Origin of the sequence: Rubritepida flocculans DSM 14296 (genome assembly GCF_000425365.1) — a bacterium.
GTDB classification, from domain to species: domain Bacteria; phylum Pseudomonadota; class Alphaproteobacteria; order Acetobacterales; family Acetobacteraceae; genus Roseococcus; species Roseococcus flocculans.
Window position 1 is genome coordinate 220968 of sequence record NZ_AUDH01000002.1, and the last position, 53732, is coordinate 274699.

Sequence of the window (53732 nt, forward strand, 5' to 3'; positions counted from 1 at the left end):
ACCTCGTCCACCTCGGCGGGCGCCACGCCTGCCCGGGCCAGGGCGGCCTCGATGGCCACCTTGCCGAGATCGTGCGCGGCGAGCCCGGCGAAGGCCCCGTTGAAGGCGCCGACCGGGGTGCGCGCGGCCGAGGCGATGACGATGTCCTGCATGGGGTCTGGCCCTCCTCCTGTCGGGGCGGACTCTGCGCCGGAACGCTGCGCCGCGGCAAGCGGCGGCCCGGCCGGCGCGCTCAGGTCCGGCGGGGCGGCTCCCGGCTCAGCCCCTTCAGCGCCAGGGCGCGCTCGTATTCGGCCCAGCGCTCGGCCTGCTCCTCGCCCAGCCGGCGCAGGTAGTCCCAGGAGTAGATGCCGGAATCGTGCAGATCGTCGAAGGCGATGCGCACGGCGTAATGCCCCACCGGCTCGATGCGCATGATCCCCACATGCCGGCGGCCCGCCACGAGGGTCTTCTGCCCCGGCCCATGCCCCTGCACCTCGGCCGAGGGGCTCTCCACGCGCAGATACTCCGCCGGCAGGGAGAAGCGCGCGCCGTCGGCGAAGGCCACCTCCAGCAGCTTCTCGGCCGAGCGATAGCGCAGCTCGGTGACGGGCGGGGTCATCCCTCCAGCTTGCGCGCCTGGTCGGGCAGCATGATCGGGATGCCGTCCCGCACGGGATAGGCGAGGCCCGCGGCCTCGCTCACCAGCTCGCCCCGCTCGCGGTCATAGCGCAGCGGCTTCTTCGTGACCGGACAGACCAGGATTTCCAGGAGCTGCGGATCCACGGCGCCGCCCGTGGGAGCGCCGGCGGGAGGGGGCGTTTCGCTCATGCCGCGCTTCTAGCTCGGGCGGGCGTCCGGCGGAAGCTCGCCGCCGCCATGGGCGGCCATCCGCAGCAGCGCTATCAGCGTCTCGGCCCGCTCGGGCAGGCCCGGCGCCTCCAGCAGCGCCTGCTTCTCCGGCACGGCGAAGGGGCAGACCATGGCGAGGGTGGTGACCAGCGCCGGCCCGGACATGGTCTCGATCGCGGACCAGTTCGCCTCGATGCCCTTGGCCGCGAAATAGGGGCGCAGCGCCGCGAGGATGGCCTCGCAGGGCGCGACCTCGGGCGGCGGGTCGAGGTCCGCGAGGTAGGGGGCGTAATCCGCCCGCACGCGCCGGTAGCCGCGGCGCATCTCGATCTCCTCGGCCACCCGGAAGCGGATCACGCCGGTCAGCGTGATCAGCAGCCGCCCGTCCTCGGTCTCGGCGAAGGAGGAGATGCGCCCGAGGCAGCCCACCCCGTAGATGGTGCTGCCGCGCTCGCCGCGCGGCTTCGAGGGGTCGCCCTGGATCATGCCGAAGAGCCGGCCCTGGGCGAGGCTGTCCAGCGTCATCGCCAGGTAGCGCGGCTCGAAGATGTTGAGCGGCAGCCTTCCGCCCGGCAGCAGCAGCGCGCCCGAGAGGGGGAAGATCGCGATCTCCTCGGGCAACTGCTCCGGCGCGGGCTGGAAGGGATCCATGCCCGGCGTCAGCGGAACAGGATGGCCGAGAGGCCGCGGCGCGCCTTCATCGTCGCCGGGTCGTCGAAGCCCCAGGCCTCGAAGAACTTGAGGAGCTGCTTGCGCGCCGCCTCGTCGTTCCAGGCGCGGTCGCGCCGGATGGCCTCGAGGAGCTGCTCCGCCGCCTCCTGGCGCTTGTCCATGGCGTTCAGCGCCACGGCGAGCTCGATGCGCGCCTCATGGTCGTCGGGATCGGCGGCGAGGCGGCGCTCGAACTGGCCGAGCTGGGCGGCCGCCGCGCGCCCCTGCGCGGCCAGCTCGATGGACGCGCGGACGGAGGCGATCTCGGGGTGCGCTTTTAGCTTGTCGGAGAGGCTGTCGAGCATGTTGCGCGCCTGCTCCTCCTCGTCGAGGGCGAGCAGGCAGCGCGCGAGCCCGGCCAGCGCCTCGGCGTTCTCCGGCTCCTGCTGGGCGAGGGCGGCGAAGATCTCGAGCGCGCCCTGATGGTCGCCCTTCTCGGCCAGGGCCTTGGCCTCGGCGAGCAGCTCGGCCGAGGGCATCTGCCCGCCCGACATCTTGAGCAGGTTCTCGACGAACTTCTTCACCTCGCTCTCGGGCAGCGCGCCCTGGAAGAGGTCGGCGATCTGGCCCTGCACGAAGGCCGCCACCGTCGGCACCGACTGGATCGGCAGGCCGAGCTGCGCGAGCTGCTGCACCAGGGCGCGGTTCTTGTCGATGTCGATCTTCACCAGCCGCACGCGCCCGCCGGCGGCGCGCACCACCTTCTCGAGCACGGGGGTGAGCTGCCTGCAGGGCCCGCACCAGGTGGCCCAGAAATCCACGAGTACGGGCACCTCGCGCGAGGCGTGGACCACGTCCTGCATGAAGGTCTTCTGGTCCCCGTCCATCACGGGGTCGGGCTGGCCGGAGGGCTTGTTGGGGTCGAAGATGACGTCCATGGGGGATGTCCTGGCGCTTTCGGTAGATGTTGCGCGGAAGGGATAAGGCAAGTGGCGGGGCTTGTCGCGGGGCGTTGCCGCGACCCGGGGCGCGCCTCTAGCATCGCGGCCATGGACAGGCCCCCGCCCGCGCTGCACGACCTCGGCGGAAACCCGCGCTTCCGCTGCACCCCCGTCGAACCCGAGGAGGACGGCCCGCCCGACGCCTTCGGCAAGAGGGTGGACGCGCTGCGCGCCGTGCTGCGCGAGAAGGGCCTCTTCACCACCGACGAGATGCGCCTGCACATCGAGGAGCTGCCGGAGGAGGAGTATTTCTCCCTGACCTACTACGAGAAATGGCTGCGCTCGATCGCCGCGGCCATGCTCCAGAAGGGCCATGTGAGCTGGGAGGATCTGGCGTGAGCGCCGCGGCGGCCGCTCCGCCCCGCCCGCGTTTCGCCCCCGGCCAGCGGGTGCGGGTCCGCGCGGCCTATCCCGAGCGCATCGCGCGGCTGCATCTGCGCACGCCGCACTACCTGCGCGGCCGGCCGGGCACGGTGCAGCGTGTGCTGGGCAGCTTCCCCAACCCCGAGGCCATCGCCTTCCAGCGCCCGGCCGAGCCGCGCGTGCTCTATCATGTGCTGTTCGACCAGCCCCCCGTCTGGGGCGAGGGCGCGCCGGGGGACACGCTGCTGGTCGAAATCTTCGAACACTGGCTGGAGGAGGCCTGAGCATGGCCAGCAAGGCCCCGCGCCCCGAGAGCCTCGCGCTGCTCGAGAAGCTCGTCGCCGCCCTCGCCCGGCGCGGCCTGGTGACGGAGGCGGAGATCGCCGAACGCCAGGCGGCGACCGAGCGCGCGAGCCCCGAGACGGGCGCGCGCATGGTGGCCCGCGCCTGGGTGGATCCCGCCTACCGCGCGCTGCTGCTGCGCGACGGCACGGCGGCCGCCGAGGCCATGGGCGTGGCCATGGCCGGCCAGCCGCCGCTCGGCGTGCTGGAGGACACGGAGCGGCTGCATCACCTCGTCGTCTGCACCCTCTGCTCCTGCTACCCGCGCGCGGTGCTGGGCTATCCGCCCCACTGGTACAAGTCGGCCGCCTATCGGGCGCGCGCGGTGCGCGAGCCGCGCGCCGTGCTGGCCGAATGGGGCACGGTGCTGCCCGAGGGCGTGGAGCTGCGCGTGGTGGACAGCACGGCGGACTACCGCTGGATGGTGCTGCCGCTGCGCCCCGCCGGCACCGAGGGCTGGAGCGAGGCCGAGCTCGCCGCCCTGCTGCACCGGGACCACCTGGTGGGCGTGCGCCTGCCCAGCGCCGGCCGCCCCGCCCGGGCGGCGTGAGCGGCGCGGACGGGCTGCCCGAGCCCCGACGGCGGCGGGCGGCGCTGTGCATCCTGGGCGCGCTGGCCGCCAGCGTGCTCGACGCCTCCATGCTCAACGTCGCGCTGCCCACCCTGGCGCGGGAGTTCGGGGTGAGCGCGGCCGAGGCGGTCTGGGCGGTGAACGCCTATCAGATCGCCGTGGTGGGCACGCTGATCCCCTTCGCGGCGCTGGGCGAAATCCTGGGCTTCCGGCGCGTCTGGGCGGCGGGTCTCGCGCTGTTCTGCGCGGCCGCGCTGCTCGCGGCGCTGGCGCCGGGCTTCGAGGCGCTGCTGGCCGCGCGCGTGCTCCAGGGGCTGGGCAGCGCGGCGGTGATGAGCCTGCTCGCGGGGCTGGTGCGCCACAGCTATCCGGCGAAGGATCTGGGCCGCGCCATCGGCAACACCGCCCTCACCGTCGCGGTGTGCTCGGCCGTCGGGCCCTCTCTGGGCGCGGCGGTGCTCGCGCTGGCGAGCTGGCCCTTCCTGTTCCTGCTGCACCTGCCGCTCGGCCTCGCCGCGCTCGGCTTCGGGCTGCGCGCCCTGCCCGAGCCGCAGCCCCAGCCCCGCGCCTTCGACCTCGGCGCGGCGGCGCTGAACATGGCCGCCTTCGGCCTCGTCTTCCTCGGCCTCGACATCCTGCTGCACCACCCGCTGGCCGGGCTGTTCGCGCTGGCGGGCGGGATCGGCTGCGGGGCCGTGCTGGTGCGGCGGGAGATGGGGCGCAGCGCGCCGCTGCTGCCGCTCGATCTGCTCGCGATCCGCACGGTGCGGCTGGCCATCGCGGCCTCGGTGTGCATGTTCGGCGCGCACATGCTCTGCGTCATCCCGCTGCCCTTCCACCTCAGCGCCGCGGGGTATTCGGCCTTCGAGATCGGGCTGATCATCACGCCCTATCCGCTCGCGGTGGGGCTGCTCGCGCCCATCGCGGGGCGGCTGAGCGACCGGGTGCCGAGCGCGCTGCCCTGCGCGCTGGGCGGCGCGGTGCTGGCGGGGGCGCTCCTCGCGCTGTGGCTGCTGCCGCCGGCGCGGGTGGAGTGGCTCTGCGCCGCGCTGCTGCTGGCGGGCATCGGCTTCGGCTTCTTCCAGGCGCCGAACAACCGCACCATCCTCGCCGGCACGCCGCGCGCGCGGGCGGGCAGCGCGGGCGGCATGCAGGCCACGGCGCGGGTGCTCGGCCAGTCCCTGGGCGCGACGGGGGCGGCGCTGTGCTTCACCCTGGCGGGGCCGCAGACCGCCTTCCTCTCCGGGGCCGTGCTGGCGCTGGCGGCGGGCGGGCTCAGCCTCGCCCGGCGGTGAGGGCGCGGCGCGTCACCTCCCGGGCGCGGCGCTCTCCTCGGCCGGGAGGAACAGCCCCGCCGGCACGCAGGGCGTGGCGATGCGCCGCACCGCGAGGCCATAGGCCTCGCCCACCGCCGCCTCGCTGAGCGCCTCCGCGGGCGGGCCCTCGGCCAGGCGCCGGCCGGCGTGCAGCAGCAGCACCCGCTCGCAATAGCGCGCGGCGAGGGCGAGGTCGTGCAGCACCACCACCACCAGCCCCCCCGCCCGCGCGCGCCGCTCCGCCGCGCGCAGCACCGCGTGCTGCTGCGCGAGGTCGAGCGCCGCGGTGGGCTCGTCGAGGAACAGCGCCGTCCGCTCCGGCGGCGGGCCATGAAGCTGCGCGAGCACGCGGGCGAGCTGCACGCGCTGCTGCTCGCCCCCCGAGAGGCTCGCGAAGAAGCGCTGGGCGAGATGCGCCACATCCGCCTCCTGCATGGCGGCGGCGAGCGCGGCGCGGTCCTCGGCGCGGCTCGCGCGGCCGGCGTGCGGCAGGCGGCCGAGCGCCACCACCTCCGCCACGCGCAGCGGGAAGCCGAGCCCGCCCGATTGCGGCAGCACCGCGCGCCGCCGCGCCAGCGCATCGGCCGGCCAGTCGAGCACGGGCACGCCGTCGAGGAAGGCGCGCCCGGCCTCGGGCCGCAGCTCGCCGCTCAGCACCCGCAGCAGGGTGGATTTCCCCGCACCATTCGCGCCCAGTATGCCGGTGACGCGCCCGGGGGCGATGGCGAGGTCGGGCAGGTCCAGGATGCGCCGCCCGCCGCGCCGGACGACGAGGCCGCCGGCCAGGATCATCGCCCGTCCACCGAAAGCCGCTGGCGCAGCAGCAGCGCGAGGAAGAAGGGGCCGCCCAGCAGCGCCGTCAGCAGCCCGATGGGCAGCTCGGCCGGCGCCACCAGCACGCGCGCGGCGGCATCGGCCAGCAGCAGCAGCGCCGCGCCGATCAGCGCCGAGGCCGGCAGCACCCAGCGATGGTCGGCGCCGCGCAGCAGCCGCGCGAGATGCGGCGCGACGATGCCCACGAAGCCGATCATGCCCGCCGCCGCCACCGCCGCCCCCACGGCGAGCGCCACCAGCAGCACCGAGACTTGCTTCAGCCGCTCGACGGGCATGCCGAGCGTGGCGGCCTCGCGCTCGCCCAGGATCAGCGCGTTGAGCCCGCGCGTCAGGAAGGGCGCGGCCAGCAGCAGCGGCAGGGCGCAGGCCAGCGTCACCGCCAGCGCGGCCGGGGTGGCCCCCGCGCAGGAGCCCATGGTCCAGAACAGGATGTCGCGAAGCTGCAGGTCGTTGGCCGCGAACACCATCGCCGATGTGGCCGCCCCCGCGAGCGCGTTGAGCGCGATGCCCGCGAGCAGCATGGAGGCGATCAGCATCCGTCCCTCGTGCCGCGCGATGCGCATCACCAGCAGCGTGACCAGCAGCGCGCCGGCGAAGGCGGCGAGCGGGGTGCCATAGGGGCGCAGCGGCTCGGCCAGCAGCGGCAGGCCGAGCACGATCATCCCCACCGCCCCGAGCGCCGCTCCGGCCGAGACGCCGAGCAGCCCGGGATCGGCCAGCGGGTTGCGGAACAGCCCCTGCATCACCGCCCCCGAGAGCCCGAGCACCGCGCCGGTCAGCGCGGCGAGCAGGCTGCGCGGCACGCGCAGCGTCCAGAGGATGGCCTGCTCGGCCGGGTCGGCCCCGGCCAGAAGCCCCGTGGGCGCGAGCAGGGCGCGCAGCACCGCCCCCGGCGGCAGGCGGATCGCCCCGGCGCCGAGCGCGAGAAGCAGGGCCGCCGCGAGGAGGGCGAGGAGCAGCGCGAGCGCCGCGCCATGCCCCGCCCGCCCGCCCGGCGGGCGCGATGCGGCCCGCGTGGCTGCCGCCCCGATCATGCCGCCTCGCCGAGCCAGGGGCGCTCGGGCAGCCGCGCCACCGCCGCCTCGCCGTGCAGCGCGGCGGCCAGGTCGCGCGCCGCGTGCGGCGTGCGCGGGCCGAAGCCCAGCAGATACAGCATGTCGAAGGCGGCGAGGCGCCCCTGCCGCGCGGCGGGCAGCAGGGCGAGGGCGGGCTGGGCGAGGAAGCGCTCGCGCCCGCCCAGCGCCTGCACGCTGTGCGCAGGCGCGACCAGCCAGTCGGGCGCGGCGGCCAGCGCGGCCTCGGCGCCGAGCGGGCGATAGCCCTCATAGCTCTCCACCGCGCTGCGCGCCCCGGCGAGCCGGAGCATGGCCGCGGCCGCGGTGCCGCGCCCCGAGGCCATGGGCGCGCCACCCCCGACTGCCAGCAGGAAGAGCGCGCGCGGGGAGGGGGCCGCGCGCGGCAGCCCGGCCTCGAGCGCCGCGAAATCCGCGGCCACGGCGGCCGCGAGGGCACGCCCCGCCGCCCGGCGCTCGAGCGCCCCGGCGACGAGATGGATCGCCTCGGCCAGCTCCTCGGGCGACTGCACCCGGCCCGCCTGCACCACGCGCAGCCCGGCGGCGCGAAGCTGCGCCACCGCCCCTGGCGGGCCCGCCTCCTGCGCCAGCAGCAGCAGGTCGGGCCGCAGGGAGAGCACGCCCTCGGCCGAGAGCTGCCGCAGATAGCCGATCTGCGGCAGGCGCGTGAGCGCGGCCGGAAAGAGGCTGGTGCTGTCCACGCCCACCAGCGCCTCGCGCGCGCCGAGCGCCACCACGATTTCCGCGAGGCCGCCGCCGGCGACGACGAGGCGCGCCGGGGCGGCGCGGGAGAGGCGCGGCGCGGCGAGCAGCGGCGCGGCCAGCAGAAGCGCGCGCCGGGGCGTCATCGCGCCTGCTCCTCCGCGAGCGCGCGCCAGGCGGGGTCTTCCGCCTCGCCGGGCTTGCGCTTGCCGAAGAGCATGATCGCGAGCTCGCCCTCCGCGTCGAAGGCCTCGAGGGAGGTGACGACGCCATCCTCCGTCGGCTTGCGCACGAGCCAGATCTCGGCGAGCCCGGGGCTGTGCAGGTGCAGGTTGAAGTCCGGGTCCATCACGTTGAACCAGGGCCCGCGGGGCAGCAGCCGCTCCACCCGGCCGGTGTGGATCTGGATGCAGCCGGGATTGCCCACGAAGACCATGATGGGCAGCCGGGTGGCGGCCGCGCCGTGCAGCGCGCGCTCGATGGCCCCGGGCGCGAGGCGCTGCGCGAAGGCCTCGCCCGCGAGGCGGAAGGCCTGGCGGCGCTCCGCGCCGAAGCGGCGCAGCATCGGGAAGAAATCGTGCGTGTCGCGCAGCGCGGCCCAGGCGGCGCGCAGGCCGGCGCCGTCGATCTCCGCATCGGGGCGCGGCGCGGCGGGGGCGGGGCGGGGGGCGAGGCGCAGCGGCGCGGCCGGCGCGGCGGCGAGATCGGCGGCGATGCGCTCCAGCGCGCCCTCGGGCGTAGCCTCGGTGGCGAAGACCTTGTGCATCGCCGTGCCGGCGGCGTCGAAGATCTGCAGGCTGCCGCGCGGGCTGCCCGGCTGGCCGGCGGGCACGAAGAAGCCGTGCGCCCAGCGGGCGAGGAAGAGGCGCAGGTCGATGTCCTCGCCCAGAACCAGGCCCATCTGCCCGTTCACCGAGACCTCGCGGTAGCGGCCATGGCGTTCGTGCACGCAATGGGCGTTGCGCGTCAGCGCCATCACTTCGCCCGCCCCGGTCAGCGCGCGCAGCAGCGCCTCCCAGTCGGGCCGCAGCGCAACCGCGCCGGGCAGGGTGGCGACGAGCGCGGCCTCGCCGGTGGCCAGGCGCAGCGCGGCGTCGCGCACGCGCAGGCCGGGCTCCTCCTCGCGCAGCCGCGCCCAGCGCGCGGCGAGATCCTCGGAAGGGGGAAGCGTGTCGGGCATCTGGGGCCTCCTTCAGAACTGCGCGGAGATGCGGAACTGCACGTTGCGGCCGACGTCGTAGAAGGCGCTGCGGGTCACGCCCGCGTCCCAGGAGGCGCGGCGGTAGCGGACATCGGCGAGGTTCGCGACGCCGAGATCGAAGCGGAAGGGCGCGAGCGGCCCCTCGGGCGGCTGCCAGGTGAGGAACAGGTCCATCAGCGCATAGGGCGCGGTGCGCGGCGGAAGCTGGCCGGTGGAGAGGTCGCGCGGCTTGCGGTCCTGCTCGGCGACGAGCTGCACGCGCCCGCCCAGCGTCACCCCCTGCTCGAGGAAGCGCCGGCCGAGCGTGAGCGAGAGCTTGTGCGCGGGGATGAGCGAGAGCGGCTGGCCGTTGCTCAGGTTGTCGCCGCGCAGGATGGAGGCGCCGGCGCGGGCGAACCACAGGCGGCTCTCGTACTGGCCTTCCAGCTCGAAGCCGTCGATGCGCGCGCGGGTGACGTTGCGCTGCTCTGTGGTGGTGGCGGTGACGATGGTCTCGATGAAGTCGGAGACGTTGTTGCGGAACAGCGCGGCGCGCAGGCGCAGGCTGTCGCCGTCCTCGAGCACGTCGCGGAAGCGCAGATTCACGCCCATCTCCGCGTTGCGCGAGGTCTCGGGCCGCAGGTTGGGGTTGGGCACGAAGACGTTGAAGACCGGCCGCGGCGTGACCGCGACGGGGAAATGCACGCCGAAATTGTAGAGCTGGGTGAGGTTGGGCGCGCGATAGGCCTCGGCGTAGGAGAGGTAGGGCTGCAGCCAGTCGGTGACGCGCCAGGCCAGCGAGACGCGCGGCGAGAGCCGGTCGTTGGACTGGCTGCGCTGGCCGGGCGCGGAGGATTCGTAGCTGTCGTAGCGCAGCCCGGCGGTGAGCGTGGCGGGGCCGATGTTCAGCTCCTCCTGCGCGAAGAAGCCGAACACCTCCTGCCGCGCGTCGGGATACTGGCCGCGCTCGGCGCCGTTGCGCCGGCCCGCCTGCTCGTCGCGATGGCCGTCGAAGCCGATGGTCAGCGCGTGACGGTCCCAGCCCAGCAGGGAGAAGCGCGAGGTGTTCTGCAGCGACAGCCCCATCGTCTCCAGCGTGGTGCCGTCGCGCCGCCCGTCATTGGGCAGGATGCGCGTCTCGGTGATGGCGATGTCGTTGCGGTAGAGGCTCGCGCGCAGGTCCACGAGGCGCGTCGCGGGCGGGGCCCAGGCGAAGTTGAGCGTGTACTGCGTGCCGCGCAGCGTGCGGTCGGCGATGTTCGTCGCGTCGAAGGTGTTGGCCGCGACGGGGATCACCTGCTGCTCGTCGCGGTGGATGACGCCGGCGGAGATGCGCATCCCCGGCAGCGGATTCCAGCCGAGCCGCGCCATGACCGTGTTGGTCGTGGGGTCGGTGTAGGGGATGGTGCGGCCCGCGCCGTCGGTCAGGTTGTTCCCGGCGTTGCGCGCATAGGCGAGGATGCCGTCGAAGCCGCCGGCCTGGAAGGCCGCGCCGGCGCTGGAGCGCCAGCGCCCGCCGTTGCTGTCGTAGCCCTGGGAGAGGAAGAAGCCGGTGGCGCGGCCGGGGCGGATCAGATCCTCCGCCTCCAGCGTGCGCAGCGCGATCACGCCGCCCAGCGCGCCCGAGCCGTAGAGCATGGAGGCGGGGCCGCGCAGCACGTCCACCTCGCGCAGCAGCTCGGGCTCGAAGAAGAAGCGGCCGCGATGGCCGGCGTTGAAGTTCTGCCGCACGCCGTCGAGCTGGATGAGCACGCGGTCATCGCCCAGGCCGCGGATTTGAGGCTGCTGCACGCTGGCGCGCGGCAGCCCGTCGGCCTCCACGCCCGGGATGTCGCGCAGGATGTCGTTCAGATTGCCGGGCTGGCGGCGGCGCAGCTCCTCGCGCGGCACGACGGTGACGGGCGCGGCCACATCGCCCGCCACCTGGGGGGTGCGGGTGGCGGTGGTGGTCACGGCGTCGAGCGGCGTCAGCGCCGCGCTGGGGGGCGATTCCTGCGCCATGGCGGGCAGCGCCGCGAGCATGGTGGTGGCGAGCAGCCACGGGCGGGCGGATCCAGACACGCTACTTCCTCTCTCTCCCGGCCCCGGCGGGCCGACTGGGGGAAGCGCTGGCTGGCGGAGAGGCTGGCTCGCGCGGATGGGTTACTTGGTGAGGATCAGCTTGCCGCCGCGGGTGCGGCGCAGCCGGTAGATCTCCTCGCCGTGGAGGATTTCGACCTCGCCCCGCCCCCCCAGCAGCACCCCGCTGGGGATGCGGCGGGGCGCGCCGGGGCCCGGCCGGCGGACCGGGGCGGCGCCGCGTGGCGCCGGGGGCGGGGCGGGGTCGGGCTTCTCTTCCACAGCGTCGGCTTTAGCGCGAATGAGAATCGTTCGCAAGTATGGGTCAGCGCAGCCGGAACCGCACCGGGACGACGAAGGCCGCCTCGGCGGCCGGCCAGCTCTCCGGCAGGGCGGGGGCGGGCGAGATGCGCGCCAGCAGGGCCAGCGCCTCCTGGTCGAGCGCGGCGACGCCGCTCGAGCGCATGAGCTGCGCCCCGCGGATGGTGCCGTCCCGCGCCACGCGGAAGGCCAGGATGGCGTCGCCCTCCTCGTCGCGCTCGCGCGCCGAGGGCGGGTAGCGCAGGGCCTGGCGCAGCCGCGCGCCGAGCGCGGCCCGGTAGGAATCGGGCAGCAGCGCGGCCGAGAGGGCTTCGGAGGGGGCGGGTGGCGCGGGCCCGGCCGGCCCGGCCGCCACGGGCCCGGCCGCCACGGGGGTGGCCGCCATGGGGCTGGCCGGGGCGTGCGGGCCCGCCGGCCGCGCGGCGGGGCGGGCGGCCTCGCGCGGCGGTGCGGGGCGCGGCGCTGCGGGCCGCGGGGCGGGCGGCGCGGCCAGGGACGCCGCCTGGAGCGGGGCGGGCGGCGGGGGTGCGGGCGGCGCGGCCTCGGCCGCTGCGGGGGCGAGGGGGGCCGACTCGGCCGGGAGCGGCGGCGGTGCCGGGGCGAGCGCAAGCCTCTCCGGCTCGGACGGGGCAGGCGGGGGCGGAGGGGGCGCGACCACCACGGGGGGGCCGGGCGGCGGCGGTTCGGCCAGGGGCTCGGGCGCGGGCGGCGCCTCCGCCGCCTCCGGGACCGGCTCGGCCCCCCCGTCCTGCTCCCCGGGCGGCGCCCAGGCCAGGGCGATGGCGAGGGGGCCGGGCGGCGGCGGCGGCGCGCCGCGCGGCAGGGAGAGGGCGGAGAGCAGCGCGCCATGCAGCGCGAGCGAGGCGAGCCAGAGCGGCCGGGCGCGCGGACAGGCCGCGGGCGGGGGGGCGCGGCGGCGGGCGGGCGTGGCGGGAACCGGGTTCGGCACGGCGCGCAGTCATGGCGCGGGCGGGCGCTATTTGCAAGTGACTCGCAATCGCGACTGGACCCGCCGGGCGGGCCGCGCCGTCCGCACCATACCAGCGGCCACTTGCTTCGACTCGTGAGCAAGCGGCTTGGCCGCTGGTATGCCTTTGTTTTGGCACGCCGCCGCCCACCAACCCGGCGTGCGCGATACGTCCGGCGTGACCGCCGGCCGCATCACTCCACCGTCACGCTCTTCGCCAGGTTGCGCGGCTGGTCCACATCCGTGCCCTTGAGCACCGCGACGTGGTAGGCGAGGAGCTGCACCGGAATGGCGTGCAGGATGGGCGCGGCGAAGGCGCCCGCATGGGGCAGCACCACCACGCGCTCGGCGAAGCGCGAGAGGGCGGGCGCGCCCTCGGCGTCGGTGAAGGCCATGATCCGCCCGCCGCGCGCCGCCGCCTCCTGCAGGTTCGAGGCGGTCTTCTCGAAGAGCGGGCCAGAGGGGCAGAGCGAGATCACCGGCACCTGATCGTCGATCAGCGCGATGGGCCCGTGCTTCATCTCGCCCGCCGCATAGCCCTCGGCGTGGATGTAGCTGATCTCCTTCAGCTTCAGCGCCCCCTCCAGCGCGATGGGGTAGAGGTTGCCGCGGCCGAGGAACAGCACGTCCCTTGCCTTGGCCACCTGCGCGGCCATGGCGCGGATTTCCGCATCGCGCTCCAGCACCTCGGCGGCATGGGCGGGAACCTCGAGGAGTTCCGCCGTCAGCCGCGCCTCCTCCGCCTCGCTCACCGTGCCGCGCGCGCGGCCCATGCCGATGGCGAGACCGGCGAGAACGGCGAGCTGCGCGGTGAAGGCCTTGGTGGAGGCAACGCCGATCTCCGGCCCCGCCACCGTCAGCAGCGCGGCGTCCGCCTCGCGCGCCATGCTGCTTTCGGCGACGTTGACGATGGCGAGGCAGCTCTGCCCGCGCGCGCGCAGCAGCTTCATCGCGGCGAGCGTGTCCGCCGTCTCGCCGCTCTGGCTGACGAGCAGCGCCGCACCCCCTTCGGGCAGCGGCGGGTCGCGGTAGCGCAGCTCGCTCGCCACATCCGCGTCCACCGGGATGCGCGCGAGCTGCTCGATCCAGTAGCGGCCGACGAGCCCGGCGAGGAAGGCGCTGCCGCAGGCCGTGATGGTCAGGCGCGGGATGGCGCGGGCATCGAAGGGCAGGGCGGGCAGCACCACGCGGCGCTGCGCGGGCTCGAGATACTGCGCGAGCGTGTCGCCCAGCACCACGGGGTGTTCGTGCAGCTCCTTCTCCATGAAGTGCCGGTAGTTGCCCTTGCCCGTGGGCGCGCCGGAGACGGAGGTCTCGCGCACGGCGCGCTGCACCGGGCGTCCCTCGGCGTCGAAGAAGCGGACCGTCCCGTGGTCGAGGATCGCGTGGTCGCCCTCCTCCAGATAGGCGATGCGGCGGGTCAGCGGCGCGAGGGCCAGCGCGTCCGAGCCCACATACATCTCGCCCTCCCCGAAGCCGACGGCGAGCGGCGCGCCCTGGCGGGCGCAGATCAGCAGCCCCTCGCGCCCGGCGAAGATCATCGCCAGCGCGAAGGCGCCGTGCACGCGCTTCAGCGCCGCGGCCGCCGCCTCCTCCGCGCCCATGCCCTCGAGCAGGTGCTGGTCCACCAGGCGCGCGAAGGTCTCCGTGTCCGTCTCCGTCTCGAAGACCTGGCCCTTCGCTTCGAGTTCGGCGCGCAGCTCCGCGTGGTTCTCGATGATGCCGTTGTGCACGACGACGACGCGCGCCGTGCCGTGCGGGTGCGCGTTGCGCGTGGTGGGCGCGCCATGGGTGGCCCAGCGCGTGTGGCCGATGCCGAGCGTGCCCGGCAGGGGCTCGGCCGCCAGCACGGCGGCGAGGCGATCGAGCTTGCCCTCGGCGCGGCGACGCTCGATGCGGCCCTCGACCAGGGTGGCGATGCCCGCGCTGTCGTAGCCGCGGTATTCGAGCCGCTTCAGCGCCTCGAAGATCCGCGGCGCCGCCGCCTCGCGCCCCACCACGCCCACGATGCCGCACATGAAGCCTGCTTCTCCCTCGATGGCGAAGGCGGCTTCGATGCCATGGATGGCCGCGCCGCTCCAAGCGGGCGGGGGCGCGACATTTTGTTGCCTGGCGTGTCAGCCCGCCGCGCCTGCGCCCCCGCCGAGACGCACGCCTTGTCGCCGTTGCCCCCCATCACGCGCGACAGGATCGACGCTTCGCGCCTTGCGAGGGGATCCGGCCGCAAGGCGGCCGGCGCCGCCCAACCGCCCTCGCGGCCGGGCGCGCCCGGCGCGCGGCGCAGCCAGCGCGCGGAGCGCGCGCCCGGCGCCGAGGAGGACACCCTTTTCGCGATGGCGTCGCCATCACGCGCAACAGGATCGAAGCTTCGCGGCCTTGCAAGGGGATCCGGCCGCAAGGCGGCCGGCGCCGCCCACCTGCCCTCGCGGCCGGGCGCGCCCGCCGCGCGGCGCAGCCCAGCGCGCGGAGCGCGCGCCCGGCGCCTGAGGGCATCAAATGATATGATGCCGCACCCGCGCGCTCACCCACTCGCTCACCAGCACGGTGGCGAGGATGAGGGCGAAGATCACCGTCACCTGCGGCCAGGCCAGCGTGTTGATCGACGCCTCGAGCTGCATGCCGATGCCGCCCGCGCCGACGAGCCCCAGCACCGTCGCCTCGCGGATGTTGATGTCCCAGCGGAAGACGGTGATGCCCGCGAAGGCCGGCATCACCTGCGGCACGATGCCCCAGGTGAGCACCTGCGCGCCGGAGGCGCCGGTGGCCGTCAGCGCCTCCACCTGGGTGGGGTCGATCTCCTCGATCGCCTCGTAGAGCAGCTTGGCGATGAAGCCGATGGAGCGCAGCGCGATGGCGAGGATGCCCGCCAGTTCCCCGGGGCCGAGGATGATCACCAGGACCAGCGCCCAGATCAGCGAGTTGATGGAGCGGCTGGCCACGATCACGATCAGCGCCACGGGCCGCACCAGAACGACCGAGGGCGTGGTGTTGTGCGCCGCAAGGAAGGCGAGCGGCACGCCGATCACGACCGCGAGCGCCGTGCCCAGGGTCGCCATGTTGACCGTGTCCCACAGCGGCTTCCAGAGCTGGTGCGCGTATTCCCAGCGCGGCGGGAACATCCGCCCAACCAGGTCCGCGCCCTGCTGCGGCGCGTCCCAGACGAACATCCAGATGGTCCGGTCCGAGATGAACTGGAAGCAGGCCACCGCCAGCGCCACGCCGCACAGCCAGCCCAGCCAGACGAGCAGATCGCCGCGCGGCGTGCGGCGGCGCCACAGCGGCGTTCCGTCGGGGGCGGTGGAGACGGCCATGCTACTGCACCCAGCGCCGCAGCCAGCCGCTCGCGTATTCGCAGGCGAGCACGATGGCGATGATGATGAGCAGGATGGCCGCGGCCGTGTCGAACTCGTAGCGGTCGAAGGCGGTGTTCAGCGTGTCCCCGATCCCGCCCGCGCCGACCAGGCCGAGCACGGCGGATTCGCGGAAGTTGATGTCGAGGCGATAGGCCGAAAGCCCGATCAGCCGCGGCTTCACCTGCGGCAGCACGCCCCAGGCGATCCAGGAGAACCAGCCCGCCCCGGTGGCGCGCACGGCCTCGGCCTGGGCCCGCTCGATGTCCTCGATGTCCTCGGCCAGCAGCTTGGCCATGAAGCCGATGGTGGCGAAGGCGAGGGTGAGCATGCCCGCCAGCGGCCCGAAGCCCACCATGGCCACGAAGACGATGGCGATGATGACCTCCTGGAAGGTGCGGCTGATGGCGATGATCGCGCGGCAGAACAGGTAGATCGGCAGCGGCGCCAGGTTGCGCGAGGCGCCGAGCGCCACGGGAACGGAGAGCGCGATGCCGATGGCGGTGGAGACCACCGTCATCGTCACGCTCTCCAGCAGCCCTTCGAGGATGTCCTCGCGCTTGGTCAGGAAATCGGGCGGCAGGAAGCCGGCGAGGAAGCGCGCGCCGCGCTCCAGCCCCTCGGCGGCGCGGGCCCAGTTCACCTCGACCGTGGCCACGCCCAGCACGGCGTAGAGCAGCGCCCCGAGATAGATCGCCCAGCGCAGCCAGCGCGTCGCGATCAGCGGCGGCGGGCGCCAGGCGCGCGCCGCGGCGACCGCGTCGAAGGGCGCGGCGGTGGCGCTCACGCCAGCTCCTCCTCCTCGGCGGCCTCGGCGCGGCGGATGGTGCGCGACCAGTCCTCCTCGCCGTAGATGCGCGTCAGCGCCGCCGCGTCCAGCGTCTCGGCCGGCCCGTCGAAGACGATGCGGCCCTGGCGCAGCCCGACGATGCGCCGCGCGAACTCCTGCGCCAGCGCCACGTCATGGATGTTGACGATGGCGGCGAGGCCGCGCTCCTCGCACAGCTCCACCAGCAGCCGCATGATCTGGCGCGAGGTCTTGGGGTCGAGGCTCGCCGTCGGCTCGTCCACCAGCAGCAGGGCGGGGTCCTGCATCAGGGCGCGCACGATGCCCACGCGCTGGCGCTGCCCGCCCGAGAGCGCGTCCGCGCGCTTGTCCGCCATGTGGGCGAGGCCCACGCGGTCGAGCAGGCGGAAGGCCTCCACCACGTCGCGCCGGGGGAAGCGGCGGAACCAGGCGGCCCAGAATCCCGTGTAGCCGAGCCGGCCGGAAAGCACGTTCTCCATCACGGAGAGGCGCTCCACCAGCGCGTATTCCTGGAAGATCATCCCCATGCGCCGGCGCGCGCGGCGCAGCGCCCCGCGGCCGAGCCGCGTGAGATCCTCGCCGTCCAGCCGCACCTCGCCGGCGCTGGGCTCGACGAGGCGGTTCACGCAGCGGATCAGGGTGGATTTCCCCGCCCCGGAGGGGCCGATCAGCGCCATCACCTGGCCGGGGGGAACCTCGAGGTCCACCCCGTCGAGGGCGAGATCGCCCGTCGGGTAGCGCTTCGTCAGGCCCCTGAGCGCCAGGAGCGGGCGGGCATCGGGCGTCATGCCCGCCTCCTTACCATTCGCGCCCCGTCACTGGCAGCGATACTGCACGCCCACCGCGGCGTCGGACTGGCGCACCACCTCCCAGTGCTCGCGGTAGGTGATGGGCAGGAAGCGCTGCATGGGCGGGATGGAGTTGCCGAACTCGCGCGCCAGCTCGCTGCCCTCCCAGTTGAAGGTGAAGAAGGCCTCGCGGATGCGCTCCTGGAGCTGCGGCGTGAGGTTGTGCGCCATGCCGTAGCCGGTGGTGGGGAAGGTCGCGCTCTTGTAGATGGTGCGGAACGTGTCGCGGTTCACCACGTTGCGCGCGGCCATGCGGAACAGCACCTCGTTGGCGATGGCGGCGGCGTCATAGTCGCGGTTGGCCACGCCCATGATGCTGTTCTGGTGGCTGCCCGAGAAGGCGGCGCGGAAGTCGCGGTCGGGCAGCATGTTGAACTGGTCGCGCAGCAGGGCCGAGGGCACGCGGAAGCCGGAGTTGGAGGTCTGGCTGGTGAAGGCAAGGCTGCGGCCGCGCAGATCCTCCATGCTGCGGATCGGGCTGTCGGCGCGGACGATGATCTCCATCTCGTAGCCGAACTCGCCGGCGTTGGAGGCCATCACCGCGAAGGGCACGAAGCCCGCGCAGTTGACCGCGAGCGGCGTGCCGCCCGTGTTGAAGCCCGCGATGTGCAGGCGGCCGGCGCGCATCGCCTCGATCTGCGCGGCGTTGTTCTGCACCGCGAAGAACTGCGTGCGCTTGCCGGTGACGCGGGAGAGGTGGTTCAGGAACCCCTCGAAGACGCGGCGATAGACGGACGGATCCTCCACGGGAGTGTAGGCGAAGACCAGCACCGGCGGGTCCACCTGCTGGCGCGGATCGGTCGGCGTGTCGGCCACCAGGTCGCCGTCGCGGTCGCAGAAGCGGGCGTCGAGCTGCCCGCGCGGACAGTCGGGCGCGGTCTGCGCCGCGGCGGGCAGCGCGAGGCCGAGGCCGCAGGCGGCGGCGAGAAGGGCGCGTCGGAACATGGCGTCGGTTCTCCCTGAAGGCGTCAGCGGCAGGCGTAGGAGACGTTCATCGCCTGGTCGATCTGGCGGATGACGGCCCAGTGCTCGGCATAGGTGATGGGGATGAACTTCTCCTGCGGCGGCTGGCTGCGCTGGAACTCCGCGAGCAGCGCCGTGCCCTCCCAGTTGAAGCTGAAGAAGGCCTCGCGGATCCTCTCCTGCAGCGCGGGCGCGAGGTTGTGCGCCACCCCGTAGGCCGAGGTGGGGAAGGTCTGGCTGCGGTAGATGGAGCGGATGGCGGCGGGGTTCACCGCGCCCCGCGCCACCATGCGGTTCAGCACGGAGTTGGCGATGGCCGCCGCGTCGTAGTCGCGGTTCGCCACGCCGAGGATGCTGTTGTCGTGCCGGCCGGAGAAGGCGGTGCGGTAGTCGCGGTCGGCCACCATGCCGAACTGGCTCTCGAGCAGCGCCGAGGGGGCCTTGAAGCCGGAGTTCGAGGTCTGCGCGGTGAAGGCGATGGTGCGCCCGCGCAGATCCTCGATGCGCTGCGCGGGCGAGTTCGCCGGCACGATGATCTCCATCTCGTAGCCGAAGGCGCCGTCGCGGCTCGCCATCATGGCGAAGGGGCGGAAGCCCGCGCAGTTGACCGCGAGCGGCGTGGAGCCCGTGTTGAAGGCCGCGATGTGCAGCCGGCCCGAGCGCATGGCCTCGATCTGCGCGGCGTTGTTCTGCACCGCGAAGAACTGCACGCGCCGGCCGGTGACGCGCTGCATGTGGTCGAGGAACTCCTGCCAGACGCGGCGATAGACGGCCGGATCCTCCACCGGGGTGTAGGCGAAGATGAGGGTGGGCGGGTCCACCTGCTGGCGCGGGTCGGTCGGCGTGTCGGCGACCAGATCGCCGTCGCGGTCGCAGAAGCGGGAATCGAGCGCGCCGCGCGGGCAGTCCTGCGCCGCGGCGGGGGCGGCGAGGCCCAGGGCGAGCGAGACTCCGAGCAGCCATCGGCGCGGAATCATGCGGGGCTTCCTTTCCGGCTCGTCATGCGGCGCGCCGATAGCCTGCCCCGGAGCAGATTTCTATTTCAACCAGATGAAACCATGCGGTCAGAGCCAGCGCGCCACCGCCCAGGCCAGCGCCACCGGCAGGGCGGCCAGCAGGGCGAGCAGCACCGGCGCCTGCCAGCCTGCCCGTCGGCCCGTGAGGTGCGGCCCGAGCAGCACCACCAGCGGGGCGGTGGCGGCGATCCAGTCGGCCGGGGCGCCGCGCGCCAGCACGGGCCCCGCCATCAGCCCCGCCAGAAGCGGGGCGAGGGCGAGGCGCCCGGGCTCGGCCATCGCCGCGCCGGCGACCAGCAGCGGCAGGGCGGCGGCGGCCAGCACCAGCGCCAGCGGCCACCAGGGCCCGGGCGTGCTCGCGGCCCAGAGCGCGGCGGCCAGCGCCAGCACCGCCACCTGCCCGCGCCAGGGGCCCGCCGCCTCGCGGTAGAGCAGCGGCACGAGCAGCGCCAGCACGATCCAGACCGGGGCGGCGCGATGGATGTCCTGCGGCCAGAGCGGCGCGCCGGCCAGCCACCAGCCCCCCGCCACCGCCCCCGCCAGCAGCAGCGGCAGGGCGAGCCAGGTGCGCGGCAGCGCGGCCAGCAGCAGCGCCGCCCCCGCCGCCCCCGCCGCCAGAAGGGGCAGGCGCTCGGGCAATTGCCGGGGCGAGGCGCTGAGGCCCCCGAGCGTCACGACGAAGCCGGCCAGCGCCGCGACCGGCAGGGCGAGCCCCGCCCAGCCCGCGCCGCCCCGCACGCCCAGAAGCGCCGCGACGCCGAAGCCCAGCAGCAACGCCAGCAGCGCGCCCTCATGGGGCGCCAGCGAATCGAAGTTCATGACGGGGAGCTTGCCCGAGCCCCGCCCCGCCCCGCTATGCTGCGCCGCGCAAGCCGTCGCCCTCGCCGGGGCGCGCGGCGCGCAGAGCCACGGGGAATCGCATGGGCGAGACGCGCGTGAAGGTCTGGGATGGCTGGGTGCGGCTCTGGCACTGGTCCATCGTGCTGCTCATTCCGGTGAGCTACCTCACCGCCCAAGCGCAGAAATGGGACTGGCACTTCTATTCGGGCTACGCGCTGCTCACGCTCGTCTCCTTCCGCATCCTCTGGGGCGTCTTCGGGTCGGAGCCGGCGCGCTTCGCAACCTTCCTCAAGTCGCCCTTCGCGGCGCTCGCCCACCTCGCGCGCATCCGCCGCGAGGAGGGGCCGGACCGCGAGCTCACCCACAACCCCGCGGGCGGCTGGGTGGCGCTGGCGATGATGGCGCTGCTGCTCGCGCAGGCGGTGAGCGGCCTCTTCGCCTACGACCAGATCTTCACCTATGGCCCGCTGGCCCGGCAGGTGAGCGAGGAGACGCGCGACCTCGCGACCTCCCTCCACATCCGCGTGATCAATGTGCTGCTCGGGCTGATCGCGCTGCACATCCTGGCCATCGTCTGGTACCGGCTGATCAAGGGGCATGACCTGGTGCAGGCCATGATGATCGGCACCAAGCCCATGCCCGAGGGCACGCGCGCGCCGCGCATGGCCCCGCCGCTGCTGGGGCTCGCGCTCTTCGCGCTCTGCGCGGCGGTGGTGCTCTACATCCGCAGCTTCGGGGATTATTGAGACGGGCGGCATGACATGCCGACCGTATCGCGCGCAGGGTTGGTGTGGCGGCTGCGCGCCAAAACAAAGGCATAGCAGCGGCCGCACCGGCCCCTCAGGAGTCGAGATCAGCGGCCGCTGGTATGAGACGGGCGGCCGCCTGCGCGGCGGCCTATTCCGCCGCGATCTTCGCCCCCTCGCTCATGGCGAGCTGCAGCACGCCCTCGCGCGTCTGCGGCAGCTTGCGGCCGAGGAGCTGCTCGGCCACCTGGTTGCGCAGGATCTGCGCGGTGCCGCCGGCGATGGGGAACATCCGCGCATCGCGCACCGCGCGCTCCATCGGGTTGTCGCGCGAGTAGCCGGCCGCGCCCCAGAGCTGCAGCGCCATGTTCGTGACCTCGACGGCGGAGTCGGCGGCCAGCACCTTCGCGCGCGCGGCCATCAGCCGGTCGGGGAAGCCGTTGGGGCCGGCGCTGGCGGCGGCCTGCCAGATCAGCGCGCGGCTCGCCTCGAGCTTGATGGACATGTCGGCCAGCATCCAGCCCACGCCCTGGAACTCCGCGATGGGGCGGCCGAACTGGCGGCGGCGCTGGGCGAAGGCGAGCGCATGCTCATAGGCGCCGGCGGCGATGCCGAGCGCGGCGGTGGCCGCGCCCACGCGCTGGCCGTTGTAGGCGTCCATCAGCTTGCCGAAGCCGCGCTTGAACCCGCCGGGGGCGCGCAGCACCATGTGGTCGGGCACCTCGAGGTCGCGGAAATGCAGCTCCGCCTCGGGCATGCCGCACAGGCCCATGGAGGGGATGCGCCGCGCCACCACGAGGCCGGGCGGGTCGTTCTCGCCGTGGCGGACGACGAGGAAGCCGCCGATGCCCTGCTCCACCCCGTCCTCGATGGCGCGGGCGAAGATCAGGTGCAGCTTCGAGACGCCGCCGCCGGTGATCCAGTGCTTCACGCCGTTGATGATCCAGCGGTCGCCGCGCTTCACGGCGGTGGTGGTCATCTCGGTGGCGGCGGAGCCGGCCTCGGGCTCGGTGATGCAGATGGCGGGCTTGTCCCCGGCCAGCACGAGCCCGGCCGCGAGCTTCTTCTGCGCCTCGGTGCCATAGGCCATGACGGCGCCGATCGCGCCCATGTTGGCCTCCACGGCGATGCGCCCGCACACGGCGCAGGCCTTGGCGAACTCCTCCACCACCAGCACCGCGTCGAGGTAGCTGCCGCCCCGGCCGCCCCAGGCGCGCGGGATGGTGAGGCCCATGAAGCCCCCCTCCGTCATGCGGCGCACCATGGGCCAGGGATACTGGCCGGTGCGGTCCGTCTCGGCGGCCTGGGCGGCGGCCTCCTGCGCCATCTCGCGCGCGGCGCCGCGCAGGTGCTCCTGCTCGGGCGTGAGGGTGAACATGGGCGCTATCCTCCGAGGCGCGCCTCCATGGTGGAGCGCGCCGCCGCGTCCAGTCTGAGCGCCGCGCCGAAGCGGTCAAGCCAGGCGCGCTCGGCGGGGCTGATCTCGCCCATGGCGACGAAGGCGGCGGCGTAGAGCTGGGCGGCCAGCATCGGGTCGCGCGCGGCGCGGGCCAGTTCCTCGATGGTCGCGGGGCGGTCGAACTCGGCCAGGACGGCGTCGCGCTCGGGGCCGGTGAGGCCGGCGGCGTCGAGCTGGGCGGCGATGGCCTGGCGCTCCTCGCGGTCCAGCGCGCCATCGGCCTTCGCGGCGGCGATCATGGCGCGGAGGATGAGCCGCGCCTCGGCCTGCTCGGCCAGCGGCTCGGGCGCGGCGGGGGCGGGGCGGGGCGCGGTCTCAGGCAGGCGGCGCGGCGGCGCGACGGGCGGGAGGGGCTTGCCGGGCGCGGCGCCGCCCGGGGCAGGGGATGGCGGCGGGGCGGGGCGCTGGGATTTGGCCAGCGCCTCGGCGGCGATGCCCGCCAGCGCGCCCAGCGCGCGGCCGATCTGGCGCGTCTCGGTCTGGGTCAGGCCGAAGGGGCCGCTGCCGCGGCGCGCCGCGGGGGCGCGGCGGCGGGGCGGGCGGGCCGCCCCGGTGAGCACCGCGCCGAGGATGCGGCCCAGATCCATCGGGGCCTCAGGCCTCGACCTGCTCCACCGCCAGGACTTCGGGGATGTAGTGGCGCAGCATGTTCTCGACGCCGTGCTTGAGCGTGGCGCGCGAGGAGGGGCAGCCCGAACAGGCGCCCTGCATCTTCAGCTTCACGATGCCGTCGCGGAAGCCGCGGAAGACGATGTCCCCGCCATCGCCGGCCACGGCGGGGCGCACGCGGCTGTCCAGCAGCTCCTTGATCTGGGCCACCGTCTCGGCGTCGGCCGGCTCGAAATCCTCGGCCAGCGCCTCCTCCAGCCCCTCGATCACGGGCAGCCCGGCGAGGAAATGCTCCATCACCGCGCCCAGCACCTGGGGCCGGAGCGCCTGCCAGTCCGTCTCGTCGGTCTTGGTGATGGTGACGAAATCCGCGCCCAGGAACACCCGCGCCACGCCGGGCAGCGCGAAGAGGCGCGCGGCGAGCGGCGAGCGGGCGGCGTCCTCGCCCGCCACGAAATCGGCGGTGCCGGCCGCGCCCATCACCTCCCGGCCGGGCAGGAACTTGAGCGTGGCGGGGTTGGGGGTGCTTTCGGTCTCGATGAACATGGCGGTCCTGGCGGTCCTTGATCCCGGACAGATGTTGTCCGCTTTGCCCGGCGATGCAAGCGGGCGCGGCTGGCATGGCGGTTGCGAGGCCCATGGCGCGACCCCCCCCGGAGTGCCGCCATGCTGCACGATCCCATCCGCCTCTCCTTCGGCATGCGCCCGCACCATGCCGAGCCGCCGCCCGATGGCGGCCCGCCGCTGGACGGCGACCAGGCCCTGCCCATCCCGGGGCGGATGAGCTTCGACGAGTTCCTGCAGGGGCTCAATCCGCTGCACCATGTGCCGGTGCTGGGCATGGTTTACCGGGCGGCGACGGGGGCGGAGATCCATCCCGTCATGCGCATCGCCGGGGCGGCGGCGGTGGGCGGGCCGGCGGGTCTGTTCCTGGGCGTGCTGGGCGCGATCGTCGAGCTCTCGCAGCCGCTGGAGCGGCTGGCGGCGGCGCGGGCCGGCCGGCCCGACCCCTGGCTGGCCGCGCCCGAGGGGCAGGAGGGCGCCTCGCCGCGCAGCGTGGCCGAGGCCTACCGGCGCTGGTCCCAGTTCGCCTGAGCCCGGGCGCCGAAGATGGCGCTGCCCACCCGCACATGGGTGGCGCCCTCGGCGATGGCCGCCTCGAAATCCCCGCTCATGCCCATGGAGAGCACGGAGAGCCCCTCGCGCGCCGCAAGCCCGGCGAGGAAGGCGAAATGCGGCCGCGGATCCTGATCCACCGGCGGGATGCACATGAGGCCCCTGACCGGCAGGCCCCATTCCTCCCGGCAGGCGCGCAGGAAATCCCGCGCCTCGGCGCGGGCGACGCCGGATTTCTGCGGCTCCTCGCCGGTGTTCACCTGCACGAGGCAGTCGGGGCGGCGGCCCTCCTTCGCCATGGCCTCGGCGAGCGCGGCGGCGAGCTTCGGGCGGTCCAGGCTCTCGATCACGTCGGCGAGGCGCACCGCCTCGCGCGCCTTGTTGGTCTGCAGCCCGCCGATGATGTGCAGGCGCAGCCCCGGATGGGCGGCGCGCAGGGCGGGGAACTTGGCGGCGGCCTCCTGCACGCGGTTCTCGCCGAAGACCATCTGCCCCGCGGCGAGGGCGGCCTGCACCGCCTCCGCCGGATGCGTCTTGGAGACGGCGACGAGGGCGACGCTGCCGGGCGGGCGGCCGGCGGCGGCGGTGGCGGCCTCGATTCGCGCGCGAATCCGGGCGAGGTTGTCGGCGATGTGCTTCCACATGCCGCACAGGATAGGCCCGCGCGGGCGCGACGCCAGCGTGCCCCGGCTGTGGCTGCTGAGCGACCCCGCCCGGCTGCCGGACCCGCTTCCGCTGATGGCGCGGCTGCCGCGCGGGGCGGCGGTGCTGCTGCGCGGGCCCGCGCCAGGGCTGGCGGCGGCGGCGGCGCGCCGGGCGCGGGCGCGCGGCCTGATGCTGATCCTGGCCGGGGAGGGGCGGGGGGCGCTGGCCGCAAGGGCGGGCCTGCATGTGCCGGAGCATCGCCTGATGCGGCATTTGCTCCCCTTTCTGATGATGCGCAGGCATGCGGGGCCGCGCGCGCGCCCGCTGCTCAGCCTTGCGGTGCATGGCCGGGCGGGGGTGGCGCGGGCGCGGCGGCTTGGCGCCGATGCGGCGCTGGTCTCGCCCGTCTTTCCCACGGCGAGCCATCCGGGCGCCCCCGCGCTGGGGCCGCTGCGCTGGGCGGCGCTGGCCCGGGCCCTGCCCTGCCCGGCGGTGGCGCTGGGCGGGATGTCGGCGCGCCGGGTCCGGCGTCTGCCGCGGCGGCTCTGCGCGGGCTGGGCGGCCATCGGGGCCTGGGCGGGCGCGGCGTGATCTGTGGCGTGTCCGCCACAGTGTCTCAAGGAAGTCGCGGCCGGCCTGCATCCCCGGTTGCCCGCGCGTAACCCCCCAACGCATAGTCCGGCGCGGACCCGGCGATTCCCGCGCCCTGTCATGCCGTCGGCGCAGGCCAGGCGAGGGGCGGGGGTCGCAACTCCCACCAGCAATGGGGGAGGGGGTCAGGGGAACAAGCCGGGCGCGCCCGGCGCGTGAGGAGAGTTGAACATGCGCAAGATTTTGCTGGGCACGACGGCGGTCGTGACGGCGGTTCTGGCGGGGGCGCCCATGGCTTCCGCGCAGCAGGCGCCCACGGTCCGCATCGGCGGCTCGATCCAGGCCTATGCCGGCTACATCCAGCAGTCGGGCAGCTTCTCGCAGCCCGGCACGAACTACACGATGCAGGCCTTCGCCGGTCAGCCCGGCGCGCTGACGGTCAGCACGCCGACCGGCACGGCCATCATCCCGAACAACCTAGCCGCCTCCGGCGTCGGCAACCATGCCCGCCTCGGCAAGTTCGACTTCATCGCCATCCCGACGGTGAACGTGATCGTCTCGGGCAAGCTGGCGAACGGCCTGACCTATGGCGGTCAGGTGGACATCGTCTTCAACAACGAGTCGCGCGCCATCCTGCCGGGCTCGACCAACGCGCTCGGCACCTCGCGCACCGCGGCCGCGATGGACGAGGCCTATGTGTTCGTGGCGCATCCGCGCTTCGGCCAGGTCCGCTTCGGTGACGAGGACGGCGTGATGGGCGGCCTGATGAACTCGGGCTGGATCACGGGCTTCGGCACGGGCGGCGTGCTCGGCATCTGGGAGAACTTCCAGACCCGCCAGGGCGGCAACCGCACCCAGACGGCGCCGGGCGGCCTCGGTGACAACACCAAGATCGTCTACATGACGCCGCAGTTCTTCGGCTTCGACTTCGGCGTGAGCTATGCGCCGAACCTCGGCACCGGCGGTCAGCACGGCTGCCCGAACGACACCAACACCGGCCTCTGCGACCGCTCCTACGCCTTCAGCGGCGCCACCAGCGCCGGCATCCCGGCCCGCGGCGGCGAGCTCGGCGTGCGCCGCAACGAGTGGCAGACCGCCCTGCGCTACCGCGGCAACTTCTCCGGCGTGGGCGTCTCCGCCACGGTGGGCTGGATCTACGGCAACGCCGCCAAGGATCTGACCGACCTCGGCGCGCAGCGTCGCACCATGTCCGACCTGAACATCTGGCAGGTCGGCGCGCAGGTCTCCTACATGGGCGCGACGCTCGGTGCGATGTACCAGCGCGGTGACTTCAACTTCTTCTGGGGCAACCCGGTGCGCGGCGACCGCACGGGCGAGCAGCTCGTGCTCGGCGCCCAGTACACCAACGGCCCGATCACGGTCGGCGTGAACTACACGAACACGCTGGTCGAGGGCGGCGCCCGCTTCGGCTTCAGCTCCAGCACCGGGCTGATGACGCGCGGCGTGCCGGGCGTGTCCTCCACGGGCGCGCTGCAGTCCACCAACCAGGCGATGATGCGTCGCTGGGGTCTCGGCATCGGCGGCAACTACCGCCTGGCGCCCGGCCTCGACCTGATCGCCGAGTACGTCTACCACTCGATCCGCGAGCGCGGTCGCGACCTCGACGCGGGCCGCGCCGGCATCCAGGACCGGATGTTCACCAACACCTTCATCCTCGGCACCCGCCTCGCCTTCTGAGGCGGGGCTTCCCGAGGGGAAGTTCCGGGGGCGGCAGGCCACTGCCGCCCCTTTTCTTTTGTCCGGCGCCTCGCTAATCCAGCGCCCTATGCGCGCCACCGCCCGAATCGCCCTCGCCCTCTCCGCCACGGCCCTGCTCGCCGCCTGCGGGGGAGGCCGCCTCGTGGGCAACGAGGAATACGGCACCGACAACCAGCGCGAGATGATCCTGCGGCAGACGGGCCGGAACCCCGCGGACGCCGGCATCGTCATCTTCGGCGTGGACCGCTCCCGCCAGCAGGAGCAGGCCTCCGGCGGGGCCGGCATGGCCGTGAACGCCTTCCTCTGGCGCGCCACTCTGGACACGCTCTCCTTCATGCCGCTGGCCAGCGCCGATCCCTTCGGCGGCGTGATCATCACCGACTGGTATTCGCCGCCCGGCGCGCCCGGCGAGCGCTTCAAGGCCACCGCCTATGTGCTGAGCCGGCAGCTCCGCTCCGACGGGGTGCGCGTGCAGGTGTTCCGCCAGGTGTTGCGCGGCAACCAATGGGTGGATGCGCCGGCCTCCGCCGCCACCAACGCCGAGTTCGAGGACCGGGTGCTGGCCCGCGCGCGCGAGCTGCGCACCCAGTCCGCCGGGCGCTAGGCCAGGAACGGATTTCGCGGATCATGGCCTGGCCTTCGCCGAGAGGGCGATTCGCCGCTGCGGCGACTCCGCCTTCGCGGATCGCGCCCTAGCCGCCCCCGCAGCCGCGGCGGCGCAGCCCGCGCGGCGCGCCGGCCTCGGGCGCGCGCAGCAGCGTGATCACGCAGGCCGCGTAGTCGCGCGTGAAACGCCAGTCCCCGACCGCCGAGTGCCCGCGCGCCGGCCCCTGCGGCCAGAGCGCGAGGGTGGGCGCGCGCCGCTCCGCCGCCAGCTCGGCCACGGCGCGGGCGCGCTGGCCGGGGTCGGGGTCGAACTCGTCCTCCTCGAACAGCATCACCAGCAGCCGCAGCGGCGTCTCCCGCAGCCCGGCCAGGGCGCGGCGGAAATCCTCGAGCGCCAGGGCCTGGGTCTCGGTCGAGGCCCCCATCTCGCCATGCGCGGCCGGGGCGGCGGCCAGCACCGCCTCCACCAGATCGGGCCGCTGCGCCGCCGCCAGCATGGCCTGCCAGCCCCCGCGCGACTGCCCGCCCAGGATCACGCGGCGATAGCCGGCCTCGCGCAGCAGGGGCAGGGCGCGCACCAGGCGCGGCAGGGTGAGGGCCAGCGCGTCGTCGCCCGGCACGCGGTCGAAGCGGAGGATGTCGTAGCCCGCCTCGTTCAGCGCGGTCAGGAAGCCGGGCAGGGGCGCGCCGCGCATCTCCTCCCCGGCCCCGCCATAGCCATGGCCCCAGACCACCACCCCCTCCGCGGCGGCGGGCCCGCGGTGCAGGTGGAAGGCGCTGCGGGTGAAGGGACCGAGCGCGCCCTGCTCGGCCGGAATCGCCGGGCCGCCGATGATGCGCCCATCGCTCGCCAGCAGGCGGCAGGGCGCGTGCAGCGGCTGGCGCAGGCGGCGAAGCTGGCGCTCGCAGCCTGCCATGGCCTCGCGCTCCGCCTCCTCCGGGCTCGCGCGGCCGGAGGCCAGCGCCCAGGCGGCGCGCCCATCCTCCCCCTGGGCGAAGGCGAAGGCGGCGTGCGGCGCCGCGCCCCGATAGTGCTGGGTGAAGCCGATGGCGAGGCTCGCGCTCGGCAGCCCGCCGGGCGTGGGGATGCTGGCCGCGGAGAAGACGCGGCGATGCGCGCCCTCATCCCCCGCGCGGGCGGCGACGGGCAGAAGCAGCAGCGCGAGGAGGAGGGCGAGGCGGCGCACCTGCCGGAGTTTGGGCGCCCGTGGGCCCGGCGCAAGGCGTGCGCCGCTACTCCGCCCGGTAGGCGAGGCGGAAGCCGCCCCAATGCCGCCCGCGCACCAGGATGGGGGCCGAGCAGTCCTTCATCAGCGCCACCTGCCCGCCGCCCATGTCCCGGCGGTAGGCCTGGAGCAGGAAGGGCTTGCGGTTGCGCGCCGCGCCGAGGCCGGTGCGGTCGTCGAAGATGCGGCGGTTGCGGCAGTTCGCCGTGTTCCAGGCCGTCTCGCCCGGGCGCTGGGGCTGGCTGAACTTCGCGTTGTGCGTGGGCAGATAGCCGTTGCGGTCCACCGCGGCGGCGAAGACCACGCGCGGGTCGAGGCCGAGCAGGGGCTCCTGCACCGGCGGCAGCAGCCGGTCGGTCAGCGCCGTGAAGCCGGCGAGAAGCTGGGGCGGGTCGGTCCCGGGGAGGGGGCGATAGGCCTCGTCGAACAGGGCGGCCTCGGTGATGTCGCCGGCGGCGAGGGCGGCCTCGAACAGGCGGCCGACCTCGGCGGCCGCGGCCTGCGCGGCGCGGATGAAGGGGGAGTCCTCGGTCTCGACGCCGGCGGCGGCCATCTCCTCCATCAGCGCCTCGGAGATGTCGCGCAGGGTCTCGCCGCGCTGGGCGGCTTGGGTCACCTCCTGCGCAAGGGCGGCGGTGACCTGCGCCTGGGCGGCGATGCCGGTGCGCATGGCGGCGGCCTCCGCCCCCGCCGCGGCCGCGCCGCCGGCCATGGCGGCCACCTCCTCGCCGGCGCGCTGCACGCTCTCGGCCAGGGCGGCGAGAGCGGCGGCGGCCTCGGCGCCCGTGGCCTCCTCGCGCGCGGCGGAGAGCGCGGCCTCGGCCCGGCTGGCGCTGCCGGCCATGGCGGCGGCCCCCTCCGCCACCCGGGCCGCGGCGGCGTCGAGCCGGCCGGCCTCCTCGGCCGCGGCGGCGAGGCCCTGGCGCAGCGCGGCGAGGGAACCGGCGATGTCCGCCACCTGGACGGACACGGCGCCGAGCCGCCCCGCGACGCGCGCGAAGCCGGCGGCGGAGGCCTGGGAGTCGGCAAGATCGAAGGGAGCCATGCCGCCCCATGGCATGGCCGGCCTTTCCCGGCGGTTAAGTCCATGTCATTCATGCGGATGAGCGATTGTTCACTACGATATTCACCATGATGTAGTGCACGCTTCCCGCCTCCGCAGGGTTCCCCATGCCGCACCCCCTCTCCGTCGCCGATCTCCCCGCCCCCGCCGATCCCTTCGGCGCGCGCCTCGCCGCCGCCCTGCCGGGCCTGTCGCCCGCCGCGCGGCGCGTGGCCCGCTTCCTGCACGAGAACCGCGCCCTCGCCCTGGCGCTGAGCGCCATGGAACTGGCCGCGCGGACCGGCACCTCCGATGCGACGGTGGTGCGCACCGTCCAGGCGCTGGGCTTCGCCGGGCTGCCCGAGCTCCGGCGCGCCCTGGCCGAGGCGCTGGCCGCCCCCCCGCCCGATCCGGGCGAGGCGATGCGCCGCACCCTGGCCGAGGCCGGCGAGGACGCGGCCCGGGCGATGGACATGGTGCTCGAGACCCAGCGCGAGGCGCTGGAGGCGCTGGCCCGGCCGGAGGCCCGCGCCACGCTCCGCGCCGCCGTCGCCGCGCTGCACCCGGCGCGGCGCATCCTCGTCTTCGGCCTCGGCCCCTCGGCCGCGCTGGCGCGCCTGCTCGCGCTGCTGCTCGGCCGGGCGGGGCGTGCCGCCCGTGCGCTGGACGCGAGCGGCCTCGCCCTCGCCGACCAGATGCTCGATCTCGCGCCCGGCGACGCGCTGCTGGTGCTTGCCTATGGCCGCGCCTACCGCGAGGTGGCGGCGCTCTTCGCCGAGGCGCGCCGCCTTGCGCTGCCGCTGGTGCTGGTGACCGACAGCCTGGACCGCTCCCTCGCCCGGCACGCCGATGTGGTGGTGCCCGCGCGGCGCGGACGCGCCCGCCGCGTGGCCCTGCACGGCGCGACGCTGGTGGCGCTGGAGGCCATCGCGCTCGGCCTCGCCGCCATGGACGGCCCGCGCGCCCTGGCCGCCCTCGACCGGCTGAACGACCTGCGTGCCGCCATCGCGGGGGGCGCTCGGATGTCGGCTGACCCCCGAACGCCCCGCCCCAGGAGAGACCGGGCATGAGCTGGATCGAACTCGCCCCCACCGTGGGGGCCGCCTTCCTCGCCTCCCTCGTCGAATGCGTGGAGGCGGCGACCATCGTCCTCGCCGTCGGCACGGTGCGGGGCTGGCGCTCGGCGCTGGCGGGAACCGGGCTTGCGCTGGCGGCGCTGGTGGCGCTGGTGGCCGCGCTCGGCCCCGCGCTCGCGCATCTGCCGGAGAGGGCGCTGCAGCTCGTGGTCGGGCTGCTGCTGCTGCTGTTCGGGATGCGCTGGCTGCGCAAGGCCATCCTGCGCGCGGCGGGCGTGATCCCGCTGCACGACGAGGAGGCGGTGTTCCGCAGCGAGACGGCGAATCTCCGCCTCGCGCGCGCCACCGAGCGCTGGGGGGTGGAGCCCATCGCCACCGCCACCGCCTTCAAGGGCGTGCTGCTCGAGGGGGTGGAGGTGGCCTTCCTGGTGCTGGCCGTGGCCGCGGGCAGCCCCGCCCTGGTGCCCCCCGCCGCCCTGGGCGCCCTGGCCGCGGCGCTGCTGGTGACGCTCGCGGCCCTGATCCTGCACCGCCCGCTCTCGCGCGTGCCGGAGAACACGCTGAAGTTCAGCGTGGGCGTGATCATCTCCGCCTTCGGGATCTTCTGGACGGGCGAGGGGCTGGGCATCGCCTGGCCCGGGCATGACCTTGCGCTGATCGGCATCGCCGCGGCGCTCCTGGCCGCGGGGCTGGCGGGGGTCCGCCTCGCCGCGGCGCCCCTTCGCATGCGGGAGGCCGGGTGATGGGAATGCTGCGCGCCATCCTGCACGAGATCGTCGGCCTCTTCGTGGACGATGAGGCGCTGGCCCTGGCCCTGCTGCTCTGGTGCGCCGCCATCGGCGCGGCCGTGCTGCTGCTGCCGGGGCTGCCCGTCCCGCTCGCCGCCGCCCTGCTGCTGGCCGGCTGCCTGGCCATCCTGCTCGGCACCGTCGCGCGGGCAGCGCGCAGGCGGCGATGAGCGCGGGCAGCGCGCAGGCGGCGATGAGCGCGGGCGGCGACGCGCGCCGCCCGGGCGCCTACCGCCGCGCGATGGCGAGCAGCGCCTGCCGCGCGATCAGCGCATCGGGCAGGCCGGTGGTCTTGGCCTGGCGCTCGGCGCGCAGCAGCGCGTTGCCCAGCGCCTCCAGCCGCGCCGCGTTCCAGCGGCGCAGCGCCCGCTCCAGGGCGGGCTTGTGCCGCCAGAACACGGGCGGGCGCAGCGCGGCGATCGCCTCGGCGGGCGGGGCGCCGCGCTCCACCGCCAGCGCCGCGAGGTGCAGCCGCTGCACATGGCGCAGCGCGGCGCGGATCACCTGCACTGCGTTGCTTCCCTCCGCGAAGGCCTGGGCGATGGCGCGATCGGCCGCCGCCACCTGCCCCTCGGTCGCGGCGAGCAGCGCCTCCTCGAGGTCGAGCGCCGCGCCCTCGCCCAGCAGGGCCATGGCGTGCTCCACGGTGATCGCCTCGCCCGGCGCGGCGTGCAGCGCCAGCACCTCGAGCTGGCGGCGCAGCGCCATGCGGTCCTCGCCGCCGCGCTCGGCCAGCCAGTCCAGCGCCGCGGGCTCGGCCCGCGCGCCGAGCTCGGCGAGGATGCGCTGGATGGAGGCGGCGAGGTCCCGCCCGCGCTCGGCGTAGCATTCGACGATCTGCCCGCGCGGGTCCTTCTCGATCAGCGCGCGCAGCTTCGAGGCCTTGGTGAGCCCCGGCCCCTCGAACACCACGAGCCCCGGCCCCGGCCCGGCGAGAACGAGGCGCGCGGCCTCTGCCCAGGCGTCCTTCGCATCCCGCACGCGCAGCGCCATGCGCCCGCCCATCAGGGGCGTGGCGGCGGCGGCATCCGCCAGCGCGCGGGGATCCTTCAGCGCCTCGCGCCCCGGCTCGGCCACGCAGAGCGCATCCCCGCCCGAGACGGCGCGCAGCAGCGCCTCGGCGCGCTCGGCGATCAGCCCGGAATCGTCGCCCAGCAGCAGCACGGCGCGGCAATCGGGCGGCGGGGCGGCCAGGAACTCCGCGAGCCGCCGCGGATCGAGCCGGCCGGCCATGGGCCCTCAGCCCTGGGCGGCGAGGCGCTGGCGCAGCCGCGCCGCCACGGCGAGCGTGATGCGCTCGCCGAGTTCCTGCACGATGCGCCGCTCCATGTCGTCGCGCGAGACCTCGGCGGCGAAGAGCTGCACGTCGGGGATGTTGTAGGAGTCGAGGGTGCGCACCTCGCCGCGCCCGATCAGGCTGGGCGGCGCGGCCGTGTCGGTCAGCGCCCAGGTGCCGGTGGCGATGTAGCGCACCCGGGTGGGCAGCCCGTCGCGCCGGATGCCCAGCACCTCGACCGTGTAGCCGAGGCTCGCGATCAGGGTGTAGCGCTGCGGCGTGCCGGGCAGCCGGTCCTCGAAGCTGCGCTGGAGCTGGCGGCGCAGGAGCTGGCCCACGCGCTCGGGAATTTCGGCCACGCGCACCGCCGCCATCTCGCGCACCAGGCGCGGCTCGCTCGGCGTCTCGGCCGGGCGGCGTTCGCCGTCCGGGCCGTAGAGCGGGCGGAAGCCGCAGCCGCCGAGCGGGGCCAGCGCCCCGAGCAGGAAGGCCCTACGCCACAAGGTTCACCACCCGCCCCTTCACGTGGATGCGCTTGCGCACCGGCTTGCCGTCGAGCGCGCGGATCACGTTGGGCTCGGCCTCGGCGAGCGCGAAGACCTGCTCGTCCGTCGCGTCCACGGGCACCTCGATGGTGGCGCGCAGCTTGCCGCCCACCTGCACGGCGAGGGTGAGCGTCTCGGCCGCCAGCAGGGCGGGGTCGGCCTCGGGCCAGGGAAGCCGGGCGAGGAGCCCCGCGCCGGGGTTCAGCGCGTGCCAGATCTCCTCGGCCAGATGCGGCATCATCGGCGCGAAGAGGCGCGTCATCGTCTCCAGCGCCTCGCGCCGCGCGGCCAGCGGGGCGGAGGGGCTGTCGGCGATGGCGTTGGCCAGCTCGTGGATGCGCGCCACCGCCACGTTGAAGGCGAAGCCCTCCAGCGCCTCGGTCACGGCGGCGATGGTGCGGTGCGTGGCCTGGCGGAGCTTGCGGCCCGCCGCCTCGTCCGGCGCATCGGCCTCCTGCAGCGACTGGGCGAGACGCCAGAGGCGGCCGATGAAGCGGCTGGCGCCGGCCACGCCGGCCTCGCTCCACTCCATGTCGCGCTCGGGCGGGTTGTCGGAGAGGATGAACCAGCGCGCCGTGTCCGCGCCGTAGCGGTCGATGATCGCGCCGGGATCCACCGTGTTGCGCTTGGACTTGGACATGGCCTCGACGCGGCCGATGGTCACGGGCTCCTCCGTGCCCTTCACCACCGCGGTGCCGTCGGGGCGCTTCTCCACCTCGTCGGGGTAGAGCCAGCGGCCATCCGCGCCCTTGTAGCTCTCGTGCTGCACCATGCCCTGGGTGAAGAGGCCGGCGAAGGGCTCGTCGAGCGCCACATGCCCCGTGGCCTTCATCGCGCGGGTGAAGAAGCGGCTGTAGAGCAGGTGCAGGATCGCGTGCTCGATGCCGCCGATGTACTGGTCCACCGGCAGCCAGGCGTCCACGGCCTCGCGCGTCACCGGCTCGGCCGCGCGGGGCGAGCAGAAGCGCGCGAAATACCAGGAACTGTCCACGAAGGTGTCGAAGGTGTCCGTCTCGCGCCGTGCGGGGGCGCCGCAGCGCGGGCAGGGAACGTGCTTCCAGCTCGGATGGTGGTCCAGCGGGTTGCCGGGCTTCGAGAAGTCCACATCCTCCGGCAGCCGCACGGGGAGCTGTTCCTTCGGCACCGGGACGATGCCGCAGGCCTCGCAGTGGATCACCGGGATGGGGCAGCCCCAGTAGCGCTGGCGCGAGACGCCCCAGTCGCGCAGGCGCCAGTTCACCACGCCGCGGCCCGCGCCGAGCTCCTCGAGCCTCGCGATGGCCGCGCGCTTGGCCGCGGCCACGTCGAGCCCGTCGAGGAAGCCCGAGTTGACGATCACGCCGTCCTCGGTGAAGGGCTTCTCGGCCACCGAGAAATCCTCCCCCGCCTCGCGCGGCTTCACCACGGGCTTGATGGGCAGCCCGTATTTCCTGGCGAATTCGTGGTCGCGCTCGTCATGGCCGGGGCAGCCGAAAAGCGCGCCCGTGCCGTATTCCATCAGCACGAAATTCGCGATCCAGACCGGGTGGGTCTCGCCAGTGAAGGGGTGGACGACGCGCAGGCCCGTGTCGTAGCCGCGCTTCTCGGCCTGCTCGATCACCGCCTCGCTGGTGCCCATGGCGCGGCACTCGGCGATAAAGGCGGCGGCGGCCGGATCGCGCGCCGCGACGGCGGCGGCGATCGGGTGCTCGGCGGCCACCGCGAGGAAGCTCATGCCGAAGAGCGTGTCGGGGCGGGTGGTGAAGACTTCGCACTCCGCAATGCCGGCCACCGGCGTCGCCAGCCGGAACGCGAAGCGCGCGCCCTCGCTGCGGCCGATCCAGTTGGCCTGCATGAGCTTCACGCGCTCCGGCCAGCGCGCGAGCGTGCCGAGCGCCTCGAGCAGTTCCGGCGCGAATTTGGTGATGGAGAGGAACCACTGGCTGAGCTTCTTCTTCTCCACCGGCGCGCCGCTGCGCCAGCCGCGCCCGTCGATCACCTGCTCGTTGGCCAGCACCGTGCCGTCCACCGGATCCCAGTTGACCCAGCTCTCCTTGCGCTCGACGAGGCCGGCCTCGAGGAAGTCGAGGAACAGCTTCTGCTGCTGGCCGTAGTATTCGGGGTCGCAGGTGGCGAATTCGCGCTCCCATTCCAGGGAGAGGCCCATGCGCTTCAGCTCGGCGCGCATGTTGGCGATGTTGTCGTAGGTCCATTTCCCGGGATGGATGCCGCGTTCGCGCGCCGCGTTCTCGGCGGGCAGGCCGAAGGCGTCCCAGCCCATGGGGTGCATCACCAGATGCCCGCGCGCGCGCTTGTAGCGGGCCACCACGTCGCCCAGCGTGTAGTTGCGCACATGGCCCATGTGGATCTTCCCCGAGGGGTAGGGGAACATCTCCAGCACGTAATACTTGCGCGCGCCGGGCGGGGGCACGTCGGGCACGCGGAAGCAGCCGGCCTCCTCCCAGGCGCGCTGCCATTTCGGCTCGGCGGCGCGGAAGTCGTAACGGCTCTCGGGGCGCGTGTCGGCGTGAGGGGGCGCGGGTGTGTCGGGCATGCTCGGGACGCGGAAGGGAAATGGCTCGGCCCCCCTGTAATGCAGAACGGCGCAAACGGGAAACGCCCGGCGATTCCCCCTTGATCGGGCGGGCGGGCTGTGGTTCATGCCGCCCACCCTGCCGCCGGCGCTGGCACGCCCGCGGCTATGCCCGTTTGCGCGCCCCGATCCCCGGGGCCTGGGGCTGAGCATCCACAGGGAGAGATCATGCCGCTCTACGAATGCGTGTTCATCGCGCGCAACGACGTCACCCAGCAGCAGGTCGAGGCGATCGCCGACCAGATGGCCGCCGTGCTCGGCGAGCAGGGCGGCGAGGTGAAGAAGCGCGAATACTGGGGCCTGCGCGGCCTCGCCTACCGCATCAAGAAGAACCGCAAGGGGCACTACATGCTCCTCGGGATCGACGCGCCGCCGGCCGCCATGCAGGAGGTGGAGCGCCAGCTCGGCCTGCACGAGGACGTGTTGCGCGAGATGACCATCCGCGTCGAGGCGATCGAGGAGGCGCCCTCGGCCATCCTCGCCAAGCGCGGCGAGGAGCGCGAGCGCGGCTTCCGCGGGCCCAAGCCGGCCGGGCGCTTCGCCTCCGGCCGCGGCCGCGGCGGCGATGACCGCGAGGAGTTCCGCGCCCGCCCGCGCGACGAGCTCGACATGTCCATGAACGAGGAGGTCTGAGCCGATGAGCGAGAGCCTCGAGCCTAACATCGCCAACCGCCGCCCCGCCGTGGGGGCGCGCCGGCCCTTCTACCGCCGCAAGAAGTCCTGCCCCTTCTCCGGCCCCAACGCGCCAAAGATCGACTACAAGGACGTGCGGCTGCTCTCCCGCTTCCTCAGCGAGCGCGGGAAGATCGTGCCCTCGCGCATCACGGCGGTGAGCGGCAAGAAGCAGCGGGAACTCGCGCAGGCGATCAAGCGCGCGCGCTTCCTCGCGCTGCTGCCCTACGTCATCAACGACTGAGCGGGCGGGACGGGAGCCGGGCGCCGTGAGCGGTGCGGGACAGGCGGGCCAACCGGGCCAGGCGGCGATGCTCGCCGCGGGCGCGGCCGGGCTCGTCTCGGCCGTGCTGGCGCTCTGGGCCATGCGGGGGCTGCCCTTCGGCGCGCTGCTGCTGTGGCTCGCGCCGCTGCCGCTCTTCGCGGCCGCCTCGGGCTTCGGCCCGCGCGTGGCCTGGGGGGCGGCGGGCATCGGCGCGCTGGCGGTGGCGATCGGCAGCAACAGCCTGGGGGCCGCGCTCTACCTCGGCGCCTTCGCCCTGCCGGCGGCGCTGATCGCGGCCACCGCCTTCCCGGGCGGCGCGCCGGCGGGCCGGCTCGACCTCTCCACGCCGCTCGCGCTGCTCGGCCTGTGGCCGACGCTGGTGCTCGCCCTGGTCGCGCTCATGGTGAGCGACCTCGAGGGCGCCATGCGCGAGGCGGTGAGCCAGGGGGTGCGCCGGATGGGCGTGCCGCTGGCCGAGGAGATGATCGAGCAGATCGCCCGCGTGAAGGCGGCGGCGGTGGGGTTCTGGACGGCGCTGCTCATGCTCGGCAACGGGCTGGCGGGGCAGCGGCTGATGGAGCGGCAGGGCCTTGCTCTCGCGCCGCTGCCCGAGGCCGACGACCTGCGCCTGCCCGGCTGGTACGCGCCGCTGCCGCTGCTGGCGCTGGCGGCCTGGGCGGCCTTCGGCGGCGTGCTGACCATCTCGGCGCTGCTGATCCTGCTGATCCCCTTCTTCCTGCTCGGCGTGGTGGGGGTGCACCGGCGGCTGCGCGGGCGGGCAGGGCGGCTGGCCTTTCTCGCCGGCTTCTACCTGCTGATGCTCCTCTTCCTGCAGATCATGGCCCCGCTGCTGGTCGGCGTGGGCCTGTTCGACCAGTTCCGGCGGCGCGCCGCGCCGTCCAACCCGACGTGAACTCCGATCCCGAAAGGGCGTGCCATGATTGAACTGATTCTGATGCAGCGCGTGGAAAAGCTCGGCCAGATGGGCGAGCTGGTGAAGGTCAAGCCCGGCTACGCGCGCAACTACCTGCTGCCGCAGGGCAAGGCCATCCGCGCCACCAAGGCGAACATCGCGCAGTTCGAGGCGCAGCGCGCGCAGCTCGAGGCGCAGAACCTCAAGCGCCGCGAGGAGGCCGAGCGCGTGGCCGAGCGCATGGAGGGCCTCTCCGTCGTGCTCATCCGCTCGGCGGGCGAGAGCGGCAGCCTCTACGGCTCCGTCTCCGCGCGCGACATCGCGGAGGCCTGCAAGGCCGCGGGCCTCAACATCTCCCGCCAGCAGGTGCTGCTGGACGCGCCGATCAAGACGCTCGGCCTCTCCACCGTGCGCGTGGAGCTGCACCCGGAGGTGCTGCTGCCCGTTGTGGTGAACGTGGCGCGCAGCCCCGAGGAGGCCGAGAAGCAGGCGCGCGGCGAGGAGATCGTCCGCGAGGAGGAGATCACCCTCGAGGAGGAGCTGGTCGCCGAGCTCGGGGCCGCCACGCGCGAGTGATCCGGCCGGCCTCGGCCGGGCGGCGAACAGGGGGCGGTGCGCGGGCGCGCCGCCCTCTTTCGCGTTGCCCCTTTCGCGTTGCCCCTTTCGCGTTCTGGGGGGGCAAGAAACGTCAGCTATATTGACGTAATTGCCGCCGCGCGCGAGCCTCCCGCGCATGGACGCGCCGCTCGCCCTGATGGGCTTCGCCATCGCCACCTCGGCCACGCCGGGGCCGAACACGCTGATGGTCTCGGCGGCGGCGGCGCAGGTCGGCCTGCGGCGGCTGGCCCCGCACATGATGGGCGTCACGCTCGGCTTTCCGGCCATGATGCTGGTGATCGGGCTCGGGCTGGAGGCGCCCTTCCAGGCCCTGCCCTGGCTGCATGGGCTGCTGCGGGCGGCGGGCAGCGCCTGGCTGCTCTGGCTCGCCTTCCGGATCGCCACCGCCCCGCCGCCGGGCGAGGGGCCGGCGCGGCCGCCGCTCGGCTTCTGGGGAGCGGTCGCCTTCCAGTGGATCAACCCCAAGGCCTGGATGATCGCGCTGGCCGCCGTGCCCGCCTTCACCAGCCCGGCCGCGCCCATGCCGCCGCAGGTGCTGCTGCTGGCCGCCATCTTCGCCGCCTGCACCCTGCCGACGCTCTGGCTCTGGGCGGTGATCGGGGTGGGCGCGCGCCGCCTGCTCGCCACGCCGCGCCAGGCGCGCGCCTTCAATGCGAGCATGGCGCTGCTGCTGGTGCTGAGCCTGGTGCCGGCCTGGCTGTAGGCCCGTCCGAGCGCCATGCGGCGGAAAAGGCCGGCGGCCGCGCCGGACCTCTCCTGCTCCTGGCGGAGAGGCGCGGGCCGCCCCGCCGCCGCCGGGGCCGAGCTTGCCCTCCGGCGCGGGGCGGGGCATCAGGGCCGGCCCGCCGATGCCGCTTTCCACCCTCCTGCCGATCCTGCTGCTCGCGCCCGGGCTCGCCCTCGTCTCGGCGCTGGCGGTGCGGGCGATGATCGCGCGCCCCATCCTGGACCACCCCGATGCGCGCAAGGCCCATGCGCGGCCCACGCCCAAGGGCGGCGGGGTGGGGCCGGTGCTCGCTTTCGTGCTGGGGATGCTCGCGCTCTACCACCTCATCCCGCTGAGCCCGGCGGCCGAGACGCGCTATGTCGGCGTCATCCTGGCGGCGGTGGCCATCGCGGGCATCGCGCTGTGGGACGACGTGAAGGATTTCCGCTTCGTCGTGAAGCTGGCCGCGCAGGGGCTGGCGGCGCTGGTGGCGATGGGCTCGGGGCTGGTGCTGACGCGGCTCTCCCTCCCCGGGCTCGGCCCGCTGGAGCTCGGGCTGCTGGGCTATGGGCTGACGCTGTTCTGGATCCTGGGCTGCACCAACGCGGTGAACTTCCTCGACGGGATGGATTCGCTGGTGGCGGGCGTGGTGATCATCGCCTCGGCCGCGCTGGCGGCGATCGCGGCCATCGAGGGCGCGTGGTTCGTGCACGCCGCGGCGCTGTTCCTGCTGGCGGGCTTCCTCGGCTTCCTGCCCTTCAACCTGCCGCCCGCGCGCATCTTCATGGGCGATGTGGGCAGCCAGTTCGCGGGCTTCATGCTGGCGGTGCTCGGGATCGCCGCCGCCGGCTTCGAGGAGAGCCAGGTGAGCTTCCTCATCGTGCCGCTGCTGCTGTTCGGGCTGCTGTTCGACGCCGCCTTCACGCTGGTCCGCCGCGCGCTCGCGGGCGAGCGGGTGAGCGCCCCGCACCGCAGCCACCTCTACCAGATGGCGCAGCGGGCGGGGATGCCGGTGCGGGTGGTGAGCGGCGCCCATGCCGGCTTCGCCCTGTTCCACGCGGGGCTCGCCTTCCTCTTTCTCGGCCTGGGGCCGGAGCAGAAGCCGCTGGTCGTGCTGCCGGCGCTGGCGGTGCAGCTCCTCTGGCTCGGCCTGGTGCTCGGGGCGATGCGCCGGGCCGGGATCGGCTTCCGCGACCGCTGATGCGGCCGGCGGCCGCGCCGCCCCGATCAGCCCCCCTCGCCGCGCTTCGCCCGCTCCGCCTCGCGCAGGTAATCCTCGGTGGTGCGGGTCGGCGGGCGCTCGCCGGCGGCGTAGGGGTCCATCCCGCCCAGCGTCGCCTCCACCACGCGGCAATCCTCGCAGAGATCGAGCACGGCGAGGCGCTGGGGGTCGGTGAACATCCAGTGCGCGCTGGCCGTCAGCTTCGCCTTCACGCGGGCGATGCTGGCCTTGGTCCCGAACAGCTTGTTGCAGCGCGGGCAGGCGGCCGGCTCCTCCTCCTTCACCACCACGGGCTGCGCGGCCTCGGGCGCGAGGTTGAGCCGGGGCTCGAGGGTGATCACCTTCTCCGGGCAGGTGGCGGCGCAGAGGCCGCACTGCACGCAGGCATCCTCCAGGAAGCGGAGCTGGGGCGTGTCGGGGTTGGCGGTGAAGGCGCTGGTCGGGCAGACCATGGTGCAGGCGAGGCAGAGGGTGCAGCCCTCCGTCGCCACCCTGGCGAGGCCGAAGGGCGCCTTCTCCGGCATGGGCAGGATGCCGGCCGGCGCGCCGCTGGCGGCGGCGAGCGCGCGGAAGGCCTGCTTCATCACCTCGCGCGGCTTGCCGAGCGGCAGGAAGCTGTCGGCCGTCCAGCCGGCGCGCAGCGGGGCGAGGGCGTAGAGGGCCTCGCCGAGCGCGAAGGGATCGTCCGTCTCGATGGCGGCGGCGCGGGGCAGGGGGGCGGCGAGGCCGAGCCCCGCCAGCGCGGCCTCGATGTAGCCGAGGTTGCGCAGCGCCCCCTCCACCCCGTGGCCGCGCCGGGCCGGCAGCAGCAGCCGCACCCCGGCTGCGCCCCAGGCGAAGGCGCCGGCCAGCAGGGAGAGATCCACCTGGCCCATCTCGTTCACGCGCAGCGGCAGCACCCGGGCGGGCAGCCCCTCGCCATGGCGGGCCAGCGCGTCCATCAGCGCCTCGCCATGCGCCTCGTCGTGCAGGAGGAGGATGCCGTCGCGCCCGCCCGCCTCGGCATAGCCCATCAGCAGGGCGCGCATCCGCCGGGCCAGCGCATCGGCGGGCGGCAGGGCGTAGGTGATGGCGCCGGTGGGGCAGACGGCGGCGCAGGCGCCGCAGCCGGCGCAGATTTCGGCGCTGACCTCGACGAAATCCCGCGTCGCGCCCTGCGCCCCCGGCAGGGCCGAGGCGGCGGGCGCGGCGGTGAGGGAGGTGATCGCCCCGGTCGGGCAGAGGTCGAGGCAGCGGGTGCAGCCGGTCCTGCGGTTGCGGGAATGGGCGCAGAGCCCGGCCTCCATCGTCACGAAGCGCGGCTTGTCGAAGGTGCCGACCAGCTCGCCCGCCGCCGCGACGGCCTTGGCCACCGCCGCCGCGTCGCGCGGGTCGGCGCGCAGATAGCCCTGGCGCACCTCATGGGAGGGGAAGAGCGGCGCCCGCCCCGTCAGGTCGAGGATGATGTCGCAGCGGCTCGTCGTGCCGTTCTTGCCCTCGCCCCAGAGGTAATGGGTGCGCGAGGCGGGCGAGGCGGCGGCGGCCTGGTCCACCGTCACGGTGAAGTTGCCGAGCCAGCCCGTCGCCCCCCGCGCCACGCCCTTGAGCACCGGGAACTCCACCCGCCGCGCGGGGGTGACGGCGGCCTCGCCCGTCAGCAGCACGGTGAGGTCAAGCTTCTCCTGCAGGGCGCGGGCGGCCTCCAGCGCCACCTCGTCGCGCCCCAGCACCAGGCACACGCCCTGGCTCTGCAGCGAGACGAGCGGCACGGGCGGCATGGGCACGGCGGCGGCGGCCAGCAGCCCGGCCATCTTGGGCCCGGCCTCGGCGCCCTCGCGGCTCCAGCCCGCCTGCTCGCGGAGGTTCACGAAATCCAGCGTGCCGGCGAAGCCCGCGGCCTCGGCCTCCTGCTGGAAGAGCGGCGCCTCCTGCGTGCAGGCCACGGTGACGGGCCGGCCCTGCTCCAGCGCGGCGAGGAAGCGGTCGAGCTGGCTGCGGCAGAGCTGCTCGGCGGTGCGCAGCTCCGCGCCGCGGGCCTGGCAGCCCCTGGAGAGGGCCTTGCCGTCCAGATCCATCGTGTCCTCGCAGGAGCAGACGAAGGCGATTCGGCTATCCGACATGATGGCTCTGGCTTTCTTCCCGGCGCGGCCCGCGCCGCCTATATGGCCCGCGAGTGACGCCCCGATAGATGGGAGGTGACGTGACCGCAAGCGAGGGCCTGCCGCCCCTGCCCAGCCTCTTCGCGCCGGTGATGCTGCGCGAGGGGGGCGATGCGCTCGCGCGCGCCGTGGAGCTCGCGCCCGAAACGGGGCCGGGCTTCGCGCCCACGCGCGGGGCGGGCACGCTGGTCTGGGTGCGCGCCTATGCCCGGGCCGAGGCCGCGGTGGTGCTGGAGCCCGAGCTGCCCTTCGCCGAGGCGCGGCTCGCCGTGCTCGCGGCCGGCAATGCGCTGGCCGATGCGCTGGCCGCCATCGCCCCGCCCGAGCGGCCGGTGCAGTGGCGCTGGCCCGGCCGGCTGCTGGTGAATGCGGGCGATGTGGGCGGGCTGCGCTGGGCCGCGCCCCCCGGCACGGCCGAGGACGCGGTGCCGGACTGGCTGGTGGTGGGCTTCGCCATCCGCATCGCCTGGCCCGAGGGCACCGTCACCGGCGAGCGCCCGGGCGAGACGGCCCTGCACGAGGAAGGCTTCGAGGACATCACCCCCGCCCTGCTGACGGAATCCTGGGCGCGGCACCTGATGGCCAATCTCGACGAATGGCAGGCGCGCGGGCCGCGCCGCGTCACCGAGAAATTCCTCGCCCGGCTGGCCGATCCCGCCGCGGAGAAGGGGCTGCGGCGCGGCATCAACCCCAAGGGCGCCGCCCTGGTGCTGGAGCGCGAGGGCGCGCGGAGGGAGCTGCCCCTCGCATGATCCTGCTGCTGCGCACCCTGCGCCTCGACGCCTCCGACACGCTGATCTTCCCCGCCGCGGCCGAGCCCGGGGAATGGGCGGTGCCCGGCGGCTTCGCCTTCTGGGACGACGCGCCGGGCAGCCTTTCCGGCAAGCGCCAGCAGGCCTTCCGGGCCGGCTTCCTCGGCCTCTCCTCCTTCGGCTGGTCCACGCTGGTGGAGGTGGCCGAGGCGAGCCCTGCCGAGCGCGAGGCGGCGCTCGCCGCGCTCGCCGCGCACATCCGCGCCGCCTATGGCGCGCCCGACGAGGCCGCCGCCCGCGCCGCGGCGGAGGAGGAGCTCGCCTTCGCCGCCTCGCTCTGCGAGGGGCAGGCGCCGGGCACGGTGCTCGCGCTGCACCGCAGCCACGACGAGACGGGCGCCCAGCGCGAGGCCTTCCGCACGCTGCACCGCCGCGAGACCCCGCATCGGGATTTCGGCGCGCTGCCCGTCTTCGCCATCGCCGCCGTGGAGGAGGAGGGGCCGGCCGAGCAGCCCGACCTCGCGGCGCTCATCAGGGCCAGGCCATGACGCTGCTCGCTCCCGGCGATTTCTGGGTCTCCTCCGGGCATCATCTCTGCGACGTGACGGAGGAGGGGCGGCTGCGCGCCACGCCCGATCTCTGGCGCGCCTTCCTCGCCAGGCCGGAGCTGATCCCGCCTCCCGAGGCCTGCGCGGCCGAGCGCGCCCTGCACGCGCGGCTGATGGAGGAGCCCCTGGCCGCGGTGGAGGCGCGCGGCCTTGCGGACCCGGACGCGGAGGAGAACTGGCGGCTCTTCCTCGGCTTCCGCGACCGGGTGGCGGCCCAGCCCACGCTGGAGGCCGCCTGGCTCGCGCTGTTCCGGGGGGATGTCTCGGGCATCCCGCCGCTCTTCCTGCAGATGCTCACCCATCTCGTCGCCCGCGCGGCGCTGGAAGGGGAGGGCGACGCCTTCACCCTGCGCGCCGCCGAATGCTTCTGGCGAACCCAGCGCGTCGCCATCACCCAGGGCGCGACCTTGCTGGCGGACGAGGAGGTGGTGGACATGAAGCACCGGGACGGCGACCTCGGCGCGCTGGGGCGGCTGCTGGTGGAGGCCGGCGCGCCGCCCCGCGAGGTGGAGCTGGACGTGCTCTCGGAGGAGAACGCGCCGGGCTACAAGGCGCGCTCGGACGCGCACGACATGGCCCTCGACATCGCCGAGAACCGCCCCGGCCAGCACGGCCTCGCGCGCGCGCTGGAGCGCTTCATTCTGCACCTCTTCGGCGAGCGGGTGAGCATCCGCCCCGTCCCTGTCATCGAGGACCGGCACTGGACCTGGCATGTGGGGCTGGACGCGGAGGCCACGCGCATCGCCAACGCGCTGTGGGACGGAAAGCAGGTGAAGCAGGCGGACCTGGCGAAGATCCTCTGGCTCGGCGTGCTGGAGTTCGCCGACCCCTCGCGTGTGCTGAAGCGGGTGCAGGGGCGGCCCGTCTATCTGGCGCTGGCGATGGACGCGGCGCAGCGGGTGCGGATGAAGCCGCAGAACCTCGTCCCGGGCCTGCCCCTGGTGGCGGCGGAGAAGGCGGCCTGATGGACGCGCTTCCGCCCGAGCTCGAGATTCCCGTGGCGATCCTGGCCGAGCGCCGGCCCGGCGCCACCCCCTGGCAGGAGCATGTCTGGCGCGCCGCCGCCGTTCTGGAGGAGGCGCCGCCCGTGCCCCCCTGGACGAAGCTGCGCGAGGAGGCGGGGCGGGAGCTCTTCTTCGCCGGCACGGCCCCGGTGCGGCTGCACCGCACCGACACGCCGAACTACCGCGAGAACCTGACGGCGGCCGAGCCGCGCCTTTGGGCGCTGCTGCGCGAATCGGGCGCGGGGATGGAGCTGGCGGCGGTGACGGTGGACCCCGGCGAGGCCGAGGTGCTGGCCGAGGATCCGCGTGCGCTGCTGGAGGCGCTGCCCCTGCCGCCCGGGCTGCAGGCGCTGCTCGCCGCCTTCGTGGCGCAGCACCATGTCGAGCGCGAATTCCACAAGCGCAAGCGCGACCGCCAGGATCCCGATTCGCTCGGCCGGAGGGGGCGGGTGTGAGGGGCGTGGCGGCTGCGCGCCGCGGGGTGGCGCATCTTCCCGCGGCGCGGAGGGTTGGCGTGGCGGCTGCGCGCCGCGGGGTGGCGCATCTTCCCGCGGCGCGGAGGGTTGGTGTGGCGGCTGCGCGCCGCGGGGTGAAAAATGCCCTCTGAGGGTTTCCTCTCCCGCTGGTCGCGCCGCAAGCAGGCCTTCGCGCGCGGCGAGGGGCCGGCCGAGCCCGCGCCCGAGCCGCCGCCCGCGGCCGCCCCCGGCCTCGTTCCGCCGCCCGAACCGGCCGCGCCGCCTCCCGCCCCGGCGGTCGAGGCCGCCGCGCCCGCGGAGGCCGAGCCAGAGTTCGACCTGTCCAGCCTGCCGGACATCGAGACCATCACGGCCGCCACCGACATCCGCGTCTTCTTCCACAAGGCGGTGCCCGAGGCGCTGCGCCAGGCGGCGCTGCGCAAGGCCTGGGCGACGGACCCGGTGATCAGCACCTATATGGGCCCGCTGGACTATGCCTGGGACTTCAACACGCCGGGGGGCCTGCCCTACGGCTTCGCCTCCGAACTGGGCGAGGTGGGGGAGAAGCTGCGCGAGCTGATCGCTCAGGCGATCGGCGAACCGCCGGCCCGGCCCGATTCCGAGGCCGAGGCCGAGCCCGGATCGCCCCCCGCGGCGCTGGCGGAGGCCGCCGATGCCCCTCCGGCCGATGAGGCCGCCCCGCTCGAGGCGCCCCCTTCGCCGCTGCGTCTCGCGCAGGACGCCCCGGCGGAGGATTCGCCGCCCTCTCCCGCCCCCGAGGCGCCCGCCGAACCCCCTCCGCCGCGGCGGCGGCATGGCGGGGCCCTGCCGGTGTGATGGCAGGGCGGGGAGGGGGGTAGTTGCAATCGCCTCGCAATTGCACTATCTGAAAAACCTGACATCCTTTCGCCATCCCCGGTTGACGCGGGTGCAGTTTCTTTGCACGCTCCGCGGCAATGAAGCAGGAAGCGCATGCTGGGGCGCTGGACGCCGCGATCGCCGCGGCCGGGGGGATGGAAGCCTTCCAGGCCGCGCTGGGCGTTGCGCGCCGCACCGTCTTCCTCTGGAAGCAGCAGGGCGTTCCGGCAGAGCGCGTGCCGGAGATCGAGGCCGCCACCGGCGTGCCCCGCCACAAGCTGCGCCCCGACCTCTGGGCCCCGCCGGGCGCCATCGCCGACCCGATGCGCGAGGGCCGGGCCAACCTCTATGCGCTGCTCGGCCATCTGCTGAGCGATGTGCCGGCGCCCGCGGTGCTCGCGCGCCTCGCCGCCCTGCCCGCCGACGACACGCCTCTCGGCGCCGCGCTGGGCGCGCTCTCGGCCGCCGCCCGGGTGGCGAGGCCGGAGGCCCTGGAGCGCGAGTATCACGCCTTGTTCATCGGGCTGGGCCGCGGAGAGCTGCTGCCCTTCGCCTCCTACTATCTCACGGGCTTCCTGCACGAGCGGCCGCTGGCGGAGCTGCGCGCCGATCTCGGCCGGCTGGGCATCGTCCGCGCCGAGGGCGTCTATGAGCCCGAGGACCACATCGCCTTCCTCTGCGAGACCATGGCCGGGCTGCTGCGCGGCGGGACGCCGGAGGAGGCGGACGCGCTGTTCGCGCGGCATATCCGCCCCTGGGCGGGTCGTTTCTTCGCCGACCTGTGCGTGGCCGAGAACGCGGTGTTCTACCGCGCCGTCGGCGGGCTGGGTCGGGCTCTGATGGATGTGGAACTGGCGGCGGCGGAGCTGCCCGCCTGAGGCTTCAACGGGTGACTGGGAAGGAGTTCGCCATGGCGAGCAATGACGACAAGGGCGCGAGCAAGCGCCGCGGCTTCCTGAAGACGCTGGGCATCGGCACCGCCGCGGCCGCCGCCGCGGCCTCGCCCGCGCTGGCGCAGCGCGCCGACAGCGTGCCCGCCCGCGAGGCGCGCAAGGAGAACGCCCAGCAGCGCGTGGCGGCCCGCTACCAGGCGAACTCCGCGCATGTGCAGAACTTCTACCGCACCAACCGCTACGAGTACTGAGCGCCGGGAGAGGAAGAACAACAATGCTCATCAAGCGTTCCGACGGGGCCCGCGCCAAGCAGCGGCTCGCTTCGGCCTATCAGGGCCTCTCCGCCGGCGGCATGGACCGCCGCTCCTTCCTCAAGACCGCGGGGCTCGCGGGCGCCGGCGTGGCCGCGCTGGCGGGCATCGCGCCGCGCATGGCCGAGGCCGCGGGCGCCGCGACCGGCGTGCATGACCTCTCGCGCCCCATCCAGCGGGTGAAGAATCTCTGCACCCACTGCTCGGTGGGCTGCACGGTCACGGCCGAGGTGCAGAACGGCGTCTGGGTGGGCCAGGAGCCGACCTGGGAGAGCCCGATCAACCGCGGCACGCACTGCGCCAAGGGCGCCTCGGTGCGCGAGCTGGTGCATGGCGACCGCCGGCTGAAGTACCCGATGAAGCTGGTGAACGGCCAGTGGCAGCGCATCACCTGGGATGTGGCGATGAGCGAGATCGCCGACCGGATGATGGCGATCCGCGCCGCCTCCGGCCCTGACTCCGTGTACTGGCTGGGCAGCGCCAAGTTCTCCAACGAGGGCGCCTATCTGTTCCGCAAGTTCGTGGCCTTCTGGGGCACGAACCACGTGGACCACCAGGCGCGCATCTGCCACTCGACGACGGTGGCGGGTGTGGCGAACACCTGGGGCTATGGCGCGCAGACCAACAGCTACAACGACATCCGCAACTCCAAGACCATGATCATCATGGGCGGGAACCCTGCAGAGGCGCATCCGGTCTCGCTGCAGCACGTGCTCTCCGGCAAGGAGATCAACCGTGCGAACATGATCGTGATCGACCCGCGCTACACCCGCACGGCCGCCCACGCCACGGAATATGTGCGCATCCGCCCGGGCACGGACATCCCGGTGATCTGGGGCATCCTCTGGCACATCTTCGAGAATGGCTGGGAGGACAAGGAGTTCATTCGCCAGCGCGTCTACGGCATGGACGAAATCCGCGCCGAGGTCGCGAAGTGGAACCCGCAGGAGGTGGAGCGCGTGACCGGCGTGCCGGGCGCGCAGCTCCGCCGGGTGGCGGAGATGTTCGCCACGCAGAAGCCCTCCACGCTGATCTGGTGCATGGGCACCACGCAGAAGACGGTGGGCACGGCGAATGTGCGCGCCTACTCGGTGCTGCTGCTGGCCACCGGCAATGTCGGGGCGGAGGGCACAGGGGCCAACATCTTCCGCGGCCACTGCAACGTGCAGGGCGCCTCGGATTTCGGCCTCGATGTGGGCACGCTGCCGGCCTATTACGGGCTGGACGAGACGGCGTGGCGGCACTGGAGCCGCGTCTGGGGCGTCTCCTTCGAGTCCATGCGCGCGCGCTTCGACACGCCGCAGATGATGAACACGCCCGGCATCCCCTCCACGCGCTACATGGATGCCGTGCTGCTGCCCAAGGACCAGGTGCAGCAGCGTGACAACCTCAAGGGCATGATCGTGTTCGGCCACGGCGGCAACACCGTGACCCGCATGCCCGAGGCGCAGCGGGCCCTCGATGCGCTGGACCTGCTGGTGGTCGCGGACCCGCACCCCACCACCTTCGCGGTGCTGCACAACCGGCGCGAGAACACCTATCTGCTGCCCATCGCCACGCAGTTCGAGTGCTCGGGCAGCCGCACCAGCTCCAACCGCTCGGTGCAGTGGGGCGAGAAGATCGTGAACCCGATCTTCGAGAGCCGCACCGACTACCGCGTGATGTTCGACCTGGCCAAGGCGCTCGACGCCGCGGCGCAGCGCCGGAACATGACCATCCGCTTCGCGGAGGACATGTTCAAGCACTACGACATCCAGAACGGCGAGCCGACGCCCGAGAGCATCCTGCGCGAGATCAACCGCGGCGCCTGGGGCACCGGCTATAGCGGCATCAGCCCCGAGCGGCTGAAGCTGCACATGCAGCACCAGGACAAGTTCGACCTGGTGACGCTGCGCGCCAAGCCGGACGCCCCGGCGGAAATCCGCGGCGACTACTACGGCCTGCCCTGGCCCTGCTGGGGCACGCCGGAGCAGCGCCACCCCGGCAGCCACATCCTCTACAACACCAACCTCGCGGTGAAGGATGGCGGCGGCACCTTCCGCCCGCGCTTCGGTCTGGAGCGCAACGGCGTGACGCTGCTGGCCGAGGGCAGCTACTCGAAGGACAGCGACATCCGCGACGGCTACCCCGAGTTCACGGTGGCGCTGCTCAAGCGGCTCGGCTGGTATGACGAGCTCACGGCGGCCGAGAAGGCGACCATCGCCGAGATCGGCCAGGGCCTGGGCGGCGAGGACCGCGTCTCCTGGATGACGGACCTCTCGGGCGGCATCCAGCGCGTGGCCATCGCGCATGGCTGCTCGCCCTTCGGCAACGGCAAGGCCCGCGCGGTGGCGTGGAACCTGCCCGACCCGGTGCCCGTGCATCGCGAGCCGATCTACACGGCCCGCCCGGACCTGATCGCCCAGTACCCGACCCTGCCGGACCGGCGCGGCTTCCGCCTGCCGCATCTCGGCCAGTCGGTGCAGGCGCGCAGCCCCGAGGTGTTCCGCAACTTCCCGATCATTCTCACCTCCGGCCGACTGGTGGAGTACGAGGGCGGCGGCGAGGAGACGCGCTCGAACAAGTGGCTGGCCGAGCTGCAGCAGGACATGTTCGTGGAGATCAACCCGGCCGACGCCGCGGCGCGCAACATCCGCGACGGCGCCTGGGTGTGGGTCACCGGCCCGGAGAACAACAGCCGCGCCCGCGTGAAGGCGCTGGTGACGGAGCGCGTGGGGCCGGGTGTGGCCTTCATGCCCTTCCACTTCGCCGGCTGGTTCATGGGCGAGGACCAGCGCCGCAAGTATCCGCAGGGGACGGACCCCGTGGTGCTCGGCGAATCGGTCAACGCCATCACCACCTACGGCTATGACCCCGTCACCTTCATGCAGGAGACGAAGGTCACGCTCTGCCAGATCCGTGCCGCCTAAGGGAGAACCAGCAACATGGCCCGCATGAAGTTCCTCTGCGACGCGGACCGCTGCATCGAGTGCAACGCCTGCGTCACCGCCTGCAAGAACGAGCACGAGGTGCCCTGGGGCATCAACCGGCGCCGCGTCGTCACCATCAATGACGGCCGGCCCGGCGAGCGCTCGATCTCCATGGCCTGCATGCACTGCACGGACGCGCCCTGCGCGGCCGTCTGCCCCGTGTCCTGCTTCTACACGACGGCGGATGCCATCGTGCTGCACGACAAGGATCTGTGCATCGGCTGCGGCTACTGCTTCTACGCCTGCCCCTTCGGCGCGCCGCAATATCCGCGCGTCGGCAACTTCGGCGGGCGCGGGAAGATGGACAAGTGCACCTACTGCGCGGGCGGCCCGCAGCAGGACAACACCCTGGTCGAGTACACGCAGTACGGCGCGAACCGCATCGCCGAGGGCAAGCTGCCGCTCTGCGCCGAGATGTGCTCGACCAAGGCGCTGCTCGCCGGCGATGGCGAGATGATCGCGACCATCTACCGCGAGCGCGTGCAGCGGCGCGGCTATGGCTCGGGCGCCTGGGGCTGGCGCACGGCCTATCGCACCACGGTCAACGCCTGATGATCCGGCGGCCCGGGCTTCCCCGGGCCGCTTCCCCTTCTCCCGCCGCGCGGCCGCTCTGCCGGGGCCGCGCGCATCGGAACCGGGCACAGACCCGCTGATCCGGAGGAAGTCACATGCGGCGCATCCTTCTCGCACCCTTCATGGTGCTGTTCCTGGCGCTGGCCGCGCCCGGCCTGATCGGCGGCGCCCTCGCGCAGCCCGCGGCCGGCGCGCGCGGCGCCATCTCGGCCGAGGAGCTCGAGCTCCAGCGCATGCTGCAGGGCGGGCGCATCGAGGGCCGCACCACCCTGCCCGACGCGCAGTCCGAGGTGCTGATCCAGCCGGCCGGCAAGGCCTGGCGGGACTTCCACAACGTCACGCTGGCCTGGGTGGGCGGCATCGCGGTGGGCGGCATGCTGCTCATCCTCATCGCCTTCTACCTCGGGCGCGGGAAGATCATGGTGGAGGGTGGCCTTTCGGGCCGGACCATCCAGCGCTTCAACCTGCTCGAGCGCGCCAACCACTGGATGGTGGCCACCTGCTTCATCATCCTGGGGCTGACGGGGCTGAACCTCACCTTCGGCCGCCACCTGCTTCTGCCGATCGTCGGGCCCGAGGCCTTCACCGCCATCTCGCTCTACGGGAAGATCCTGCACAACTTCCTGGCCTTCCCCTTCACGCTCGGCATCGTGCTGATGCTGCTGCTCTGGGTGAAGGACAACATCCCGAACGGCCGCGACATCGAGTGGTTCAAGCAGGGCGGCGGGCTGATCGGGAAGGGCCATCCCAAGGCCGGGCGCTTCAACGCCGGGCAGAAGATGGTGTTCTGGATCACCACGCTGGGCGGCGCGGCGGTCGCTGTCTCCGGCTATCTGCTGATCTTCCCCTTCTGGGGCGAGTTCGGCGTGGCCGAGATGCAGCTCGCGCACATCGTGCACTCCATCATCTCGGTGCTGATGATCGCGGCGATGCTGGCGCACATCTACATCGGCTCCATCGGCATGCAGGGCGCCTTCGACGCCATGGGCACCGGCCAGGTGGACCTGAACTGGGCCAAGGAGCACCACAGCCTCTGGGTCGAGGAGCAGCAGAAGCGCGAGGCCGCCGCCCCGCGCGGCGCCCAGCCCGCGGAGTGAGGCCCGGCCCATGCGGGTGATCGGCCTCGCCGGCTGGAGCGGGGCCGGCAAGACCACGCTTCTCGCCAAGCTCATCCCCTGCCTCACCGGGCAGGGGGTTTCCGTTTCCACGCTCAAGCACGCCCATCACCGCTTCGACCTGGACCAGCCGGGCAAGGACAGCCACACCCACCGTATGGCGGGCGCGCGCCAGGTGCTGATCTCCTCGGCGAACCGCTGGGCGCTGATGAGCGAGCTGCGCGGCGCGCCCGAGCCGGGGCTGCGCGAGCTCCTCGCGAAGCTCGACCCGGTGGACCTCGTGATCATCGAGGGCTTCAAGCGCGACACCCACCCGAAGATCGAGGTGCACCGCGCCGCCAACGGCAAGCCCTGGATCTTCCCCGAGGACCCCATGATCCGCGCGGTGGCGAGCGACACGCCGCCGCCCGAGGGCGCGCCCGAATCCTTCCACCTGGACGACGCCCCGGCCATCGCCGCCGCCCTGCTGCGCCTCGCGGTTCCGCGCGCCGCGCTGTAGGAAGGGCGCATGGCCCAGCTCTCGGACGACTGCTTCGCCTTCGGCGGCGCGCTGCTCTCCGTCGAGGCCGCGCAGGCGCTGATCCTGGAGCGGGTCTCGCCCCTGCCCGGCGTGGAGGAGGTGCCGCTGCCCGCCGCGCTCGGCCGGGTGCTGGCCGGCCCGCTCATCGCGCGCACGCCGCTGCCCCCCTTCTTCAACTCGGCGGTGGACGGCTACGCCTTCCGTCACGCGGACCTGACGCCGGGCGCGGAGACGCGGCTCGCCCTCGCCGGGCGCATCGCCGCCGGGGCGCGCGGCGGCCCGCTCGCCCCCGGCACGGCGGCGCGCATCTTCACCGGCGCGCCCATGCCCGAGGGCGCCGACACGGTGATGATGCAGGAGGATGCGCGGCTGGAGGGCGAGGCGCTGCTCCTCCCCCCCGGCCTCAAGCCCGGGGCGAACTGCCGCCCGGCGGGCGAGGATGTGCCCGCGGGGGCCGAGGCGCTGGCCGAGGGCACGCGGCTGCGCGCGCCCGAGATCGGGCTCGCCGCCGCGCTGGGCGTCGCGCGGCTGCCGGTGCGGCCGCGGCTGCGCGTGGGCGTCTTCTCCACGGGCGATGAGCTGGTCTCGCCCGGCGCGCCGCTCGGCCCGGCGCAGACCTACGATTCCAACCGCTTCACGCTCATGGCGCTGCTCGCCGCCCTGCCGGTGGAGGTGACCGATCTCGGCATCCTGCCCGACCGCGCCGAGGCCACGGCGGCGGCGCTGCGCGCGGCGGCGGCGGGGCAGGATCTGCTGCTGACCTCCGGCGGCGTCTCCACCGGCGAGGAGGACCATGTGCGCGCCGCCATCGAGGGGGCGGGGCGGCTGGTGTTCTGGCGGCTGGCGGTGAAGCCGGGCCGGCCGGCGGCCATTGGGGTGGTGGAGGGCACGCCCATGGTGGGGCTGCCCGGCAACCCCGTCGCGGCGGTGGTGACCTTCCTGCACCTGGCGCGGCCGCTGATCCTGCGGCTGGCCGGGGCGCGGCCCGAGGCGCTGCCGCGCTTTTCCGTCACCGCCGATTTCGCCTACCGCAAGAAGGCGGGGCGGCGGGAGTATGTGCGCGTGGCGCTGGAGGGCGCGCGGGCCCGG

58 protein-coding genes and 1 pseudogene (2 of these 59 cut by a window edge) are annotated in these 53732 nt (G+C 74.1%); 30 read left to right on the forward strand and 29 right to left on the reverse strand.

Annotation, left to right across the window (positions count from 1 at the left end):
- The 5 genes from H596_RS0103590 to H596_RS0103610 form a co-directional block, all read right to left on the reverse strand.
- A protein-coding gene (locus H596_RS0103590; protein WP_027283736.1) for an acetyl-CoA C-acetyltransferase crosses the window boundary here: on the reverse strand, nt 1–152 show its 5' end (the start). The gene continues 1021 nt to the left of window position 1, outside the view; the window shows 152 of its 1173 coding nt (coding positions 1–152); the start codon lies at nt 150–152; its stop codon lies beyond the left edge, outside the window.
- A gap of 80 nt (nt 153–232) precedes the next feature.
- Entirely contained in the window at nt 233–601 is a 369-nt protein-coding gene (locus H596_RS0103595; RefSeq protein WP_027283737.1) for a gamma-butyrobetaine hydroxylase-like domain-containing protein, read from the reverse strand.
- Complete coding sequence (locus tag H596_RS0103600; RefSeq protein WP_027283738.1) at nt 598–810, reverse strand: Trm112 family protein; 213 nt, start codon at nt 808–810, stop codon at nt 598–600. Before H596_RS0103600 ends, H596_RS0103595 begins: the two co-directional genes overlap by 4 nt.
- 9 nt (nt 811–819) lie before the next feature.
- Nucleotides 820–1482 (reverse strand): LON peptidase substrate-binding domain-containing protein, encoded by a 663-nt coding sequence (locus H596_RS0103605; protein WP_027283739.1) that lies wholly within the window; start codon nt 1480–1482, stop codon nt 820–822.
- Between the two features lie 8 nt (nt 1483–1490).
- A complete protein-coding gene (locus tag H596_RS0103610) occupies nt 1491–2420 on the reverse strand; it encodes a thioredoxin family protein (RefSeq protein ID WP_027283740.1) in 930 nt (309 codons plus the stop codon).
- A gap of 111 nt (nt 2421–2531) precedes the next feature.
- On the opposite strand from H596_RS0103610, the gene H596_RS24920 reads away from it, so the two are divergent.
- Genes H596_RS24920 through H596_RS19895 form a run of 4 tightly spaced genes read left to right on the forward strand, consistent with a single transcriptional unit; the run spans nt 2532 to nt 5054 of the window.
- The gene (locus tag H596_RS24920; protein WP_027283741.1) at nt 2532–2822 is read left to right on the forward strand and encodes an SH3-like domain-containing protein; all 291 of its coding nucleotides are present in this window, start codon (nt 2532–2534) and stop codon (nt 2820–2822) included.
- On the forward strand, nt 2819–3130 hold the full coding sequence (locus tag H596_RS24925; RefSeq protein ID WP_342663333.1) for an SH3-like domain-containing protein: 312 nt from the start codon (nt 2819–2821) through the stop codon (nt 3128–3130). Before H596_RS24920 ends, H596_RS24925 begins: the two co-directional genes overlap by 4 nt.
- Nucleotides 3131–3132: 2 nt before the next feature.
- Nucleotides 3133–3738, forward strand: coding sequence for a nitrile hydratase subunit alpha (locus H596_RS0103625; RefSeq protein ID WP_027283743.1), 606 nt, complete (start codon nt 3133–3135; stop codon nt 3736–3738).
- Nucleotides 3735–5054 (forward strand): MFS transporter, encoded by a 1320-nt coding sequence (locus tag H596_RS19895; RefSeq protein WP_037299848.1) that lies wholly within the window; start codon nt 3735–3737, stop codon nt 5052–5054. Before H596_RS0103625 ends, H596_RS19895 begins: the two co-directional genes overlap by 4 nt.
- A 12-nt stretch (nt 5055–5066) precedes the next feature.
- Here H596_RS19895 and H596_RS0103635 read toward each other — a convergent pair.
- The 14 genes and pseudogenes from H596_RS0103635 to H596_RS0103700 form a co-directional block, all read right to left on the reverse strand.
- A pseudogene (locus H596_RS0103635) lies at nt 5067–5843 on the reverse strand (heme ABC transporter ATP-binding protein); the annotation flags it as partial.
- A gap of 20 nt (nt 5844–5863) precedes the next feature.
- Nucleotides 5864–6943 (reverse strand): FecCD family ABC transporter permease, encoded by a 1080-nt coding sequence (locus tag H596_RS19900; RefSeq protein WP_037299850.1) that lies wholly within the window; start codon nt 6941–6943, stop codon nt 5864–5866.
- Nucleotides 6940–7830, reverse strand: coding sequence for a heme/hemin ABC transporter substrate-binding protein (locus H596_RS19905; protein WP_051212303.1), 891 nt, complete (start codon nt 7828–7830; stop codon nt 6940–6942). The genes H596_RS19900 and H596_RS19905 overlap by 4 nt, the downstream gene beginning before the upstream one ends.
- Entirely contained in the window at nt 7827–8864 is a 1038-nt protein-coding gene (locus H596_RS0103650) for a hemin-degrading factor (protein ID WP_027283745.1), read from the reverse strand. The genes H596_RS19905 and H596_RS0103650 overlap by 4 nt, the downstream gene beginning before the upstream one ends.
- Nucleotides 8865–8876: 12 nt before the next feature.
- Nucleotides 8877–10925: a TonB-dependent hemoglobin/transferrin/lactoferrin family receptor gene (locus H596_RS19910; protein ID WP_156910021.1), complete on the reverse strand. Its 2049-nt coding sequence runs from the start codon at nt 10923–10925 to the stop codon at nt 8877–8879.
- Nucleotides 10926–11006: 81 nt separating this feature from the next.
- Nucleotides 11007–11204, reverse strand: a complete 198-nt coding sequence (gene hemP / locus H596_RS0103660) for a hemin uptake protein HemP (RefSeq protein ID WP_027283746.1) — start codon at nt 11202–11204, stop codon at nt 11007–11009.
- A gap of 43 nt (nt 11205–11247) precedes the next feature.
- Entirely contained in the window at nt 11248–12192 is a 945-nt protein-coding gene (locus H596_RS24830) for an energy transducer TonB (RefSeq protein ID WP_051212306.1), read from the reverse strand.
- A 212-nt stretch (nt 12193–12404) separates the two neighbouring features.
- The gene (gene glmS / locus H596_RS0103670) at nt 12405–14228 is read right to left on the reverse strand and encodes a glutamine--fructose-6-phosphate transaminase (isomerizing) (RefSeq protein ID WP_027283747.1); all 1824 of its coding nucleotides are present in this window, start codon (nt 14226–14228) and stop codon (nt 12405–12407) included.
- Between the two features lie 474 nt (nt 14229–14702).
- On the reverse strand, nt 14703–15521 hold the full coding sequence (gene phnE, locus H596_RS0103675) for a phosphonate ABC transporter, permease protein PhnE (protein WP_027283748.1): 819 nt from the start codon (nt 15519–15521) through the stop codon (nt 14703–14705).
- A 1-nt stretch (nt 15522) separates the two neighbouring features.
- Complete coding sequence (gene phnE / locus H596_RS0103680; protein ID WP_027283749.1) at nt 15523–16347, reverse strand: phosphonate ABC transporter, permease protein PhnE; 825 nt, start codon at nt 16345–16347, stop codon at nt 15523–15525.
- A complete protein-coding gene (gene phnC / locus H596_RS0103685) occupies nt 16344–17156 on the reverse strand; it encodes a phosphonate ABC transporter ATP-binding protein (RefSeq protein WP_027283750.1) in 813 nt (270 codons plus the stop codon). The genes phnE (H596_RS0103680) and phnC overlap by 4 nt, the downstream gene beginning before the upstream one ends.
- Nucleotides 17157–17183: 27 nt before the next feature.
- Nucleotides 17184–18161, reverse strand: coding sequence for a phosphate/phosphite/phosphonate ABC transporter substrate-binding protein (gene phnD / locus H596_RS0103690; RefSeq protein ID WP_027283751.1), 978 nt, complete (start codon nt 18159–18161; stop codon nt 17184–17186).
- Between the two features lie 23 nt (nt 18162–18184).
- Nucleotides 18185–19156, reverse strand: a complete 972-nt coding sequence (phnD, locus tag H596_RS0103695) for a phosphate/phosphite/phosphonate ABC transporter substrate-binding protein (protein ID WP_027283752.1) — start codon at nt 19154–19156, stop codon at nt 18185–18187.
- Between the two features lie 87 nt (nt 19157–19243).
- A complete protein-coding gene (locus H596_RS0103700) occupies nt 19244–20014 on the reverse strand; it encodes a hypothetical protein (protein ID WP_027283753.1) in 771 nt (256 codons plus the stop codon).
- Between the two features lie 101 nt (nt 20015–20115).
- Here H596_RS0103700 and H596_RS0103705 point away from each other — a divergent pair, with 101 nt between their 5' ends.
- A complete protein-coding gene (locus H596_RS0103705) occupies nt 20116–20781 on the forward strand; it encodes a cytochrome b/b6 domain-containing protein (protein ID WP_027283754.1) in 666 nt (221 codons plus the stop codon).
- 151 nt (nt 20782–20932) lie between these two features.
- Here the strand turns inward: H596_RS0103705 and acdA are convergent, their stop codons facing one another.
- The 3 genes from acdA to H596_RS0103720 are packed head-to-tail and all read right to left on the reverse strand — an operon-like array spanning nt 20933 to nt 23395.
- Complete coding sequence (gene acdA / locus H596_RS0103710) at nt 20933–22159, reverse strand: 3-sulfinopropanoyl-CoA desulfinase (protein ID WP_027283755.1); 1227 nt, start codon at nt 22157–22159, stop codon at nt 20933–20935.
- Nucleotides 22160–22164: 5 nt separating this feature from the next.
- Nucleotides 22165–22827, reverse strand: a complete 663-nt coding sequence (locus tag H596_RS22710) for a DUF533 domain-containing protein (protein ID WP_051212310.1) — start codon at nt 22825–22827, stop codon at nt 22165–22167.
- A gap of 7 nt (nt 22828–22834) precedes the next feature.
- Complete coding sequence (locus H596_RS0103720; RefSeq protein ID WP_027283756.1) at nt 22835–23395, reverse strand: NifU family protein; 561 nt, start codon at nt 23393–23395, stop codon at nt 22835–22837.
- A gap of 120 nt (nt 23396–23515) precedes the next feature.
- Here H596_RS0103720 and H596_RS0103725 point away from each other — a divergent pair, with 120 nt between their 5' ends.
- Entirely contained in the window at nt 23516–23944 is a 429-nt protein-coding gene (locus H596_RS0103725; protein WP_027283757.1) for a hypothetical protein, read from the forward strand.
- On the opposite strand, the gene H596_RS0103730 is transcribed toward H596_RS0103725, so the two are convergent.
- The gene (locus H596_RS0103730) at nt 23917–24609 is read right to left on the reverse strand and encodes a YggS family pyridoxal phosphate-dependent enzyme (RefSeq protein WP_027283758.1); all 693 of its coding nucleotides are present in this window, start codon (nt 24607–24609) and stop codon (nt 23917–23919) included. The genes H596_RS0103725 and H596_RS0103730 overlap by 28 nt on opposite strands.
- Here H596_RS0103730 and H596_RS0103735 point away from each other — a divergent pair.
- The 3 genes from H596_RS0103735 to H596_RS0103745 all read left to right on the forward strand — a co-directional run bounded on the left by H596_RS0103735 (nt 24608) and on the right by H596_RS0103745 (nt 27524).
- Nucleotides 24608–25201, forward strand: coding sequence for a thiamine phosphate synthase (locus tag H596_RS0103735; protein ID WP_051212312.1), 594 nt, complete (start codon nt 24608–24610; stop codon nt 25199–25201). The genes H596_RS0103730 and H596_RS0103735 overlap by 2 nt on opposite strands.
- 231 nt (nt 25202–25432) lie before the next feature.
- A complete protein-coding gene (locus tag H596_RS0103740; RefSeq protein ID WP_027283760.1) occupies nt 25433–26899 on the forward strand; it encodes a porin in 1467 nt (488 codons plus the stop codon).
- Nucleotides 26900–26987: 88 nt separating this feature from the next.
- Nucleotides 26988–27524 (forward strand): DUF3576 domain-containing protein, encoded by a 537-nt coding sequence (locus tag H596_RS0103745; protein WP_037299854.1) that lies wholly within the window; start codon nt 26988–26990, stop codon nt 27522–27524.
- Between the two features lie 88 nt (nt 27525–27612).
- Here the strand turns inward: H596_RS0103745 and H596_RS22715 are convergent, their stop codons facing one another.
- Nucleotides 27613–28713 carry an alpha/beta hydrolase gene (locus H596_RS22715; protein WP_027283762.1) on the reverse strand — a complete coding sequence of 367 codons (1101 nt, stop codon included), beginning with the start codon at nt 28711–28713 and terminating at the stop codon, nt 27613–27615.
- Between the two features lie 46 nt (nt 28714–28759).
- Nucleotides 28760–29797 (reverse strand): hypothetical protein, encoded by a 1038-nt coding sequence (locus tag H596_RS24335; RefSeq protein WP_051212314.1) that lies wholly within the window; start codon nt 29795–29797, stop codon nt 28760–28762.
- 125 nt (nt 29798–29922) lie between these two features.
- Between H596_RS24335 and H596_RS19935 the strand changes: the two genes are divergently transcribed.
- The 3 genes from H596_RS19935 to H596_RS0103770 are packed head-to-tail and all read left to right on the forward strand — an operon-like array spanning nt 29923 to nt 31828.
- Nucleotides 29923–30864, forward strand: coding sequence for a MurR/RpiR family transcriptional regulator (locus H596_RS19935; protein ID WP_051212316.1), 942 nt, complete (start codon nt 29923–29925; stop codon nt 30862–30864).
- A complete protein-coding gene (locus tag H596_RS19940; RefSeq protein ID WP_051212318.1) occupies nt 30861–31613 on the forward strand; it encodes a TMEM165/GDT1 family protein in 753 nt (250 codons plus the stop codon). Before H596_RS19935 ends, H596_RS19940 begins: the two co-directional genes overlap by 4 nt.
- Nucleotides 31613–31828, forward strand: a complete 216-nt coding sequence (locus H596_RS0103770; RefSeq protein WP_051212320.1) for a hypothetical protein — start codon at nt 31613–31615, stop codon at nt 31826–31828. Before H596_RS19940 ends, H596_RS0103770 begins: the two co-directional genes overlap by 1 nt.
- A 58-nt stretch (nt 31829–31886) precedes the next feature.
- On the opposite strand, the gene holA is transcribed toward H596_RS0103770, so the two are convergent.
- From holA to leuS, 3 genes are read right to left on the reverse strand one after another with little or no spacing between them, the layout of a single operon-like run.
- Complete coding sequence (gene holA / locus H596_RS0103775) at nt 31887–32891, reverse strand: DNA polymerase III subunit delta (protein ID WP_027283764.1); 1005 nt, start codon at nt 32889–32891, stop codon at nt 31887–31889.
- 6 nt (nt 32892–32897) lie between these two features.
- Nucleotides 32898–33437, reverse strand: coding sequence for an LPS assembly lipoprotein LptE (gene lptE / locus H596_RS0103780; protein ID WP_027283765.1), 540 nt, complete (start codon nt 33435–33437; stop codon nt 32898–32900).
- Nucleotides 33427–36012 (reverse strand): leucine--tRNA ligase, encoded by a 2586-nt coding sequence (leuS, locus tag H596_RS0103785; RefSeq protein ID WP_027283766.1) that lies wholly within the window; start codon nt 36010–36012, stop codon nt 33427–33429. Before leuS ends, lptE begins: the two co-directional genes overlap by 11 nt.
- A gap of 207 nt (nt 36013–36219) precedes the next feature.
- Between leuS and rpsF the strand changes: the two genes are divergently transcribed.
- The 6 genes from rpsF to H596_RS0103815 all read left to right on the forward strand — a co-directional run bounded on the left by rpsF (nt 36220) and on the right by H596_RS0103815 (nt 40426).
- Nucleotides 36220–36684 (forward strand): 30S ribosomal protein S6, encoded by a 465-nt coding sequence (gene rpsF / locus H596_RS0103790; RefSeq protein ID WP_027283767.1) that lies wholly within the window; start codon nt 36220–36222, stop codon nt 36682–36684.
- 4 nt (nt 36685–36688) lie between these two features.
- On the forward strand, nt 36689–36967 hold the full coding sequence (gene rpsR / locus H596_RS0103795; RefSeq protein ID WP_027283768.1) for a 30S ribosomal protein S18: 279 nt from the start codon (nt 36689–36691) through the stop codon (nt 36965–36967).
- A gap of 25 nt (nt 36968–36992) precedes the next feature.
- Nucleotides 36993–37901, forward strand: coding sequence for a hypothetical protein (locus H596_RS0103800; RefSeq protein WP_156910022.1), 909 nt, complete (start codon nt 36993–36995; stop codon nt 37899–37901).
- Nucleotides 37902–37925: 24 nt separating this feature from the next.
- Nucleotides 37926–38477, forward strand: coding sequence for a 50S ribosomal protein L9 (gene rplI / locus H596_RS0103805; protein ID WP_027283770.1), 552 nt, complete (start codon nt 37926–37928; stop codon nt 38475–38477).
- Between the two features lie 157 nt (nt 38478–38634).
- Nucleotides 38635–39222, forward strand: coding sequence for a LysE family translocator (locus H596_RS0103810; RefSeq protein WP_027283771.1), 588 nt, complete (start codon nt 38635–38637; stop codon nt 39220–39222).
- Nucleotides 39223–39367: 145 nt separating this feature from the next.
- On the forward strand, nt 39368–40426 hold the full coding sequence (locus tag H596_RS0103815; protein ID WP_027283772.1) for a glycosyltransferase family 4 protein: 1059 nt from the start codon (nt 39368–39370) through the stop codon (nt 40424–40426).
- Nucleotides 40427–40452: 26 nt separating this feature from the next.
- Here the strand turns inward: H596_RS0103815 and H596_RS0103820 are convergent, their stop codons facing one another.
- A complete protein-coding gene (locus H596_RS0103820) occupies nt 40453–42546 on the reverse strand; it encodes a 4Fe-4S dicluster domain-containing protein (protein WP_027283773.1) in 2094 nt (697 codons plus the stop codon).
- Nucleotides 42547–42626: 80 nt separating this feature from the next.
- On the opposite strand from H596_RS0103820, the gene H596_RS19945 reads away from it, so the two are divergent.
- The 12 genes from H596_RS19945 to H596_RS0103880 all read left to right on the forward strand — a co-directional run.
- Entirely contained in the window at nt 42627–43337 is a 711-nt protein-coding gene (locus tag H596_RS19945) for a biotin/lipoate--protein ligase family protein (RefSeq protein ID WP_051212325.1), read from the forward strand.
- A complete protein-coding gene (locus tag H596_RS19950) occupies nt 43334–43885 on the forward strand; it encodes a DUF6505 family protein (RefSeq protein WP_037299860.1) in 552 nt (183 codons plus the stop codon). The genes H596_RS19945 and H596_RS19950 overlap by 4 nt, the downstream gene beginning before the upstream one ends.
- Nucleotides 43882–44910 (forward strand): DUF6352 family protein, encoded by a 1029-nt coding sequence (locus H596_RS0103835; protein ID WP_027283774.1) that lies wholly within the window; start codon nt 43882–43884, stop codon nt 44908–44910. The genes H596_RS19950 and H596_RS0103835 overlap by 4 nt, the downstream gene beginning before the upstream one ends.
- Nucleotides 44910–45404, forward strand: a complete 495-nt coding sequence (locus H596_RS0103840; protein WP_037299862.1) for a DUF3305 domain-containing protein — start codon at nt 44910–44912, stop codon at nt 45402–45404. Before H596_RS0103835 ends, H596_RS0103840 begins: the two co-directional genes overlap by 1 nt.
- A 141-nt stretch (nt 45405–45545) precedes the next feature.
- Complete coding sequence (locus H596_RS19955; RefSeq protein ID WP_051212328.1) at nt 45546–46241, forward strand: DUF3306 domain-containing protein; 696 nt, start codon at nt 45546–45548, stop codon at nt 46239–46241.
- 119 nt (nt 46242–46360) lie between these two features.
- On the forward strand, nt 46361–47140 hold the full coding sequence (locus H596_RS0103850; RefSeq protein ID WP_027283776.1) for a molecular chaperone TorD family protein: 780 nt from the start codon (nt 46361–46363) through the stop codon (nt 47138–47140).
- Between the two features lie 32 nt (nt 47141–47172).
- Entirely contained in the window at nt 47173–47406 is a 234-nt protein-coding gene (locus H596_RS0103855; protein ID WP_027283777.1) for a twin-arginine translocation signal domain-containing protein, read from the forward strand.
- Between the two features lie 23 nt (nt 47407–47429).
- A complete protein-coding gene (locus H596_RS0103860; protein ID WP_027283778.1) occupies nt 47430–50375 on the forward strand; it encodes a formate dehydrogenase subunit alpha in 2946 nt (981 codons plus the stop codon).
- 15 nt (nt 50376–50390) lie between these two features.
- Nucleotides 50391–50987 carry a formate dehydrogenase FDH3 subunit beta gene (gene fdh3B, locus H596_RS0103865; protein ID WP_027283779.1) on the forward strand — a complete coding sequence of 199 codons (597 nt, stop codon included), beginning with the start codon at nt 50391–50393 and terminating at the stop codon, nt 50985–50987.
- Between the two features lie 116 nt (nt 50988–51103).
- Complete coding sequence (locus H596_RS19960; RefSeq protein ID WP_037299867.1) at nt 51104–52105, forward strand: formate dehydrogenase subunit gamma; 1002 nt, start codon at nt 51104–51106, stop codon at nt 52103–52105.
- Nucleotides 52106–52115: 10 nt separating this feature from the next.
- A complete protein-coding gene (mobB, locus tag H596_RS0103875; RefSeq protein ID WP_027283780.1) occupies nt 52116–52622 on the forward strand; it encodes a molybdopterin-guanine dinucleotide biosynthesis protein B in 507 nt (168 codons plus the stop codon).
- A 9-nt stretch (nt 52623–52631) separates the two neighbouring features.
- Nucleotides 52632–53732, forward strand: partial view of a molybdopterin molybdotransferase MoeA gene (locus H596_RS0103880; RefSeq protein WP_027283781.1) — the 5' portion only. 135 nt of this gene lie beyond the right edge of the window; 1101 of the gene's 1236 nt are visible here — the first part of the coding sequence; it begins with the start codon at nt 52632–52634; its stop codon lies beyond the right edge, outside the window.

Bases quoted from the DNA above. Each gene is read 5' to 3' on its own strand.
- H596_RS0103730 (WP_027283758.1), bottom strand. From the start codon at position 24,609: ATGTGGAAGCACATCGCCGACAACCTCGCCCGGATTCGCGCGCGAATC.
- H596_RS24335 (WP_051212314.1), bottom strand. From the start codon at position 29,797: ATGGCTCCCTTCGATCTTGCCGACTCCCAGGCCTCCGCCGCCGGCTTC.
- H596_RS19905 (WP_051212303.1), bottom strand. From the start codon at position 7,830: ATGACGCCCCGGCGCGCGCTTCTGCTGGCCGCGCCGCTGCTCGCCGCG.
- H596_RS0103650 (WP_027283745.1), bottom strand. From the start codon at position 8,864: ATGCCCGACACGCTTCCCCCTTCCGAGGATCTCGCCGCGCGCTGGGCG.
- H596_RS22710 (WP_051212310.1), bottom strand. From the start codon at position 22,827: ATGGATCTGGGCCGCATCCTCGGCGCGGTGCTCACCGGGGCGGCCCGC.
- H596_RS0103840 (WP_037299862.1), top strand. From the start codon at position 44,910: ATGGACGCGCTTCCGCCCGAGCTCGAGATTCCCGTGGCGATCCTGGCC.
- rpsR (WP_027283768.1), top strand. From the start codon at position 36,689: ATGAGCGAGAGCCTCGAGCCTAACATCGCCAACCGCCGCCCCGCCGTG.
- H596_RS19940 (WP_051212318.1), top strand. From the start codon at position 30,861: ATGAGCTGGATCGAACTCGCCCCCACCGTGGGGGCCGCCTTCCTCGCC.
- H596_RS0103625 (WP_027283743.1), top strand. From the start codon at position 3,133: ATGGCCAGCAAGGCCCCGCGCCCCGAGAGCCTCGCGCTGCTCGAGAAG.
- H596_RS19935 (WP_051212316.1), top strand. From the start codon at position 29,923: ATGCCGCACCCCCTCTCCGTCGCCGATCTCCCCGCCCCCGCCGATCCC.
- H596_RS0103850 (WP_027283776.1), top strand. From the start codon at position 46,361: ATGAAGCAGGAAGCGCATGCTGGGGCGCTGGACGCCGCGATCGCCGCG.
- rpsF (WP_027283767.1), top strand. From the start codon at position 36,220: ATGCCGCTCTACGAATGCGTGTTCATCGCGCGCAACGACGTCACCCAG.
- H596_RS0103720 (WP_027283756.1), bottom strand. From the start codon at position 23,395: ATGTTCATCGAGACCGAAAGCACCCCCAACCCCGCCACGCTCAAGTTC.
- H596_RS0103770 (WP_051212320.1), top strand. From the start codon at position 31,613: ATGGGAATGCTGCGCGCCATCCTGCACGAGATCGTCGGCCTCTTCGTG.
- rplI (WP_027283770.1), top strand. From the start codon at position 37,926: ATGATTGAACTGATTCTGATGCAGCGCGTGGAAAAGCTCGGCCAGATG.
- H596_RS0103860 (WP_027283778.1), top strand. From the start codon at position 47,430: ATGCTCATCAAGCGTTCCGACGGGGCCCGCGCCAAGCAGCGGCTCGCT.
- phnC (WP_027283750.1), bottom strand. From the start codon at position 17,156: ATGACGCCCGATGCCCGCCCGCTCCTGGCGCTCAGGGGCCTGACGAAG.
- H596_RS0103605 (WP_027283739.1), bottom strand. From the start codon at position 1,482: ATGGATCCCTTCCAGCCCGCGCCGGAGCAGTTGCCCGAGGAGATCGCG.
- fdh3B (WP_027283779.1), top strand. From the start codon at position 50,391: ATGGCCCGCATGAAGTTCCTCTGCGACGCGGACCGCTGCATCGAGTGC.
- H596_RS0103855 (WP_027283777.1), top strand. From the start codon at position 47,173: ATGGCGAGCAATGACGACAAGGGCGCGAGCAAGCGCCGCGGCTTCCTG.
- H596_RS0103725 (WP_027283757.1), top strand. From the start codon at position 23,516: ATGCTGCACGATCCCATCCGCCTCTCCTTCGGCATGCGCCCGCACCAT.
- H596_RS19960 (WP_037299867.1), top strand. From the start codon at position 51,104: ATGCGGCGCATCCTTCTCGCACCCTTCATGGTGCTGTTCCTGGCGCTG.
- H596_RS24920 (WP_027283741.1), top strand. From the start codon at position 2,532: ATGGACAGGCCCCCGCCCGCGCTGCACGACCTCGGCGGAAACCCGCGC.
- phnD (WP_027283752.1), bottom strand. From the start codon at position 19,156: ATGATTCCGCGCCGATGGCTGCTCGGAGTCTCGCTCGCCCTGGGCCTC.
- H596_RS0103820 (WP_027283773.1), bottom strand. From the start codon at position 42,546: ATGTCGGATAGCCGAATCGCCTTCGTCTGCTCCTGCGAGGACACGATG.
- H596_RS19900 (WP_037299850.1), bottom strand. From the start codon at position 6,943: ATGATCGGGGCGGCAGCCACGCGGGCCGCATCGCGCCCGCCGGGCGGG.
- leuS (WP_027283766.1), bottom strand. From the start codon at position 36,012: ATGCCCGACACACCCGCGCCCCCTCACGCCGACACGCGCCCCGAGAGC.
- H596_RS0103815 (WP_027283772.1), top strand. From the start codon at position 39,368: ATGCCGCTTTCCACCCTCCTGCCGATCCTGCTGCTCGCGCCCGGGCTC.
- H596_RS0103745 (WP_037299854.1), top strand. From the start codon at position 26,988: ATGCGCGCCACCGCCCGAATCGCCCTCGCCCTCTCCGCCACGGCCCTG.
- H596_RS0103810 (WP_027283771.1), top strand. From the start codon at position 38,635: ATGGACGCGCCGCTCGCCCTGATGGGCTTCGCCATCGCCACCTCGGCC.
- phnE (WP_027283748.1), bottom strand. From the start codon at position 15,521: ATGGCCGTCTCCACCGCCCCCGACGGAACGCCGCTGTGGCGCCGCCGC.
- glmS (WP_027283747.1), bottom strand. From the start codon at position 14,228: ATGTGCGGCATCGTGGGCGTGGTGGGGCGCGAGGCGGCGGCGCCGCGG.
- H596_RS0103740 (WP_027283760.1), top strand. From the start codon at position 25,433: ATGCGCAAGATTTTGCTGGGCACGACGGCGGTCGTGACGGCGGTTCTG.
- H596_RS0103835 (WP_027283774.1), top strand. From the start codon at position 43,882: ATGACGCTGCTCGCTCCCGGCGATTTCTGGGTCTCCTCCGGGCATCAT.
- mobB (WP_027283780.1), top strand. From the start codon at position 52,116: ATGCGGGTGATCGGCCTCGCCGGCTGGAGCGGGGCCGGCAAGACCACG.
- H596_RS0103610 (WP_027283740.1), bottom strand. From the start codon at position 2,420: ATGGACGTCATCTTCGACCCCAACAAGCCCTCCGGCCAGCCCGACCCC.
- acdA (WP_027283755.1), bottom strand. From the start codon at position 22,159: ATGTTCACCCTCACGCCCGAGCAGGAGCACCTGCGCGGCGCCGCGCGC.
- H596_RS0103600 (WP_027283738.1), bottom strand. From the start codon at position 810: ATGAGCGAAACGCCCCCTCCCGCCGGCGCTCCCACGGGCGGCGCCGTG.
- H596_RS0103595 (WP_027283737.1), bottom strand. From the start codon at position 601: ATGACCCCGCCCGTCACCGAGCTGCGCTATCGCTCGGCCGAGAAGCTG.
- H596_RS0103705 (WP_027283754.1), top strand. From the start codon at position 20,116: ATGGGCGAGACGCGCGTGAAGGTCTGGGATGGCTGGGTGCGGCTCTGG.
- holA (WP_027283764.1), bottom strand. From the start codon at position 32,891: ATGGCCGGCCGGCTCGATCCGCGGCGGCTCGCGGAGTTCCTGGCCGCC.
- H596_RS0103735 (WP_051212312.1), top strand. From the start codon at position 24,608: ATGCCGCACAGGATAGGCCCGCGCGGGCGCGACGCCAGCGTGCCCCGG.
- H596_RS19955 (WP_051212328.1), top strand. From the start codon at position 45,546: ATGCCCTCTGAGGGTTTCCTCTCCCGCTGGTCGCGCCGCAAGCAGGCC.
- H596_RS0103700 (WP_027283753.1), bottom strand. From the start codon at position 20,014: ATGAACTTCGATTCGCTGGCGCCCCATGAGGGCGCGCTGCTGGCGTTG.
- H596_RS19950 (WP_037299860.1), top strand. From the start codon at position 43,334: ATGATCCTGCTGCTGCGCACCCTGCGCCTCGACGCCTCCGACACGCTG.
- phnD (WP_027283751.1), bottom strand. From the start codon at position 18,161: ATGTTCCGACGCGCCCTTCTCGCCGCCGCCTGCGGCCTCGGCCTCGCG.